At 68.0% G+C, this 57,671-nt stretch carries 47 protein-coding genes and 2 pseudogenes (1 of these 49 running past the window's edge); 28 read left to right on the forward strand and 21 right to left on the reverse strand.

Going from position 1 to position 57,671, the window contains the following annotated elements; all coding sequences use genetic code 11:
* Window positions 1-457: pseudogene (locus N4G66_RS31710) on the reverse strand (IS5 family transposase); the annotation flags it as partial.
* Between the two features lie 87 nt (window positions 458-544).
* A complete protein-coding gene (locus N4G66_RS31715; protein WP_261707706.1) occupies window positions 545-706 on the reverse strand; it encodes a hypothetical protein in 162 nt (53 codons plus the stop codon).
* Between the two features lie 140 nt (window positions 707-846).
* Between N4G66_RS31715 and N4G66_RS31720 the strand changes: the two genes are divergently transcribed.
* Complete coding sequence (locus N4G66_RS31720) at window positions 847-1,506, forward strand: HAD family hydrolase (RefSeq protein WP_261707707.1); 660 nt, start codon at window positions 847-849, stop codon at window positions 1,504-1,506.
* Here N4G66_RS31720 and N4G66_RS31725 read toward each other — a convergent pair.
* Window positions 1,487-2,761 carry a transcriptional regulator gene (locus N4G66_RS31725; RefSeq protein WP_261707708.1) on the reverse strand — a complete coding sequence of 425 codons (1,275 nt, stop codon included), beginning with the start codon at window positions 2,759-2,761 and terminating at the stop codon, window positions 1,487-1,489. The genes N4G66_RS31720 and N4G66_RS31725 overlap by 20 nt on opposite strands.
* 271 nt (window positions 2,762-3,032) lie before the next feature.
* Between N4G66_RS31725 and N4G66_RS31730 the strand changes: the two genes are divergently transcribed.
* From N4G66_RS31730 to N4G66_RS31760, 7 genes are all read left to right on the forward strand, one after another.
* Window positions 3,033-3,926 carry an aminoglycoside phosphotransferase family protein gene (locus N4G66_RS31730; protein ID WP_261707709.1) on the forward strand — a complete coding sequence of 298 codons (894 nt, stop codon included), beginning with the start codon at window positions 3,033-3,035 and terminating at the stop codon, window positions 3,924-3,926.
* Window positions 3,927-4,003: 77 nt separating this feature from the next.
* Complete coding sequence (locus tag N4G66_RS31735) at window positions 4,004-5,254, forward strand: methionine adenosyltransferase (protein ID WP_261707710.1); 1,251 nt, start codon at window positions 4,004-4,006, stop codon at window positions 5,252-5,254.
* 47 nt (window positions 5,255-5,301) lie between these two features.
* A complete protein-coding gene (locus tag N4G66_RS31740) occupies window positions 5,302-6,180 on the forward strand; it encodes an aminoglycoside phosphotransferase family protein (RefSeq protein ID WP_261707711.1) in 879 nt (292 codons plus the stop codon).
* The gene (locus tag N4G66_RS31745; protein WP_261707712.1) at window positions 6,177-6,887 is read left to right on the forward strand and encodes a histidine phosphatase family protein; all 711 of its coding nucleotides are present in this window, start codon (window positions 6,177-6,179) and stop codon (window positions 6,885-6,887) included. Before N4G66_RS31740 ends, N4G66_RS31745 begins: the two co-directional genes overlap by 4 nt.
* Window positions 6,880-8,172: a serine--tRNA ligase gene (gene serS, locus N4G66_RS31750; RefSeq protein WP_261707713.1), complete on the forward strand. Its 1,293-nt coding sequence runs from the start codon at window positions 6,880-6,882 to the stop codon at window positions 8,170-8,172. Before N4G66_RS31745 ends, serS begins: the two co-directional genes overlap by 8 nt.
* A gap of 1 nt (window position 8,173) precedes the next feature.
* A complete protein-coding gene (locus tag N4G66_RS31755; protein ID WP_261707714.1) occupies window positions 8,174-9,196 on the forward strand; it encodes a glycosyltransferase in 1,023 nt (340 codons plus the stop codon).
* A 458-nt stretch (window positions 9,197-9,654) separates the two neighbouring features.
* Window positions 9,655-10,197, forward strand: a complete 543-nt coding sequence (locus N4G66_RS31760) for a hypothetical protein (protein WP_261707715.1) — start codon at window positions 9,655-9,657, stop codon at window positions 10,195-10,197.
* 475 nt (window positions 10,198-10,672) lie between these two features.
* On the opposite strand, the gene N4G66_RS31765 is transcribed toward N4G66_RS31760, so the two are convergent.
* On the reverse strand, window positions 10,673-11,557 hold the full coding sequence (locus N4G66_RS31765) for an HNH endonuclease (protein ID WP_261707716.1): 885 nt from the start codon (window positions 11,555-11,557) through the stop codon (window positions 10,673-10,675).
* Window positions 11,557-13,038: an AAA family ATPase gene (locus tag N4G66_RS31770; protein ID WP_261707717.1), complete on the reverse strand. Its 1,482-nt coding sequence runs from the start codon at window positions 13,036-13,038 to the stop codon at window positions 11,557-11,559. Before N4G66_RS31770 ends, N4G66_RS31765 begins: the two co-directional genes overlap by 1 nt.
* An 863-nt stretch (window positions 13,039-13,901) precedes the next feature.
* Here N4G66_RS31770 and N4G66_RS31775 point away from each other — a divergent pair.
* Window positions 13,902-14,723 (forward strand): DUF317 domain-containing protein, encoded by an 822-nt coding sequence (locus N4G66_RS31775; RefSeq protein WP_261707718.1) that lies wholly within the window; start codon window positions 13,902-13,904, stop codon window positions 14,721-14,723.
* 233 nt (window positions 14,724-14,956) lie between these two features.
* On the opposite strand, the gene N4G66_RS31780 is transcribed toward N4G66_RS31775, so the two are convergent.
* The 10 genes and pseudogenes from N4G66_RS31780 to N4G66_RS31825 form a co-directional block, all read right to left on the reverse strand.
* Complete coding sequence (locus N4G66_RS31780; RefSeq protein WP_261707719.1) at window positions 14,957-17,857, reverse strand: RNaseH domain-containing protein; 2,901 nt, start codon at window positions 17,855-17,857, stop codon at window positions 14,957-14,959.
* Between the two features lie 171 nt (window positions 17,858-18,028).
* Window positions 18,029-21,328: a hypothetical protein gene (locus N4G66_RS31785; protein ID WP_261707720.1), complete on the reverse strand. Its 3,300-nt coding sequence runs from the start codon at window positions 21,326-21,328 to the stop codon at window positions 18,029-18,031.
* Window positions 21,325-22,578 carry a restriction endonuclease-related protein gene (locus tag N4G66_RS31790; protein ID WP_261707721.1) on the reverse strand — a complete coding sequence of 418 codons (1,254 nt, stop codon included), beginning with the start codon at window positions 22,576-22,578 and terminating at the stop codon, window positions 21,325-21,327. The genes N4G66_RS31785 and N4G66_RS31790 overlap by 4 nt, the downstream gene beginning before the upstream one ends.
* Window positions 22,579-22,623: 45 nt before the next feature.
* The gene (locus tag N4G66_RS31795) at window positions 22,624-23,601 is read right to left on the reverse strand and encodes an XRE family transcriptional regulator (protein WP_261707780.1); all 978 of its coding nucleotides are present in this window, start codon (window positions 23,599-23,601) and stop codon (window positions 22,624-22,626) included.
* A 75-nt stretch (window positions 23,602-23,676) separates the two neighbouring features.
* Window positions 23,677-23,847: pseudogene (locus tag N4G66_RS46250) on the reverse strand (helix-turn-helix domain-containing protein); the annotation flags it as partial.
* A gap of 462 nt (window positions 23,848-24,309) precedes the next feature.
* Window positions 24,310-24,615 (reverse strand): hypothetical protein, encoded by a 306-nt coding sequence (locus N4G66_RS31805; protein ID WP_261707722.1) that lies wholly within the window; start codon window positions 24,613-24,615, stop codon window positions 24,310-24,312.
* Window positions 24,616-24,723: 108 nt separating this feature from the next.
* Window positions 24,724-26,466 carry a relaxase/mobilization nuclease domain-containing protein gene (locus N4G66_RS31810; protein ID WP_261707723.1) on the reverse strand — a complete coding sequence of 581 codons (1,743 nt, stop codon included), beginning with the start codon at window positions 26,464-26,466 and terminating at the stop codon, window positions 24,724-24,726.
* Entirely contained in the window at window positions 26,463-26,756 is a 294-nt protein-coding gene (locus N4G66_RS31815; protein WP_261707724.1) for a mobilization protein, read from the reverse strand. The genes N4G66_RS31810 and N4G66_RS31815 overlap by 4 nt, the downstream gene beginning before the upstream one ends.
* 952 nt (window positions 26,757-27,708) lie before the next feature.
* The gene (locus N4G66_RS31820) at window positions 27,709-28,413 is read right to left on the reverse strand and encodes an ATP-binding protein (protein WP_391858920.1); all 705 of its coding nucleotides are present in this window, start codon (window positions 28,411-28,413) and stop codon (window positions 27,709-27,711) included.
* Window positions 28,410-29,297: a hypothetical protein gene (locus tag N4G66_RS31825; protein ID WP_261707774.1), complete on the reverse strand. Its 888-nt coding sequence runs from the start codon at window positions 29,295-29,297 to the stop codon at window positions 28,410-28,412. Before N4G66_RS31825 ends, N4G66_RS31820 begins: the two co-directional genes overlap by 4 nt.
* A 252-nt stretch (window positions 29,298-29,549) precedes the next feature.
* Between N4G66_RS31825 and N4G66_RS31830 the strand changes: the two genes are divergently transcribed.
* From N4G66_RS31830 to N4G66_RS31840, 3 genes are all read left to right on the forward strand, one after another.
* Window positions 29,550-29,834, forward strand: coding sequence for a helix-turn-helix domain-containing protein (locus N4G66_RS31830; protein WP_261707725.1), 285 nt, complete (start codon window positions 29,550-29,552; stop codon window positions 29,832-29,834).
* Between the two features lie 366 nt (window positions 29,835-30,200).
* Window positions 30,201-30,410: a helix-turn-helix domain-containing protein gene (locus N4G66_RS31835; RefSeq protein WP_261707726.1), complete on the forward strand. Its 210-nt coding sequence runs from the start codon at window positions 30,201-30,203 to the stop codon at window positions 30,408-30,410.
* Window positions 30,411-30,571: 161 nt separating this feature from the next.
* Window positions 30,572-31,558 (forward strand): tyrosine-type recombinase/integrase, encoded by a 987-nt coding sequence (locus N4G66_RS31840; protein ID WP_261707727.1) that lies wholly within the window; start codon window positions 30,572-30,574, stop codon window positions 31,556-31,558.
* A gap of 89 nt (window positions 31,559-31,647) precedes the next feature.
* Here the strand turns inward: N4G66_RS31840 and N4G66_RS31845 are convergent, their stop codons facing one another.
* Window positions 31,648-32,475, reverse strand: a complete 828-nt coding sequence (locus N4G66_RS31845) for an SDR family oxidoreductase (protein ID WP_261707728.1) — start codon at window positions 32,473-32,475, stop codon at window positions 31,648-31,650.
* A gap of 730 nt (window positions 32,476-33,205) precedes the next feature.
* Between N4G66_RS31845 and N4G66_RS31855 the strand changes: the two genes are divergently transcribed.
* Both N4G66_RS31855 and N4G66_RS31860 read left to right on the forward strand, forming a co-directional pair.
* A complete protein-coding gene (locus N4G66_RS31855; protein ID WP_261707729.1) occupies window positions 33,206-33,922 on the forward strand; it encodes a DUF4839 domain-containing protein in 717 nt (238 codons plus the stop codon).
* 121 nt (window positions 33,923-34,043) lie between these two features.
* Entirely contained in the window at window positions 34,044-34,652 is a 609-nt protein-coding gene (locus N4G66_RS31860; protein ID WP_261707730.1) for a hypothetical protein, read from the forward strand.
* Between the two features lie 353 nt (window positions 34,653-35,005).
* On the opposite strand, the gene N4G66_RS31865 is transcribed toward N4G66_RS31860, so the two are convergent.
* Both N4G66_RS31865 and N4G66_RS31870 read right to left on the reverse strand, forming a co-directional pair.
* A complete protein-coding gene (locus N4G66_RS31865) occupies window positions 35,006-35,989 on the reverse strand; it encodes a hypothetical protein (RefSeq protein ID WP_261707731.1) in 984 nt (327 codons plus the stop codon).
* A gap of 159 nt (window positions 35,990-36,148) precedes the next feature.
* Entirely contained in the window at window positions 36,149-36,520 is a 372-nt protein-coding gene (locus N4G66_RS31870) for a hypothetical protein (RefSeq protein ID WP_391858921.1), read from the reverse strand.
* Between N4G66_RS31870 and N4G66_RS46025 the strand changes: the two genes are divergently transcribed.
* Window positions 36,419-36,904, forward strand: a complete 486-nt coding sequence (locus N4G66_RS46025) for a hypothetical protein (protein WP_391858922.1) — start codon at window positions 36,419-36,421, stop codon at window positions 36,902-36,904. The genes N4G66_RS31870 and N4G66_RS46025 overlap by 102 nt on opposite strands.
* Window positions 36,905-37,090: 186 nt before the next feature.
* On the opposite strand, the gene N4G66_RS31880 is transcribed toward N4G66_RS46025, so the two are convergent.
* Together N4G66_RS31880 and N4G66_RS31885 are read right to left on the reverse strand one after the other, a co-directional pair.
* Complete coding sequence (locus N4G66_RS31880; protein ID WP_261707733.1) at window positions 37,091-37,483, reverse strand: hypothetical protein; 393 nt, start codon at window positions 37,481-37,483, stop codon at window positions 37,091-37,093.
* 417 nt (window positions 37,484-37,900) lie between these two features.
* Window positions 37,901-38,320 carry a contact-dependent growth inhibition system immunity protein gene (locus N4G66_RS31885; protein WP_261707734.1) on the reverse strand — a complete coding sequence of 140 codons (420 nt, stop codon included), beginning with the start codon at window positions 38,318-38,320 and terminating at the stop codon, window positions 37,901-37,903.
* A 230-nt stretch (window positions 38,321-38,550) separates the two neighbouring features.
* On the opposite strand from N4G66_RS31885, the gene N4G66_RS31890 reads away from it, so the two are divergent.
* The 4 genes from N4G66_RS31890 (at window position 38,551) to N4G66_RS31905 (ending at window position 43,478) form a co-directional block, all read left to right on the forward strand.
* Window positions 38,551-38,865: a hypothetical protein gene (locus N4G66_RS31890; RefSeq protein ID WP_261707735.1), complete on the forward strand. Its 315-nt coding sequence runs from the start codon at window positions 38,551-38,553 to the stop codon at window positions 38,863-38,865.
* Window positions 38,865-39,764 carry a hypothetical protein gene (locus N4G66_RS31895; protein WP_261707736.1) on the forward strand — a complete coding sequence of 300 codons (900 nt, stop codon included), beginning with the start codon at window positions 38,865-38,867 and terminating at the stop codon, window positions 39,762-39,764. The genes N4G66_RS31890 and N4G66_RS31895 overlap by 1 nt, the downstream gene beginning before the upstream one ends.
* A gap of 121 nt (window positions 39,765-39,885) precedes the next feature.
* On the forward strand, window positions 39,886-40,554 hold the full coding sequence (locus tag N4G66_RS31900; protein WP_261707737.1) for a hypothetical protein: 669 nt from the start codon (window positions 39,886-39,888) through the stop codon (window positions 40,552-40,554).
* A 236-nt stretch (window positions 40,555-40,790) separates the two neighbouring features.
* Window positions 40,791-43,478 carry a glycosyl hydrolase gene (locus tag N4G66_RS31905; protein WP_261707738.1) on the forward strand — a complete coding sequence of 896 codons (2,688 nt, stop codon included), beginning with the start codon at window positions 40,791-40,793 and terminating at the stop codon, window positions 43,476-43,478.
* Window positions 43,479-43,516: 38 nt separating this feature from the next.
* Here N4G66_RS31905 and N4G66_RS31910 read toward each other — a convergent pair whose 3' ends face one another.
* Window positions 43,517-44,068, reverse strand: a complete 552-nt coding sequence (locus N4G66_RS31910; protein ID WP_261707739.1) for a hypothetical protein — start codon at window positions 44,066-44,068, stop codon at window positions 43,517-43,519.
* Between the two features lie 182 nt (window positions 44,069-44,250).
* Here N4G66_RS31910 and N4G66_RS31915 point away from each other — a divergent pair, with 182 nt between their 5' ends.
* The 9 genes from N4G66_RS31915 to N4G66_RS31955 form a co-directional block, all read left to right on the forward strand.
* Entirely contained in the window at window positions 44,251-45,957 is a 1,707-nt protein-coding gene (locus N4G66_RS31915; protein ID WP_261707740.1) for a TIGR02677 family protein, read from the forward strand.
* Window positions 45,954-47,201: a TIGR02678 family protein gene (locus tag N4G66_RS31920; protein WP_261707741.1), complete on the forward strand. Its 1,248-nt coding sequence runs from the start codon at window positions 45,954-45,956 to the stop codon at window positions 47,199-47,201. The genes N4G66_RS31915 and N4G66_RS31920 overlap by 4 nt, the downstream gene beginning before the upstream one ends.
* Complete coding sequence (locus N4G66_RS31925) at window positions 47,198-51,490, forward strand: TIGR02680 family protein (protein ID WP_261707742.1); 4,293 nt, start codon at window positions 47,198-47,200, stop codon at window positions 51,488-51,490. The genes N4G66_RS31920 and N4G66_RS31925 overlap by 4 nt, the downstream gene beginning before the upstream one ends.
* A gap of 140 nt (window positions 51,491-51,630) precedes the next feature.
* Window positions 51,631-52,971 (forward strand): TIGR02679 family protein, encoded by a 1,341-nt coding sequence (locus N4G66_RS31930; protein WP_315903723.1) that lies wholly within the window; start codon window positions 51,631-51,633, stop codon window positions 52,969-52,971.
* Between the two features lie 165 nt (window positions 52,972-53,136).
* Window positions 53,137-53,634, forward strand: coding sequence for a winged helix-turn-helix transcriptional regulator (locus N4G66_RS31935; protein WP_261707743.1), 498 nt, complete (start codon window positions 53,137-53,139; stop codon window positions 53,632-53,634).
* Between the two features lie 256 nt (window positions 53,635-53,890).
* The gene (locus N4G66_RS31940; RefSeq protein WP_261707744.1) at window positions 53,891-54,415 is read left to right on the forward strand and encodes an SRPBCC family protein; all 525 of its coding nucleotides are present in this window, start codon (window positions 53,891-53,893) and stop codon (window positions 54,413-54,415) included.
* The gene (locus N4G66_RS31945) at window positions 54,415-55,512 is read left to right on the forward strand and encodes an LLM class flavin-dependent oxidoreductase (protein ID WP_261707777.1); all 1,098 of its coding nucleotides are present in this window, start codon (window positions 54,415-54,417) and stop codon (window positions 55,510-55,512) included. The genes N4G66_RS31940 and N4G66_RS31945 overlap by 1 nt, the downstream gene beginning before the upstream one ends.
* Before the next feature lie 353 nt (window positions 55,513-55,865).
* Window positions 55,866-56,399 carry a DUF7144 family membrane protein gene (locus N4G66_RS31950; RefSeq protein WP_391858919.1) on the forward strand — a complete coding sequence of 178 codons (534 nt, stop codon included), beginning with the start codon at window positions 55,866-55,868 and terminating at the stop codon, window positions 56,397-56,399.
* A 201-nt stretch (window positions 56,400-56,600) separates the two neighbouring features.
* On the forward strand, window positions 56,601-57,671 hold the 5' portion of the coding sequence (locus N4G66_RS31955; RefSeq protein ID WP_261707745.1) for a hypothetical protein. 276 nt of this gene lie beyond the right edge of the window; 1,071 of the gene's 1,347 nt are visible here — the first part of the coding sequence; it begins with the start codon at window positions 56,601-56,603; its stop codon lies beyond the right edge, outside the window.

Consider the following 57,671-nt stretch of genomic DNA (forward strand, 5'->3'; position numbering starts at 1 on the left):
AGCTGGGTGACGTCGTTGCGGTTCCCGCCGGTCAGCGACACCGCGAGCGGGATGCCCTGGGCGTCGGTGACGACGTGGTGCTTGCTGCCCGGCCGCGCGCGGTCGACCGGGCTGGGTCCGCTTTTGGGCCCCGCCGGGCCGCCCGCACATGCGAGGAGTCGATCACCGCCCGCGACCAGTCCAGCTGCTTCGCGGCCCGCAGCTTCCTCAGCAGCACCAGATGCAGTTGATCCCACACGCCGGCTTCATTCCACGCGGCCAGGCGCCGCCAACAGGTCATGCCCGAGCCGAAGCCCAGCTCCTGCGGCAGGTACTCCCATTGGATGCCGGTGTGCAGCACGAACAGGATCCCGCACAAGGCCTGCCGGTCCGGCACCCGCGGTCTGCCCTCGACCAGCTTGGGCCCAGGCTTGGGCAGCAACGGCTCGATGAGCGACCACAGTTCATCCGACACGATCCACGGCCGCGACTGACGTGTTCCCACGCCCGGACCAACGACCGTCCAAGCCGAAGGTCACATGATCAACAGCTTCTGTTAGGACCTCTAAGCGGCGCACGGCGTGGTGTCCGGGGTCAGCCGAGGGTTGAGACGACGCTGGTGGTCCCGCTGCCGCCCCCAGAGGATGGCGAAGACGTTGTGGGCCTTGGCAGTGGCGAGTTGGCTCTGGGGCCAGTCGTAGTCGTCGGCTGCCAGAAGGTGCCCCACGGTCGTCTCTCCTCGCGAGTGGCCGACCTTGACCCCGAACTCTGGACACTCGAGAGGCTTCCGTCTGTAGGCACCTGCGTAACCCCGGTAAGAGGACCGTCTCCGCCTCTACGCGGCTGGCACCGTCTAATCTTCCGAGCATGATTCGTGCTGTGGTGTTCGACGTCGGTGAGTGCCTCGTCAATGAGACCCGGGAATACGGAACCTGGGCGGACTGGCTGGGGGTGCCGCGGCACACCTTCGCGGCCATGTTTGGGGCGGTCATCGCGCAGGGTCGGGACTACCGGGAGACGTTCCAGGAGTTCCAGCCCGGTTTCGATCTAGCCGAGGAGCGGGAGAAGCGCGCGGCGGACGGGAAGCCGGAGTGGTTCGGTGAGGACGACCTGTACCCGGATGTGCGGCCGACGCTGACCGCACTGCGCGCGGCTGGCCTGTGGGTAGGCATAGCCGGGAATCAGACCGTTCGGGCCGGCGGTCTGCTGCGAGGGCTGGACCTGCCGTCCGACCTCATCGCCACCAGCGATGACTGGGGAGCCTCGAAGCCAGATGTGGCCTTCTTCGAGCACGTCATTGAGGCGACGCCTGCCGAGCCGGGCGAAATCCTGTACGTCGGCGACCGTCTCGACAACGACATCCGCCCGGCCGTGCAGGCCGGCCTGCTGACAGCGCTGATCCGGCGTGGGCCCTGGGGCACGATTCAGCAGCGTGATCCGGACTCCGACGCGATTACGACGATGCGGATCGACTCGTTGGCGGAGCTGCCGGAGAAGATCGCTAAATTCAACGCTGGAGAGCGCTGACTGTCGTTCCCCAGTCGTAAAGACGGTCGTCGAGGTCCCGGACGCACTGCTCGCTCTGCCAGGGAGTGAGCGTGCGCCGGACCTCGCGGACGCGGTCCATACCGGTGGCGTACCAGGTGACGGCGAGTTGGTCGAGCGCCTGGGTTGCGTACCGGCATGCCTCCTCCGGTCGGTTGTCCGCAGCTTCGACCGCGGCGAGGTCGCCGAGGATGACGGTGCGCTGCTTGTCGGATGTAGGCGGCAGGTCGTTGAGGACCTGGCCGAGGGTTTCCCGCGCTTGGGGGAAGTGGCCGGCCTTGAGCTGCGTATTGCCCTTGAAGGCAGCCAGGCGGACGGGGCTGAACCAGTCCATCCAGACCGGGGTGGGGTGCTCGGAGCCTGCGGCGAGGGTGTCCTCCGCATGGCTGATCAGTTGTAGTGCGGTCCGCGGGTTCCCGCAGCGGGTCTCGCACTCGGCTTCGACGGCATCCAGCCAGGCCCAGAGTTCCGCGGAGGCGTCTTCGCGGCGTGCGTAGGTGCGCGCAGCGACCATGCGCTCGACCGCTGCGTCCCTATCTCCTGCCCACCCAGGTATGAAGGCCATGTGAGCGAGGACTGCCGATCCGAGGAGTGAGTCGTCTGCTTCGCCTGCGGCCTGCAGTGCGCGCAGGAGGGTTTCGGATGCCTGGTCGGGCTGGCGTAGGTCGAAGAATTCGATGCGGCCGGCGAGCAGGTAGGACTCGGCCAGGGCAGCGGCGAGGATCCTGCGGGTGGGGTTCGCTGTCTCGGGCAACAGAGCACAGCCAAGCCGAGCGTGTTCCATGACTGCTGGGTGCAGGGTGGCCGGTGCCACCGACCAGTACAGGTGTCGGTGGGATCGGGTAACGGCCTCGAAGTCGTTGCCAACGGTGGCTGGTTGTGTCGCGATGGTGGACTGAGCGGGGACTGAGGCCAGCCGCGCTCTGGGCAGGCGTCGGTGTGAGGAATGGCTGGCTGTCGTTTCGGGCTGGCGCTCTTCAACCCCCCAGGGCGGGGTGAAGCCGAGGTCCTCCATGCTCTGGCCCAACAGGTGGGTCAGGACTCGGTGAACGTCGGGCTGGGGCCAGGGCGGTGTGGCGGATTCCCAGCGCCGGATCTGTCGGACGCCGACGGCCAGTCCTCGGATGCCGAGCTTGGGTGCGGCCTTGGTGATGGCGTCAGCCAGGGCTTGTTGGGAGTTGTATCCGGCAGCCATGCGGGCGGCTTTGAGTCGGGTGTTGCCTGCGGGACGGGACATGGATCTCCTCGGGGATGAACTCTCGTCAGAGAGTGCCACGCGATGTCCCCGCCACGGCGCAAAATCATCCACGGACGAACAGAAAAGCCCTATAGCTGTCCTCTTGACGACCTGTCAGAGTCCTCGAATAGGACTTGGCGGACCAGGATGATGGCACTTCCGCAAGCCCAGCAGCAAGCGGCTGCGAACAGCGACTACCTGGCACAGCCACGTCGGCGGCGCTGACGACCAGTTCACTCGCAGCGGCATCGGCAGGATGGAGGTGAGAAGGATGGGCAGCGCAAACATGGCGGAGCCGTGGATCGAGCGTGATCTCGGCCCGTTTGGACCGGCAGCCCTCAAGCCGTACTCCGAAACGCGGCGCGCCACGGACGGCAGTGCATTCCTGAAGGTCTACGTGGGCGTCGATCCCGAGGGCCGGCGTCGGCGCGAGGTCGCAACGATCAAGCGCGCCGCCTTACGGGGAATCTTGGTTCCGCACGTTCTGGCCACGGGGAGGGGCGAAGCCGGATCGTGGACAGCTTTCCGGTCGGTGGCTGGGACGCCGTGCTCGATAGGCACGCACGAGGCAATTGAGGAATACATCGGTCACGTCGTGGCTGTGAGTGGACGACTGCACCGGTCCACTGCTGGTCTCACTTCAGGATCCGGGTGGGAAGCGACGCGTGCAGATCTCGATTCGCCCCGCCAGTTCCTTCTGGACCAGCTCTCTCCTCGCTGTCAGCGACTGTCTTGGTGGGCGGTGCTGAGCACGGCCCTTCAAGCCATTGATGCGCACCCGGTTGTTCACCTGCACGGTGACCTCAAGGCCGAGCACCTCCTCGTCGATGGCGCTCGACTGCACGTCGTCGACTGGGAGGCGAGCGCCCGTGGGCCGGCCGTCCTGGACTACACCGACGTGGTCTTCCACCTCATACGCGACCTGCTGTACGAGGGCGTGCCACCCGGACGTGTCCCGATCGATCTCGTGACCCGGCTGCCGTTCAGCGGGCCGGTTCTCGCCTGGCGACTGCTCCTCTGGCTCGACCGGCGTCGACCCGACGACACCGGCCGCGTCACCGCCAACGACGTATACCGAGTCGCTGCCGAAGAGCAGGCCGCCTCCGCGTACAAGTCTCTATCTCACGCCATCTTCCGCCTCCGCGCTGTCGGCGTTCCTCGCTGAATCCACGCTTCATCGCTCGTCCAGGCGTGCTGACGCCTGTGCTCATCCGCTTCTGCCCCCTTGAACGGGAGTTCGTGATGCCTCGTACGAGCACGACCATCGACAACAGCCACCTCGTCATCGACACCGGCATGGCCCAGCCGGACGCGACGACCATCGTGGAACGCAAAGGACTCGGCCACCCGGACACCCTTGCCGACCATCTTGCCGAGCGACTGTCCCGCGCCTACAGCCGCTACACCGTTGAGCGCTTCGGCGCCGTGCTGCACCACAACTTCGACAAGCTCGCCCTCCTCGGTGGGGCCAGCGAGGTCCGCTACGGGGGAGGTGGGATGACGTCGCCGGTGCGGGTCCTGGTCAACGGGAGGGCGGCACCAGCCTGCGCTGGCGAGCGCATCCCGGTCACGGAGATCGTGGAAGCCGAGGTTCGGGCGTTCTTCGCCGAGCGGCTCGCCGAGGTTTCGGAGCACCTCGACATCACCTTCAACATCACCAGCAATTCGAGTCCAGGCGCCGTCCTCACCGGCGACGCGGTGCCGGACCGAACCCGCTGGTTCAACCCACGCTCCATAGACGATCTTCGCGAGCGGCGTGTGCGGCTCTCGAACGACACCTCCCTCGGCACTGGCTGGGCGCCGGAGAACCCCTTCGAGTCCTTCGTCCGTGAGCTGGTGGACCACTTCTCCGGCGAGAGCGAGTTCACCCTCCCCCGCGCGTGGTGCGGCTCGGACGTCAAGCTCATGGGGTACTGGGACGGGGAGCAGGCGGATGTAGTGCTGTGCGTCCCCCAGAAGTCGCGCCACGTCGGCAGCCGCGCGGAGTACGTCGGAAACACCGAGAGTGTCCTCGCTGAGTGCTACCGGCTTGCCGACCTTCGACTGCCCGGCTCCAAGGCCCGCTTCCGATTGAACGCACGCGACGTCCCGGAGAAGGACGAGTTGTACCTGACCTACTCCGGCAGCTCGATCGAATCTGGGGACGAGGGCGTGGTGGGGCGAGGCAACCGCGTAAACGGGCTGATCACGCCATTACGGCCGATGAACCTGGAGGGTGCCAATGGCAAGAATCCCGTCTACCACGTCGGCAAGCTCTACAACGTGGCTGCGCAGCGACTCGCCAGCCAGCTTCACGAGGCAACCGGAGGGCACGCCGAAGTTCATCTGGTGAGCACCACAGGGCAGCGGCTCGATCAACCCTGGCGCATCCTCGTCCGCCTGTCCTCGCCTGACGCCGAGTTCGACAAGGTGCAGGCGCTGGTCACGGAGGCTCTCGGCGAGTTCCCGGCCATCACGGATGAGCTCGTTTCTGACGGGATCGTGCTGAGCTGATGAGGACGCGGACGCTCGGAGAGATTTCCACAGGGTGCCGACAGCGATTGCTCGCGCATTACGGGCCAGCGGTCCAAGCCTGGCTGCACGCGGCGCCTGGTCTGCTGGAACAGGCCGCGGAGCGCTGGAAGCTGTCCCTCGGCGGCTACTACGACGCCGGACACGCCTCAGTGATCGCGTTGGCGACCTCCTCCGACGGCCGTCCGCTGCTCCTCAAGGCATGGACTGACCCTGCTCGGTACCGGCACGAGATCAGCGCGCTGCAACTGTGGGCTGGCGGCCCCACTGCGGACGTTGTCGAGACGGCGAACGATCTTGGGGTTGCCGCCCTGGAACTGGTGGGGGGCCGCCCCGGTGGTGCGGAGCGGCCAGCACGCGAAATGCAGATGGTTGCTGCCGCCCTTCAAGGGTTGCATACCCTCGGCCGGCGCAGAAACCGGCCCACCGGCCTCCCTCTGCTCGCAGACCACCTCCGAACGGAAATGCTGCCCCGGATCGAGCAACGGATACAGACACTCCGCCGCGGTGCATGGCGTCCCCTCGTCGAAGCCGCATGCCCGTCACTTGCCGACCTGAAGGAAGACGCAGATCGCACGACGGTCCTGCACGCTGACCTGTACCGCGAGAACGTGCCCTTCGACTGGATGGGCCTCCCGCGCCTGCTCGATCCGCTGCCTATGGTGGGCGACGCGGTGTTCGACTGGGCCTTCTGGACCGTCTACTACGACCTCGGACATGGAACCGACAGGCGGCTCGCCTCTGCCGCCCGCATCTCCAGAATCCCCGTCCCGGTACTCGCGCCATGGTGCAGAGCACTGGCCGTCGACGGACTCCTCTTCTACATCGAGGTCGGAGACCCGAGGGCACAACGCATGTCGGGAGTGCTCTCCAGCCTTTCACCGTCGATCCCAAGGAGGGACTCGTGACCACCTACATCCTCCGCCACGGGCAGACGAACTACAGCAGGCGGTATCTGGTCAATGGCGACCCGTCCAAGCCCATCCAGTTGACTGAGGAGGGGCGGCAGTCGCTGAGCCGAGGTTGGTCGACCCTCCCTCTCCACACCGTGCGGACGTGGCTGACCAGCGAATTCCCCCGCGCTCAGCAGACAGCATTTCTGTTGATGGGTGTTCCCGCAGCGGTGCTCGTCATCGACCCTCACCTGAACGAACTCGACTACGGAATCTTCGAAGGCAGCCCGTTCCTGGAATACGCGGTCTGGCTTGACAGCCACGGCACGGCCAAGCGCCCGGAGGGCGGAACCGAATCCCAGCGAGAGGGCATCCGGAGAATGCTCACGGGAGTGCTCGCTGCCCTGGAGCACCCAGGGCCCCGTGTGCTCGTAGGGCATGGCCTGCTGATCTCCGTACTCCTCTGGCACAAGAGCCGCTGCTCGAACGAGGCCATGCCGCTCTTCTTTCCGGAGGCGCCCTATATCGAGCCAATCGCCATAGCTGACGACGAGCTGCCCGTCCGGATCACGGCGCTGCTGAGTGATCTTGACCGAGACACGCACCAAGAAGCCGACGACCACGGTGGCGCGTCCATATTGCGGATCGACGGAGGCTCGGCGGTTGCTACCGTCGAATCCGCATCCCACTCGCCGGATCAGAAGGATCTTCCTCATGCATGATGCCCGCGCCCTGATTGAAATGGGTGCCGAAGCGGTTCGTCGGCTCGCTCGTCGCGGTTACACACTGGACCTGCCCGAGCTGGAGGACCTCCAGTCCCGGCGCAACCAGAACATCCGCTCGGCCGACGAGTTGCGGGCGGAGTCGAAGCGGGTGGCGAGCGAGGTCCAGCAGACGGCCAAACAGGGCGGTGACATCGCCAAGCTGAAGGAGCGCGCTCGCGAGCTGAAGGACGAGATCCGCGAGATCGAGGCCGGGCAGGAGCAGGTCCAGGAGCAGCTCCGCGACCTCCTCCTCAGCATTCCGAACCTGCCGGACGACGCCGCACCCGACGGTGACTCCGATGAGTTCGCGGTCGAGGTCAGGCGCGTCGGCACACCGCCCGCGTTCCCGTTCGAGCCGAAGGACCACGTCGACCTCGGTGAGGCCACCGGCATCCTCGACTTCGCACGGGCGACGAAGCTCTCCGGCCCGCGCTTCGCGGTCTCCCGCGGCGCCGGAGCAGCGCTGGAGCGAGCCCTGGCCACGCTCTTCCTCGACCTCCACACCCGTCGGCACGGGTACATCGAGCACGCGGTTCCCTACCTGGTCACCCGCAAGACCATGACCGGCACTGGGCAGCTGCCGAAGTTCGAAGAGGACCTGTTCAAGACCGGCGTCGCCGACCGAGAGCTGTTCCTGATCCCGACCGCCGAAGTGCCGCTGACCAATCTCTACGCCGACGAGATCATCCCTCCCGCCGAGCTGCCACTGGCGCTCACCGCGCACACGCCTTGCTTCCGTTCGGAGGCCGGATCGTACGGGCGCGACACCAGGGGCCTGATCCGCCAGCACCAGTTCTCCAAGGTGGAGATGGTCCGGATCGTCGACCCGAAGGACGCTGACGCCGAACTGGAGAAGATGGTCAGCCATGCCGAGGCGTGCCTGAAGGAACTCGGCCTCGCCTATCGGGTCGTCACCCTCCCTGCCGGCGACACGGGCTTCTCCGCCCAGCTCACGTACGACATCGAGGTCTGGATCCCGAGCCAGAACACGTACCGCGAGATCTCCTCGATCTCCAACTTCGGCACGTTTCAGGCCCGCCGCGCGAACATCCGCACCCGCGGTGAGGACGGCAAGCCCAAGCTCGTCGCCACGCTCAACGGCTCCGGTCTCCCCGTCGGCCGAACCGTCGCCGCGCTTCTCGAACAGTCCCAGCAGGAGGACGGCTCCCTCGTCCTGCCTGAATCGCTCTTCCCGTACCTCGGCTTCCGCCGTATCTCGGCGGACGGAACACCGGAGGCATAACGTGCTCGTCGGCGTCTGCGACTTCCCTGGTAGCTACGCCTTTCCACCCGCCGGGTACGGCGGGATCGAACGCTGGCTGTGGGCGGTCGCCGTGGGCGCCCGAGCCGCAGGCGCCGACGTACACCTCCTTGGGCCGGGCTGGCTCACGGACCTGGAGCACGACTGGGTCCGCAAGCCGGTCCGTCTGGAGGAGATCACCACCGGATCGCTCGCCTCGCGCGATCTTCGAAGCGCCGGATACGACCTGCTGGTCGTGGGGCACGAGTATCCGTCGCTGCTGGCTTGGACGCGTACCTGGAACGAGCTGGACTGCGACGTCGCCACGTTCCAGCACTCACCCGTCTTCCGACACGCCGACTCGGCCTTTGACGGCAAGCGGTCACGGCTCTACTGCTACTCGCCCGAGATGATCGAGCGGTACGCAGAGCATCAGCCGATCCCTGAACTCGCTGTCCACCTCGGCCTGGATGAGGACGAGCCGCCGGCCGTAGCAGGCAGTGACCTTGTGTGGCTCGGCCGCATAGACCAGGAAAAGGCGCCGCACATCGCAGTCCGGGCCGCCCAGATGCTCGGCCGCCGAATACAGATCGTCGGCCCGGTCTTCGACGAGGCGTACGTGCGACGCCACGAACGCCTCTTCAGCGCAAGCCACGTAAAATGGGTCGGCGAACTCGGTGGCCCCGCCAAGACCGCCGCTATCCGCGACGCCTCCGTCTTCGTCTACACCTACGCCCGTACGTATGTGGAGGCCGGCGCCGCGGTCTTCGGTGAGTCTCTCCGCGCTGGCACCCCCATGGCCGCGCTCACGTGGCGCGAGGGAACCTGCGCCGAGGCGGCCCTGTGCGATCAGACGGGGGTGATTGCGGTGGCCGACCCAGACCAAGGCGACGAGCCAGCCGCGGAACTTCTGGCTCTGGCGATCGAACAGGCCGAGGGCCTCAACCACACGGAGGTCCAGGAGATCGGGACGCATCGTTTCGATCCGGCTCGCCACTTCACGGCGATGTCGACTCGGTCATGTTGACGCATGGGACCAGGGAACACGCGCTCGCGGCGTCAGCCCCTCCGGAGGGCCACTTACCTGCAGTGCTACGGCAAGTCCTCGGTAAACAATGGGAGTTCTCTGCTTCCGACGGGCGGATCACGATCGAGCATGTGCACAGGGGATCTCCGTATTGTCCGCCTCGCCGCGCCCCGTCGTGGGAGGAACTGCTGGCGGGGCTCAAGGCGGGCTTCGCGGCGCAGGGCGTCCCACAGGCCGCCTGTCTGCCACTTCGATGGGGCCGCGAGACCGAGCTGACGATCTCAGCTGTCCAAGCCCTCGACCCCCTCCTTAAGGACGGGCGCCCTCTGACATACCGCAGTGGCTTCCTGCCCCAGCCTGTTGTCCGATTCACCGGGCAGCGTGACGCATCGGGTGCCCTCCGGGATGGGTTTCTGACCTCGTTCGTCAACGTCTCCCGTGTCCAGCCGATTCAGCGCTTGGACGAGTACGGAACCATCTTGGACGGCTGGCTCAGCGTGCTGTCGCAATTGGGCTTCCACGCGCGCCACATCAGCATCCACGGCGAGCTTGCAGCATGGCGGCGCCGCCAAGTCGAAGGGATCACCCTTCGCTTCAACCACCTCGACCTGTCACTCGGCGACATCGTCCTCCTTTGGAACGTCGACAACCCCGGGCGCATGGCAGTAGACCTGGGCACCGGGCTGGAACGCCTGGCCTGGGCACGGACGAGGCAGGGGTGGAACGACCTTGTCTTCGGTGGATTCGTGTCCCTGGCGCCATCGCCGACTCTGGATGCCGTCCGCACGGCCACTCTTCTCCTCGCGCATGGCATCCGTCCCGCCGCGCGAGGGGCTGGTGGAATCACCCGCCGGGCGATCGGAACGGTCGATCCCGGTGCGGCGAGGCTGGGCGTCAGCTCCCTGGTTCGCGCGTCGTACCGCTATTGGCGACTGTTCGGTGAGCCGAATGTTCCATGGCCAGCCGTGACCATGGCGATCGAGCAGGAACTGGGCATCTGACGGAAGATCCCTGACGGATCGAGCCACTCACATGGGGCAGTTCCCCCGATCGGTTCCGAAGAGCAGGCATCAAATAGCCATTGGCACCTTAACCACCGAACCGCGACCGACACCCGAACCTCTGGCTGGAAAATCGGAGTTGTCCGTTGACATCGAACCCAGTCGTTTTGCCATCGAACCGAGTCGTGCCGCTTCTGGCGCGCTCAGAATCACGACACGAGAGAGGACCGACGACAAGCCCGTCGACCTCAGCACGTGGCCGGGGCCCGTAAAAAGGGGCCCCGGTCGGCGAACCCGATGACCACGCCATCGGCCGGTCCCGCGGCGGACTGACCACGAAGACATCTCATACCGCTGGAGGTCAACTCGGAGGGTGGCGGCGTCACGTCCAGCCCCAGTGAGCCGTGGCACCCTCTTCTCCGAAGTGGTGGCATCCCCTCATATCGGCCTTCTCGGAGATTGGCTGTCGGGCCAATTATTCGAGGTTCGTCTCCGCGCTTGAGCTGCGCCAGCCGCCGTCGACGTACCAATCGTCGGCAGCCAGGGCCTTGAACAGGGCATAGCCCATCGTGTTGGGGTTACCCCGGTAGCGCCAGCCCTCGGCCTTGCGCTCAAGCCAGAAGGCGATGTCGTTGGTGTGCGCCATCGTGAGGTCGTGGTTGGTGGATGCTATATGGCTACTGACCAGAAGGCTGTATCGGTAATCCAGGTCGAACACCTTTAGGTGGGTCTGGAGGCGTTCGGTGAGTGTGTCGCTCCAATCGGAGTGGGGGGATACGAAGAACTTCATGGACGGCTGCTCGTTGCCGCGTGGCCTCCTTAGGCGAGCGCGGAGCCAGGGGTGGTGGGAGAAGTCGTCGAAGTAGGGGTGCAGGGTCTGGTCACCCGCCTTGACGGGGACTGTGGCGAGCTTGCCGGTGTTGCAGTCGCGGCAGGCCGGAATGAGGTTAACCGGGACCACGCTGAGCAGCGGGTACTTGTTCTTGGGTAGGTGGTGATCGAGCGTGGTCACCAGGCCCTCCCCACAGAGGGGACACCGGTTGTCCCGTCGACGGCCTTCATCGTCGGTCGTACCTCTGAGCGCCTCGTAGATGCGGCGGCCCGGAGCGCGGTCCTTGACCATCCGGTCGGTGTAGACCCCCTCCAGGGCCTTGCGGTCGCGAGGGGCAGCAGGCGCGGCGGCGAGGCCCTGGAGGGTGTGAAGGGCCTGGCCATGAGCGGCTACCTCGTACGCGCTTGCCGCATTGGCCACCGCGTCGGTGAACGACTCCAGCCGTTCTCGGCTGCTGGGGCGGGCGTTGCCGATGCAGGTGGTGTAGACGTCGCGAGCGTCGAAGGGCGGAGGGTCTATGTGCTGCATCAGCTGTGCCCCTCCACGTCGTTGCGCTGGCCGAGCAAGGCGCTGAGCACCAACTGCGCCTCGCTGCCCAGCTGTCCGCTGAAATGTTCCAGGACAGCGTCGTAGGAGTAGCCGACGTCGACCAGACGCCGCAGCTCGTGCAGAAAGCCGGCCTCGGTGAGTTCCAGACCGAAGACCTCGTGAGTCAGCACGCCGACGTTCTCGCCGTACGTCTCGATGCGAGGCTGCGCGGCTCCGAGCTGCCCGCCGTAGCGCCAGAGCTTCCAGACGCAGTGGGCAGGAATCTCCTGGAGCACAACCGGCGAGTGCGTGGCGACGATGGCCAGCCCGTTGCGCTCGGTGAGCAGATCGGACAGCGCACGCATGAACGCGGCCAACAAGGGCGGATGGAGGTGGGTTTCCGGTTCATCGATGATGACGAGGGTCCGCTCACTCACGTGCTCGATGAGCCGGGTCATGGTGAGCAGAACGAGCCGGTGGCCGGCGCTGAGGCGGCGGAAAAGCTGCCGGGCCTTTTTCTCGCGGCTGTTCAGGCTGGCGGTGTGCTCGAAGTTCTCCAGCCAGCCCTCCTCCAGGAGCCCACTCCCGGGATAGTCGAGTGTGCGCAATGCCCTGATCCATTGTGGGCTGCGCTCGCGCGTCAGACATGCCTTCATGGCGTGCGCGAAGTCCTTCCTGAGCCCGCCAGGGGTCTTGAACCTGGGGGATCGTGAACCCTGAACATGCAGGCCCACGTAGGAAGCGATGAACATCTCGTCGCCCTCGACGAGGGGGAAGTCGTCAAAGGCGCTGAACGAGACAGTCACCAGGTTGTTGAAGGAGCGGCCCTCGCGGCCGTACTCGATGACCTGCCCGAGCTCCCGCGGCTGTGGCTCGACCGCAGCGACGGCGCGGGCCAAGTGGGAAAGGACGTATGACTTCCCCACGCCGTTCCGCCCGGTCAGGGCGTGCACGTTGCTGGCCGGCCGGGAGCCGGGCTCGACCTTGAACCGGAACCGCACGGGATCCGTTGTGGGTGGCAACGGCGGCTCGTAGGCGATGTCGAAGTTCACCCGGCGCGCTCCACCGCGTGCGATGCGCTGCAGCTGCCCGCGCACGGTCGACATCTTGACGAAGCGCAGTAGCGAAGTACGGGTCACATCTTGGTTCCGCGCGAGGCGGAAGGAGTCCTCGTCGTAGGCGATGTCCCGGAGCGCGGTGAGCACTTCTTCCCGGACGGCGCCGGGCATCTCGCGCAGCGTGTAGTAATAGCTTTCATCCTGGCCTACTGAGAAGTACCGCGAGCTGTCCAGTCGGCTGAAGCGCTCCGGAAGCAGCACGTTGGCTCCATCCTCGCCGTCCATCGCCACGTGGCCGATCTTCACGGTGCCGACCTCGGTCCAGCCCTCCCTCGTAAGAATGCGCAACGTGAACATGGTGCGGTACCCGAAGTCGTCCCAGGCGTCGTGGACGAGGAGCGCATCGAAGAGGTCCTCCGCCACGGCGCCACCTTCGGCCCAGCGATGGTCGCCATAAATTACCCCGAATCGCACGGCTTTCCCCGTCCTCCCCGCCTACTGCTCCACCGTGATGTGCGATCTTAGGCGGCGGCGCGCGCACGGCTGTGCGGGGGGAGCGGACGTCGCGAACTCAGCTGCCCGGCAGGAAGGGCGCGGCTGGGGTTGGGCCGCCGTCGTTTTGTTGGTGAGGTGCGAATGGCCCGGCTGGCGTCCAAGTACGTGTGTAGTTCGTCCTGCGCGGAAGCTAGGAGCGCGGCCGGTCGCAGGATCGAAGTCCATGAGAACCAGCCGGTCCCGCTCCAACCACGACTCAAAGCCGACGTGCTGCCCGTCGTCGCCGCCCAGTGCCACCCCAGGAAATGACGCCCGCCCCACGACCACGGAAACGGCCGGACCGGCACGGCATCTTCGAACCTAGCCGTCGCGCAGTCCAACAATGGGCGGCGCCGCTTGCTCCCGCGCTGGCCGTCCACACGACATGACACCTCGATGTACGGGGCAGCACTCTCCACCACCGGCATTCGTCCCCCTCCAGCGTGATTACCTCTCCGACTGGATTCACTGTCAGAAAGGTCGAAGCGACTGGGTTCGCTGTCAAACGCCTCGATTGGATGACGCAGGACAGGAGTTCGCCGACGGCAGACAGGAATACTCGTAGAAAGACTGGCCACGCGGGGCAAGGCATGTCAAGGTAAACGACCTTCCCTGAGATCTTCAGGTCACGTGGTTCGGAGTAATGGCAGTGGATCCGGTAAGCCCTGGGTTTCCGCCGCCGATTACTTTGCCGTGTCGCCCCCTGGCACCCCGCCCGCGTCCTCTGCGGGCAGAAGATCTACTCCCATGCCTTGGAGGCGCTCCTGAGTCCGGATTTCCCGTTCGATCCATCCGTTGCGATTGGTGCTTCGTCCGCGTATTGGGTCGGCCCCCGGCACTTGGCCGGCGATGACGGACGTCCCTACGATGCCGTCGCGGACCGTCTCTCCGGCATCGGCTGGACGAGCCTGACCGTCGTTCGCGGGCGCCGTGAGCTCGACGAGCCGCTGGAGGACCATCAGGTGCTGCGCAGCACGGTCCTGCACATCAGTCCCGACGGCCTTCGGTGGGCTCAGTGGGTCCTGTCGGACGAGCCATTCCATCTTGGTGGGCTGCCGATCGCGTGGCAGGTGTCGGCCCGTTCGGATGTGAGCAATCCGCTCGCGGACTGGTCCGCCTACTTCACCCGCGACGTCCCGGGTGAATTCATCGCCGACCTTCTTGTGGCGCTCGACGCATGCGGCCAGCCCAGCGCTGTGTCCGCCGGCCCTGAGGTGGTGCTCGATTCGGTCGCTGCGCATGGTTGGCTGCGTGACGCCGATCAACCGCATGCGGCGGCAATGCATCCCACCTTCACTTCCCGCCTCAGCCTCGGCGAGGTGCCGCCCCTCATCCAGGACTCCGACCCCCGCGCTCTGACGGTCGAGGCGGAAGAGCCGGGTGCGACGGGCTGGCAGGCGTGGGCTGAGCTCGGGATGGGTGCCTCGTACTTGTGGGCTGCGTCGTTCAGTGCCAGCGTGCCGCACGGCCTTGTTGCCGCCTTCGCCTCCTCGCTCAGCTCCACGGCACCGGTACTGCGCAGGGTGCTGCCGGAGAGTACGCGGGACAAGCTCCTGCTTGCCCCCGCCAGCTGAGCTGTACTCCCGCGCTATGAAGCCGGGCTCCCGGACGGGGCCCGGCTTCACGTCGTTCCGGCCAGTTGGGCGACCCTATGTTCGAGTCCGGTGCGTGCTGCCCGCCATCGCGGTCATATCTGTGCGACTCGAGCGGCTGATCTTCGAGCCATGGTGGGTCGAGGTGCAACCGATGCGGTCGTGCAGCGCACGAAGGGCGGTCGGCCCCTTTGCTGCCACTGATGCTCTACAAGTCAGTACCCGCTGGCCTCCTTCAGGATCTCGATGCTCTCGGGATCCTTCGGCTCGGAGCGTCGGTACTGGGGGTGGCCAAGGTCCATCTGGAGCGCGGCGTGGAGGGGAGCGGGGTATCGCGTCCGGTCCGCCCAGGAGAGCGCCTGGTGGCTGAGCCGTGCCGCGGCGACCGCGAGAATCTCTCGGTCGTAGCCGTCCCGCGTGTGCATGGGGGTAATCTCCCGCGTGGTCATGCTGTACCACGGTGAGTTGAGTTCGTTCTCCTTGCGTTCGTCGGCGTTCTTCGACGCCTTTCCGGGTTTGGCCCGCCAGCGGGTCTTCCACTGACCGTGTCGCTTCTTGCCGTAGTTGCGGGGTTCGGTGAACAGGAACCACGGGTGACCTTCGGGTCGGTCCTCCGGGTAGTACAGGTCGCTGGAGGTCTTGAGCGGGACGGTTTTGCCGTTCTTCTGCTTCTCGGTGACGGCGACCAGACGGGGCATCTCTGCTTGCGCGCAGTTCATGCGGATGATGCTGGCCGGGTTCCAGGACGGAGGTAGTCCGCTTGCGGGAAGCCAGAGGCGCGGGTCATCGGGATCCTTCCCGAGGCCCTGCTTGTTGTTGTGAAGGCCAGGCCATACGCGGCGACTCGCGTGGCCGTCGATCATCAGGGCGTAGGGCAGGCCGTCGAGTTCGTCGTGGAGCTCTTGGAGGGCGGTGCGGACGTTATCGCCGGCCTGTGCCCAGCGCTGGAAGTCGCTGTCCCCGTTCTCTGTGTGAAGGGGGTAGTTGGCGGCGTGGAAGTTGCTCTGCGCGAGGGCGTAGTGCTCCCACCGCGGGTGGATGTTACTCCAACCGATCATGCGCCAGGGGCCGCCCGGTTCAGGAGACGGGATGATCGCACTGGCCGTGATGATCCTTTTGGGTGCGCCCTTGTACTTGCGGTCTGTGGCCTGTTTGCGGATGTGGATGCCGCAGAACGCCATGCGGGGCAGCGGGTACGGATCGTCGTCGGGGTAGAGGGCACGCTCGAAGCGGTCGTCCACGACGCCGCATGAACGGTAGAGGTCCAGCACACCCATGTAGACGCGGTGGTCTTCGAAGGCTTTCGCGGGCTTCTTAATGATGTTGAAGGTCTTGGTGAAGGAGTCGTACTCGCGGCCGACGAGGAACTGAGACGGCACTGCGGCCTTGGCGAGTTCTCGCACGACCTGGTGCTTGGCATCGTTCTCCGCAAGGGCGGTCTTCACCTCGGCGGATTTCATGCCCTCGTGCTCCTCGCCGCGCACCGGGATTTCCGTTTCGCACCACGCGGCGAGGAGAACCCCGGGCTCTGCGAACCTGCTTATGATCGTTTGGGCGTCGGCGGTGCGCTGAGCACCGGAGCCGTGCTCCAGCAGGGCTTCGGCGTTGCAGAAGACAGCTTCGATGCCATCGGCGAGCGGAAACGTCTTCTCTCCGCTGGGGTCAGGGTCGATGTCGTGGGGATCGAGGCCGTAAGGGTGGGCAAGGCCGTGGATCATCCGGGTGAGGGTCGCTTCCCGGTACCACAGGCACAGGATGCGGAGCTTCTTGTACCCGGCCGCCTCGATGGAACGGTGGATGCCCTCGGGAGAGGGCTTGCCGATGAGATCGACGTACTCGCCGTCCTGCTTCTTCTGCTTCTTCTCTTTCTCCTGGGCGGCGGTGGCAGGCTCGTGGGCACGCTTACCGAAGACATTGCCCTTCGACTTGAGGTCGAGCAGGGAGGCTGTGTCGCCGAAGACGCGCTGGACGTGGTTCCGCAGCAGCGAGAGGTGGTAGATGCCGGCGCCGGTTCCGACGGCGAAGGAGTCTGTCTTGGGCATGGTTGGCCTGATCGCACCAGGTGGCGGCGTCAGGATGTCGATCCGCTTGCCGTTCTCGTCCTTGGCATTCAGCCGGTTGCGCTCGTCGGTGACGCGCTTCTCGATAGCGGTGAGCGATGACCGGTCGGCGTTCATCTTCGCCAGGATTTCCAGCGCGTGCTTGTTCGTCTGCCGCAGGCCGCGCCCGTCAAGGGACACGGACATGAGGGGCCTGTCCGCTCCCTGGTCCACGAGGACGGTGCTGGCATGGATCACTGTGTTGTTGACGCGTCGGATGTGTGCGTCGAGATTCAGTACGGGGTTCGGCTCGGCAGTGTAGGTGGCCATCTTCACCGACAGACGAGACATCGCGTACTGGACTTGGCTGCGGGTGGGGTTCTCGGGAAGGGCCTTGATCGCTTCGTCGAGGTCGACCGGGTGGGCGAGGCTGGCGAAAACCGGGCCGATGGGCTGGTCCCAGGCAATCAGGTCACCGGTGCTGATCGGCCGGTACTGCACTGCCGCGATGTTTTCGGAGGGCCGCCAGTCGGCGGTCCGGTGCTTCGTTTCGCCGTTCGCAGCCTTGTACGCCTCAAGGACTGGCTCGATTTCCTGGTCGAGGAAGGTCTTCGAGGCCAGCTTCCTGGCGATGTGCCACTTCACTGCCTCATATGCCCAGCTGTCCGGGCTGGCGGGCTTGCCGTCTTCTGGCTGAAGGATGTTCTCCGCGAGGCTGTGCCGCCGGGGCGCGGCGTCGGCTACCAGCCTGGCCAAGGTGGGCTGGTCCATGAAGGGGATCTCGTCCAGAGGGACCTTACGGACGATGCCCTCTAGGTAGGTGAAGACCTTCCTGAGGATGTCGGGCTCCACGGGGTTGAGCGTCACCATGAAGGCCAGGTACTTGTCCAGGTAGACGTAGCCGTCGGTGATCTGTTGGAGCACGGTGACAGCGATGGAATAGGGGACCAGGAACGGGTCAGACTCCTGAACGTCCTTGATCCACTTTCCGTTTCTTGCTGCCGTGCTCCCCAGCTCTCGCCAGGCCCTGCGGATCGGCGAGTGGTAGTCGCCGAAGTCCCATACCAGGGCGGTCATGTCGTCCAGAAGTGCCGGGGTGCACCGGATCGATGTGGTGTGCGCGGTGAGATCCCGCTGCGTGTTGCTTCGCCCCATGAGCAGGGGTACCTCGTCTCTCGTTCTCTCCCATGGGGGAGAGGAATGCGGGCCTGTCTCCGCCATGGCAAAACGGAGGCTGTAGTGGTCAGTTCAGAGCATCTCTTGGTCCAGGCCCGCGTAGGTGAGGAATGCCTGAAGCGCTTGACCGTAGAGCTCATTCATGATTTCGCGCTGCTTGGGAGTCCAGTCGCGATAGATCTGCTCGATGATGGTGGCCAGGTCGGAGCTGAACTTCTTGTCGTGAATGGAGTGGTCCACGATGTGGAGGGTCATGTCGGTCTCGCCTCGACGGGCGCGGCCGGCGAGCTGGATGAGCAGGACGAGCATGCCTGCCACGAGTTCCTTGCGCAGGTCGTGGTCCATGTTGGAGAACCGGGCCGGGGAGCGAAGGATCTTGGTGAGCTGCTTCCAGGAGGCTTCGCTCGCTGTGCGCAGTACGGCCAGGGGCTCGTCGCTGCCGCCGACAGGAAGGGTGTTGAATCCGGCGGCGTTAACGCTTGCGTGCAGCCAGTCGGTGTCTTCGATGCTGAGAACGGGCCGGACGCACAGATAGATGTCGCGGACCGCCGAGCGCGTACCGACGACGATGTTCAGGCCCCTCCCGATCACAGCGAGAGGCGCAATGAGGATCTCTCCCCGGTCAGGAAACTCCTTGAGCTCCTCGCGGACCATCCGGTCCACATGAGCGGGCAGGTGTTCCTCGTAGCGCTGTTTCTCCGGCTTCTTCACCAGTAGGCAGACCCGGTGGCTCAGCCCGTCGGCCTGTGCCACCCCAGCGGCAAGGTGCGCAGCTTGCTCGTAGGAGTTGACGGCGAGGATGACGCGGGCCCGTTCCGGTTCCTGCTTCTCCAGGCGGGCAAGGCGCCTGGCGAGCTGTTGCTCGTACAGGCCCCTGCCAAGGTCGCGGAGCGCCTTGGGTTTCAGCTCCTGAGGGAGCCCTCCGACCCTCATGGCGTCCCCGTTGTTGCCCCGTACTGGGGTGGCGACGGTGACGATGGACTCGGGGCGGGTGTCGGGTAGCCACCAGCGGACCGGGGCGTGGATGTGTTCCTGTACGGCTTGGGGCAAGTAGGCGGTGGCGGACAGACCCATGACCGGGCGCTGCACGCCGGCGGTCAGCAGGGCTGTGAGTCCGCCGAGTTCGCTGACGAAGGTGTGGGGATCACCGCCGAAGGAACGGGACAGGAGCTCCGCTTCCTTCTCCTTGTTGTCCATGCCCTTCACCTGGTAGCCATGGATGAGGCGGCCCAGCATGGCCAGGGGGTAGAGGGTGGAGACCGTCCTGTTGCGCATGGTTTCGAGGATCTTTCGAACTGATCCCAGGTCGAGGTAGCGCAGAGTCTGCGCCTGCATGCGCACCTCGTCGAGCGCACCGTCGAGCTCTCGGAGCACGGTGCGTGTGACCAGCAGGTTCACCGCGGCGGCTCGCTGATGCGCATCGGGCACGAGATCGCACAGGAGCGTGCGCATCGCGTCGCGGGTATCGGTCAGGTGGTCTTGGCCGCGCTGCGCCGTGAGTGTGGTCAGGGCCGTTTCGACGGCGTCCCAGTCGGCTCCTTCGGGAAGCTCGATCTCTTCAGCAGGTTCTGCGTCGTACCAGGGTGCGGGCATGATCTCGTCGAGGAAGGCGAATAGCTCCGGCGTAACATCCTCAGCTGAGGTCTGGTCGGGGAAAAGGATGCGCAGGATTTCGCGGTCCCTGGACCGGGCCAAACGCCAGCCGGTGTTGTCGCGGCTGGCCCCGTCGGGGCTGTCCGCCTCGCTGCCCGGGTTCATCTTCAGCCCGCTGCCGGAGCAGAGCCACAGCAGCAGCATCTCGGCCATGACCCGGGCGTGACTGACCGGCGCGACGAGGCCCATCTCATGGACGACGGGGAGATTCTTGGCATCGGAGTCGATCTCCCGCAGCGCGCTCGTCCGCTTCCGGGAGGCCAGAGTGATTTCCGAGGTGCAACTGCTGATGGCAGCCGTCTGGAATGCGTCGATCTCATCGATCACGAGCGCATCACAGGCGCGCAGCGTCATCTCCAGGACGCTCATACCTCTGGTGCCGCGTGCCTTGCCGCGGAACTCCTGCCCGTCCAGGACGACGCCGAGGCGTGTCTGGCCTTCCAGCAGGTTGGCGTGGTTGGTGACGATGACGGCCGCGTCGGCGGCTTTATAGAACTGCTGGAACTTTCCGCATACTGGGGCGAACGAGCAGGCGAGCCGCGTGGACCCGGTTGCCGCGGAGGTCAGCGAGGTGCAGTTTTCCTCACCGTGCGGATACAGGGTGGGCGGGTCCATCAACGCCCGCTGCGCGCAGCCGGTCGATAGGAGCCCGATGTCGGTCCTGGCACGCCGGTCCCACTCGTCGATCTGGGTGGAGGACCCAAGGGCGGCATAGTCCATGGCTCGGCGGTGCATGCTCGACGGAGACATCAGCGGAGTGCAGTGAGCGGGCTCGGCGAGATGTCTTTTCCGGTGTAGGTAGGTCAGGTCGTTGTTGATGTCCCAGGCCATGTCCAGGGTGGCGCGGACATCGGTGACGGCGAGGGCGATCCGCCGGTCGTTCATCGCCGCCCAGGAAGCCAGGACCCGCACCAGGACTGTCTTGCCGCTTCCCGTGGGGGCGTTGAGGACCTGTAGGTCTCCGGCAGTCAGGTCGAGTTCGGTCAGCGCGCCGTCGGTGGTCTTCATGCTCTTGAAGAAGCGCTTGAGTACCTGGTGCAGGTAGGCGACGCTCTTGTTCTGCCCGCTGAGGATCTTGGCGACGTCCAGGAGTTGCTTCACCGTCGGCGCGACTCGGTCGCGCTGCGGGCGGGTGTGCACTTGAGGCAGAACCTCGTGGCCGGGTGCTTCAAAGAAGCCGGGAGTCCCCTGGATATAGATTTCCCTGCTGGTCGTGCCATGTTCCTTGCCCAGGTAGGCCGTCCTCGTCTTGAGCGTTCCCGGGCCGGCGAACGCCTGCGCCTTAGGACGCTTGCCGAAGGTGAAGAACGGGCCGGTGACACGCTGCGCGTAGGCGAGGAAGTCCCCTCCCACACGAGGGATCACCGCGGTCGCCAAGTGCGGATCCCCGGATGGCAACCGAAGCGATCCGCCCGACTTGTCCGCAAAGTCGGGATCGAGAGTCAGAGTGCCGAGCAGCGCGAGGACCGCGGCCCTGATCCTCTTCTCATCCGTCCATTCCTGAGCCATCAAGAACATCACTTGGCGGATCAGATTCCGCTCGGCCATGGGCAGGCTTGGCCATTCCGCCCATGCCTGCGGCTTGCGATAGGCAAAGAATGTGGCCTCTTCGAAGCCGGCCAGGACGTGGCCATCGTCGTCCTTGCGGGGGAAGTAGTGCGCGGCCAGCGCGAGTGCTCCGGCCAGGCCGGCTTCCTGCCCGGTCATCTCCCCGATCATGCCCGGCCCTCCTTGACCTGCCCGATGACCATCTCCAGGTAGTCCGTCGCGGTCATCGCTGCCTTCATCCTGTGGATGCGGCACACCGCATCGAGTTGGTCCACCTGCTCCTGGCGATGGTCGGGCACCACCAGATACTCCGCGCCACCCTGATCGCCGCCGTCCATGTGCAGCTTGTTGACCAGGTGATTCGGCCAGGTGTAGTCCTTGAAGTCGGCAGGAAACTGTGGCTTCTCCCTGCCTTCGCGGGTGATCCACAGGTCGCACTGGTCCCCGTTGGGCCACAGGTGCGACTCCCAGGCCGTTCCCTCCAGGGCCGCAGCAGCGGCTCGGTGCAGGGCCAGCTCGGGGAGACCGGGGATAACCGTGTAGCGCCACACGGGCCTTACCAGCGCCACATACTCTGTGGCTGGCTTTGCTTCCGGCACTTGTGGCACGGCCCCGGTCCACAGGCGCGCGAACCTTCCGGACGGAACCCGGCATTCAAATGTCGGACTCAGCACCGGCGCTGTCTTCTTCCGAGCAGTCACGACGAACTCGTACGACGCGCCCGTCTCCTCGTGCCAGGGGTACAGGCACCGCACCCTGCCCCGGGTGCGTCCGCCCATGCGGGAAGCCGCTACCTTCATAGGCCACTTGCAGGCAGGGCACGGCCACCACCAGCCGTTGTACTGCGCGTACTGAGGGATCGGCTTGTAGAAGTCGTTCGCCCGGGATGGAAGGTTGAGTTCCGCGAGGTTGCCACTCGGCTCCGTCGGGTTCTCCACCAGCGTGGAGCGGTGCTTCTCGTAGAAGGGGCCCTTGATCGAGCTGAAGACGGCTTCCTGGCTGTACTCGTCATCCAGCTTCGGTTTCGTCACCTGGCCAGCGAACTTGCCGACTTTCTGCGCGGCCCGCATGACGCGCTGGGCTTCGTGCCGGAAATCGAACCCCTCTTCGGTTGCCACACCCTCACTGTCCATGAGGCGCACACCCGCGAGGGCCTCGCTGTCGATCCAGTCAGGTAGCAGCCCCTCCAGGGAGCCGGCCCTGTCGCCGGTGAGCCTGCCCATCAGTTCATCGAACGGAATCAGGTGGCCCGGACCGCAGGCTGCCATCAGGATGCCGTGGGCCTCCATGAGACGGTCGAGGCGTCTCGGCCCATCCAGTTCCTCGTTGGCCATCGCGTGCTCACACACGGCGAATGCCTTGACGATTTCCAGCAGCGAGTGAGTCTGCTGAATGCCGGTTGTGTCCTCAGCTTGCTTCACGCGCCGGACCCTACGGCAGGGCACTGACAATGAAGCCGAGAACGCTTAGCCAGAGCTCCCGTCGACGCTCTCGGCATCGATGCCGGGATACAAGCTGCGGTATGCATCGAGATGATCGTCGATGTGGTGCTGCCCGGAGTCTGTAAGGAACCACCGGTACGGCCCGTGAGTCACTCCGTCGGGGTGGCGCAACACAATGAAGCCCCGGCTCGGGGTGCGTCCGTCAGGGCTTTGCCCCACTGCCAGGTAATGCGGCCCACGGCCCGCGAGGCTGCCGTCCACCCCCTGCGTCCCAGCGCGCGCAACGCGGACCATGATCTTCCATAGCCACGACGAAAGCAGTGGCGCGGGCGGTCCCGCCGGGCGGGGAACACCGAGCGCCGCGCGGGCCACCGCTCGGCCGGGCCGGGTCATCTCCACCCGGGTACGAGGCAGATCCCCTAGCCCGTCGACGTAGACCCGGTCTCTGTATACAAAGATCAGGCCGCGCCGCTCCAAAGCGGACACGGAAGACCCGGCGCCGGGGTCGTGCACCCCAGCCTCGCGCAGCCGCTCCTGGATGCGGGTGTAGCCGACTGCATCGGATGAGGCGGAGAGGGCCAACGTCATGCGCCGCCATTCGGCTGCCGGCCGTCGCTCCGTACTCAGGTGGCGGGCGTGGCGCTGTTCTTCCTCGGCTTCCTGATCCTGTCGGAAGATGCAGGTCAGATAGGTGCGCTGCCGGTCGTTGAGGGAGCTCCAGGCATTCAGCTTCCCAGCCGGCTGACGGACGAGTGGGGCAGGAAGCAGCGGAAGAGGATCTTCCGGGCGGCTGCGACGCCAGGCATCCATTACCACCCGGTCGGGAATCCGATAGACCTGGGCAAGCATGCGGGCCACCTGCCCGAGGGTCTCTTGGGACCCCCACGCCCAGCCGCGTACACGCCTGCCACGTTCCAGATCACGGATCTTCTCGGCGCTGATACGCAGGTCATGTGCGCCCCGCTTGTTCCGCAGAACCGAGGCGACCTCTTCGGTACTCATGCCTGCGTCACGGCGCAAGTCGGCCAGGCTCTCAGTGCCCGGGTCGCGCCCCGTCAGGATCTGTGCACCGCACTGCAGGACTTCCAGTAGCCGACCGAAAGCCCGGTCCCCGACAGCCCGTGTTCCTGCCTCCCAGTGACGTACAGCACGCGGAGTAACTCCCACAGCCTCGGCTAACTCTTCCACGCTCATGTCTCTGAACAGGCGCTGACGTTCCAGGGCCTGAGTACGTAGGGACTGCGCCATGCCAGAAGCAAAACGCAGTGAACAGTTCACCGCAACTGCTCTGAGTGCCGGTTGTGGGCGGAGGCAGCTGATAGGCCGAGAACGGGTGGACGACCAACGTCCTCGCTCAGCTCCACCGCACCGGTACTACGTCGAGCGGGATCAGCTCCTACGGCCCCTGCCAGCTGACCGTGCCCCACGCCACGAAGCCGGGCCTCCCGCATGGGAGGCCCGGCTTCGTGCTGCTTCGGCAGGTCCTCCGCATTGCGGACTTGTGGTTGCCGGGCGGGACCGTGTCAGAGTTGGATGCTGTATTCAGCTCATTAGCCTGGCTCCGGCCGTCGAGGCCGGGAAGCGCTCCGGCCGGACCGGTTCCTGGCCGGGGCTAGTGAGTACCGTGGCCCTTCGTCAGAAGGTATTGGCGGTGAAGGGACGAGGGGGTTTGGCTACGAGGCCGAGCAGGCGATTGAACTCGGCCCAGTCCTATTCGCTCATGAGCTCGTGGGCGTTGCCAAGGTTCTTCATCGTGAGCTGCTGCATGAACGAGGCGAGGAAGCCCTGCAGAGCTTCCGGGGCGTCAGCCCATTCCTGTCGGTACTTCACGAAGCGCTTGAACTGCGCGTCAAAGTCGAAGAATTCGTCGCGAGTCGCCCCGAGGACGCGAACCTGTTCCTTCTTGCTGAATGGGCGTCCGTCGCGATGACTCCATGTGTTGGTGTCGGCCCGGTACTTGAAGTCCGCGTCGGCGAGGAGGGCAATGATGTCGGGTCGGGATGAGGGTTGGGTCATACGGGAGTGATGCTCCTTGCGGGGTTGAGTCGGGAGCATCGATCGTCTGGAGAATCGCCGGTTGGGCTAACCGGCGATCGTCGGCTATGTTGCGTCCGTTTCCCCGGGTCAGTGCCGACTGCTGGAGCGGTTCGACGCCTGAGCCGCAGGCGGTGTGGCGAGGGCCGGCGTCGGGATGTGCCAGCCGTCTCGGGCGCCTGCGGCCTGGAGGTTCTCGGGTGCTGCTGCGGGCAGGTGGGCGCTGCGGCGCAGGCGCCAGACGAGGACATCGCTGATGGAGTCGGCGCTGCCGAGCTCGCGTCGCCGAGCTGCGTCGGCGAGCAGGGCGGCGGGGTCGTGGCCTGCTTGTCGGGCGTCGGCGAGGGTGGAGACCAGGGCGGGCCAGCCGGGCTCGGCCTGGATTCGCTCGGCGAGTTCTGGAAGCGCCTTGCGTAGGAGATCGGCTTGCCGCGCTCGAATACGCGGTGTCATCCGCTGGCCTCGCCGGCGGAGGGCGGCGATGGAGTGGGCCGCAGCAGCCTGGTAAGCGGCGCGCAGATGCTCGGCGGCTTGCTGGGCTGCGGCTGCCTGCTGACTGTGGTGCCTCTTGGCGTGCCAGTTCGCCGCGGCGATGGCGAGGAAGACGGCCATATCGATGACCATCGCCGTGGTGGCTCCGTCTTCGCCGCGGCCGAGTGCGGCGCCACTGTGGACGAGATCGTGGGCGGCCTGACGCAGGGCGCTGTCGTGCCCGCGTACGGCGCGCACGTGGGAGCGGCTGGCCCGCTCAAACACGAAGGCTGCCTCCCGAAGTTCTGCACGGGTGTGGGCCGCAGAGGTCTTAGCAAGCGCGTCCAGGACCTCACCCGCTGCGGCGATCTGTGCTGCCGCCATGCCGTCGTCGCCGTGATCGATGATCAGCAGGGCCTGCCAGCTGGCGGCCGCAGCCCGGCGCCGAGCGAAGGCGGGATGGGTCACCTGCGGCAGGGCGGGCTGCACCGGCTCAGAACCGTCCTCGGAGACCGCCTCTGCTTGGAGGGGCCAGCGTTCGCGGATGCGGGGCAGGGACAGGTCGGGTGCGAGGGTGGAGCCGGCATAGAAGACCGGCTCGTCTTCCTTGTTGCGGTCGCCCGGCAGCGCGACCTTGTAGCCGAGGAGGTCACCTGAGGGCGCGATCCGCTTGCGGATCAGCAGACCGTCGGCGGCCAGACGGTCGAAGAACTCATCTGTGGAGGCGGCGCCGGCCGACGCGCCGCGCACGGCCTCGCGCAGCTCCTCCCGCGCCGTGCGCTCCCGCCCTTGGCGTTCGGCTTTGTGGCGTTCTGCGCTGGTGGGGCGTTTGGCTGCGGTGCCGTCGCCGGGGGTTACGCGGTGCAGGTCGTAGTCGGCTTCGATGAGGCGGGTTTCGGCCTGGGCGCGTTGGCCGGAGCGGTGGTGGTCGGGGCGGCGGCCGTCCTCGCGTACGAGGGTGGCGATGATATGGATGTGGTCGTCGGCGTGGCGGACTGCGGCCCATCGGCACCCGGCGTCGTCTGTGCCGCCGGAGTCGATGCCGGTGGCGGCCACGATGCGGCGGCCGATGTCACCCCATTCCTCGTCGTTCAGGATGCGGTCGGTTCGTGCCGCGCGGACGGAGCAGTGCCACACGTGCTGGTCGGGCCGCTGGTCTGGGTCAAGGAGGTGCAATGGCTGGTCGAGAAGCCGCTGGAGGTCTTCCTTTGTCGCGGAGAGGTCCCGGCCGGGGTCGGGTGCCATGCCGTCGAAGGAGGCGACAAGGTGCGGGTCGACGTGCTCTTCGCGGGTGCCTTTGCCGTAGAGGTAGTTGAGAAGCCCGCGGGTGTTGCTGCCTTGCTTGTGGATGCGGGGAATCAAGCGGGCTCATCTTTCTGGCGGTTGTTGATCCGATCGACGGCCACCCTGGTGGCGGTGGCCGCGCGGTGGACGTCGGTGAGCACTGCCTCGATACGGGCGCTGTCGATGTCGCCGCCCGAGTTGAGGGTCTTGGCCATCTGGTTGAGGTTGCTGCCGGCCCAGCCGAGCTTGCGGCCTGTGGCGAACAGCTCGGTGAGGACATCGTGATCGGCGGCGATGGTGGCGGCGGTGCGGGTCTGGTCGCGGGCGGCGGCCAGAGCGGAGTGGGCGAGGAATCCGGCAATGCTCATGCCGACGGCGTCGGCGCCAGCCCGGATGAGGGTGTGTTCGCGTTCGTTGAGGCGGACGCTCTGGGCGGGGCGCTGCTTCTTGTCACGCGGGCGTGACTTCCCCCTGGTCCGACGCTTGCGGACGGCCTTATCTGGCTGCGATCCGCCCTCGGTCGCAGCCTTCCCGTCCGGCGCCCCCTGGCGCTGGTCGGGCCCCGCCGCCCCTGGCGCGGGGGCGGGTTCGGACGCTGCCCCTGCGGGGGAGTGTCCGAACCTCCAACTTGCTCCGTCTGCAAGCCGGGTGGGGTCCTTCGGGCGGGTGTCGTTACGTCCTTCGAGTGGTGTTCGGGGCATGGGTGTCCTTTCCGGACGATCGGGCGTGTGATGCGCGGTCGTGAGGTGCGTACGCGGGAGTGCGGCATTGGCGGACGGTTGACGACGCGGGGACCGTGGGGCGAGCGGTCTCGTCTGTCAGCTGCTTGCGAGCCGAGGGGCCGTGCGGTCCCGGTCCCCGTTCTGCGACCGTGCGTCCCGTTTCTCGGTCTCCTGTCCCCGGTCCCCGGTCTCCTGTCCCCGGTCCCCGGTCCCCTGTCCCCGGTCCCCGGTCCCCGGTCCCTGTTTCCTCGGTCCCGGGTCTGAGATGTGTGAATGGGACCGTGGTGCTGTACGTGCGTTCTGTGGCCTCTGACGTGCTATTTCTTGGGGACCGGTCCCCAAGATCGGCCTGTTGCGGGGTGGGACCGTGCTTTGAACTGCGCGGGGACCGTTGCCTGTTGGTTCGGGGACCGGTCCCCGAACTAGGCGACCGCGGTCCCCGATTTCACGGTCTGAAAGACGGGACCGGTCCCCGGTCCCCTCCTTGAACCGGTGTGCGGTCCCGGCCCTCCGGTCGTGAGATTGGACGGTCCTTGTATCGGCGACAAGCGTCGCGTGCTGCCTGCTCGCCGCCGTAGCTGGAAGGCAGGGTCCGGCGTCAGGTTGAGCGTTGGCGTCGTCGGTCGGGGCCGGTGAGGATGACGCGTTCGGTCATCTCGGCGAGCCGGGACGCGACGCGGTCGCCGAGTGCGGCGCGCAGCTCGGCGATGGGGAGGTTGGTGGTGATGAGGGTGGGGAGGAGGTGGTCGTATCGGTGGTTGATCAGCCGGTACGTCAGCTCCTCGGTCCATTCGCTGTTCTTGGCTGCGCCGAGGTCGTCCAGGAGCAGCAGCGGGCTGCGAGCCAGGGACTGCAGGTCGCGTTCGGTGTCGTGGCCGGAGCGTGGTCGGAGCCGGGCGTAGAGGTCGGCGGCGGTGACGGCCTCCCACCGCAGCCGGACCCTGGCGGTGAGGAGGGCGCGGATGGCGCCGTACGCCTGGTGGGTTTTGCCGGTGCCGGTAGGGCCGGCGATCAGCAGTGAGGGCCCTTCCGAGATGCCGACTGTGCTGGCTGGGCCGGGGCGGGCGGCGCGGATGACCTCGTCGGTCCAGGCCATGACCTGGGGGTGGTCGGCGAGGGCGGCGCGGTAGCGGGCGGGGATGCGGACGGCTGCCGTCTCCAGCGCGGCGGCCGGTTCGGCGGGCGGGGGAGCCGCGACGGTATCTGGCGCGATGCCGCGGGCGGCCAGGATCGCGCCGAGGCGGTCGACCAGAGGCCCTGCGGCTTGTGGCGGGCGGCTTCGCGGGGCGGTCGTGGTGCTCAGAGCTCACCTCCGTAGGCGGCTGCGGTGTCGGTGGGGTTCGTCCACGCCTGGTGGGAGACGGCGCGCGGCGCCGCGTTCATCGCCTCGTGGACGAGGCTGGGCAGCACACTAGGGTGCAGTCCCTTGGACCGATGCCGTGTGAGTCCGGCCCGGATGTATTTGGGATCTACGCCTTCGGCGAGGAGTGCCTTGACCTCCCGTCCGAGGTGGCCCAGGACGGCAGTGGGCGGGCGTTGGGCGCAAGCGGCGACGTATTCGCCGATGAGGACGTCCGCCGAGACCGGCTGGGGTGCGGGGGCGCTCGCGCCCTCCGAAGGGGTAGTTCCTAGATCCCTGTTCCTAGGTCCTAGATCCGGACCGTGAGGGCTCCGTGAGGGTTCCGTGATTCCTCCCTGTGTCTGTGATGAGCACTCACGGAATACGTTCTGACCTGCAGATTTCTCGGCCGTTTCGTGGCTCCCGTTGGCTCCGTGAGGGTGCAGTGAGGGCTCCGCGACACTTTCGTGCGTTGGTGGTGAGGGCTCACGTGGCAGGCTCAAGTCGTGCTGGGGGCAGTCGGGATGGCGCACACCGCTGGGACGGTTGATCTTCTGGTGGCGGTCGAAGGTGACGATGTGCAGGTACCGCTTTCCGCCGTGACCCTTGTATCGGCAGATCAGCTCGGCCTCCTGGAGCTGGGCGAGGTCGTCCTCCACGCCCATGGGGCCATGGTCCGGGCGCAGGGACCACAGCAGGCCGGCGATGACCGCGGCCTGGTCGCGGAATCGGCCGCGGTCGTCGGCCTGGGTCAGGAGCCCGAAGAACGTTCGCTCGGCGGAGAGGGACACCATGGCGAGGGACTCGGACGAGAACGCTTCGGGCTTGATGGTGCGGATACGGGCGATGTCGATCGACCACCTTCGTCGCGAATCGGGGTTTGGCGCGGCGGGCGCCTGGGCGTGGACAACACAGTCACACCACGGGCGCAAAAGTCCAGAGTTACCTCTAAAACTCTGTAGTGCTCGTGGGGCCGGAAAGACAGTAGACCCAGATCGGCCGCCGGAGAAATCGATATCCTGATTCATCTTGCGAGGGCATCGCTCACGGCAGACAGGAAACACCTTCCCCTGTCTGAGAAAGCAAGCTACAACACAACAATGCCATCGCGACCAGTTGGAATCGGCCCTGCAGGACAGGCTGCGGCACGCGCCATGGAGCGTCTCCGTGTCGAGCGCGGCTACTCCCAGCGCCGGCTCGCCGCCCGCGTGACGGCCCTCGGCAGACCCATGACCTTCACTCAGCTCTCCCGGCTGGAACGCCAGGTCAGGCGGTGCGACATCGACGACCTCGTGGCCATCGCCGCCGCCCTCGGAGTACCCGCGCAGGCCCTCCTCGCCGATACCGAGGAACTCCACCCGGCAGCCGAGGAGGGCGCAATATAGCCGACGATGGCCGGTTGGCCAAACCGGCGATCTTTCGGACTATTGATTCTCCTGGGGCGGCCTCCGTCCCAGTACGCCCGAACATGTCCAATTCGTCAAATGAGGTACAGCCCGGAATTTCCTTGCTAAGCCCTACGGTTATTTCTCTGGCCGTTGCGCTCGATCCGTCTGCACATTCGAACTCTGCAGCTTTCTCGCCGAACATCGGCCGGCCGTTGCCGAATTCTCGATCCCGCTGACGATGTCAGAAATGGACCCGTTGCCGGCCATCGACCGACGCGCACCGGCCCGGCTCGCCGATCCGCGAACGCCGTGTGGTTCGGCGCCCCCGTCCTCCTCCCGCCCGAAGCACCGAAGGATCCGCCAGTGCCTTCCCGCCTGCTCTCTGTGCCTACCGTCGCCGCGCTCCTCGACGTCAACCGGCGCACCGTCTACCGCCTCATCTCCACCGGCGACCTTCCCGTCGTGGACCTCCGCACCGGCCCCGAACGGTCCCGCGTGCGCATCCCCGCCGACGGCCTGGAGGAGTTCATCAGCAGCCGCGCAGTCGTTCCCCTGGCGGCACGCCGCCGCTGACAGTGCAACCGGCCCCGCCCACCCGATGACCAAGGAGGAATCCCACGTACCTGCGCAAGCTGTCGTCCGGCAAGTGGCAGGCAACCGTACGCAACCGAGCGGGTGACCGATTCAGCGAGTCGTTCCCCCTCAAGGCCCAGGCCCGCGCCTGGGGCATGGACATGGAGACCCAGTTCGCCCGGGGAACCCTGCGCGACCCGCGAGCCGGCGAGATCACCTTCCGTGAGTGGCACGACCGTTGGTGGAACGCCCGCATCGTCGAGCCGCACACCCTGCGCGGCGACCGATCCAGCATCAAGAACCACGTCCTGCCCTACCTGGCGGACTGGGAGATGCGCGCCATCACCCGCATGGACGTCCAGAGCTGGATCCGCAGCCTGGTAGAGAAGGGCGCGGGCGCCGCAGCGATCAAGAGGGCGTACAACCTGACATCCTCGATCATGCGCGCCGCGGTGGACGACGACATCATCGCCGTGAGCCCCTGCCGCAGCATCGACCTCCCCGCCCTCGCAGTGAAGCCGCCTCAGTGGTTCACCCTCGACCAGGCGCAGACCATCCTCGACACCCTGCCGCCGGCCTGGCGGACCATGTGCCTCCTCGGCTTCTACACCGGCCTGCGCTGGGGCGAACTCTCCGGCCTGCACCACCACCGCATCGACCGGCGCCGCTCACGCGTGTTCGTGGTGGAGGTCAACACCAAGAGCGGCATCAAGGAATACCCCAAGAGCTCCAAGAGCCGCCGCGAAGTACCCCTGCCTCCGCACGTGTTGGAGGCGCTGGAACGCCACGTCCACCGGCTGGAGCGGAATGCGCTCGTCTTCACCACCCTCACCAAGGGCCGGGCTGGCCGCCGCCTCGACGACGGCAACTGGCGCCGCCAGACCTGGTGGCCGACCCTCGGTAACGCGTACCACTTCGACACCGACGGCGAACTCTGCCTCGTCCCGCACTACCCGCCCCACTCCATGCGCCACACCTGCGCCTCGTGGCTCGTCCAGAACGGCGTCTCCCTCTACGAGGTCCAGCACCTCCTCGGCCACGAAAGCTTCCAGACCACCCAGCAGTACGCCCATCTCCAACCCGACGCGCACAAGGCCGTCCTCGGAGCATGGGAGCGGATGGAAGCCCCGCTCACCGCCGCAGCATGAACGTTCCTTCACTCCTCTCCGCGCCGGACGGGGGTGAAGACGTTTGACAGCAGGTGACGCCCGGACTGGCTGGGGTCGGACAGCGGGTGTTACCTCGTATGGAGGAACTCCCTGGCGCCGCGGAGCCTGATGCCCAGCCGGTATTGCGCGGCGCGGCTGTCGAGGCGTACGTCCAGCGCCCCCGGTAGCCGGGTGTCCGCCCGACGGCCCGCGGGCAGCAAGGAGGGTGCGATGCCGTCGCGGCGGGCGATGAGCACACCCAGCGAGTAGCGGCTGAGGGCGTCGGTGCCCGCGAGGTGGAAGACGCCTGCCTCGTTCGAGGCCGCGAGCTTCCACAAACCGGCCGCAAGATCGGCGACGTGGACGGGGCAGCGAATGTCGTCCGTGAACAGGACTCCCTCCCGCTCGTTGGCAGCCAGCTCGTGCACCACCCGTTCGTGGTGGGATCCTCCGTCGCCGATGATCAGGGAGGTGCGGACGACAATGCCGTCCGGGCACAGCAGTCGCACAGCGGTCTCAGCGGCGGCCTTCGCGGCCCCGTACGGGGTGATCGGGTCTGGGGTGCAGGTCTCGTCGTAACGGGCCTTGCCGATGCCGGAGAACACGGCATCAGAGGAGACGTGTACCAGGCGGATTCCGAGCTTCGCGGTGGCCATGGCGATGTGGATGGAGCCGTCCGCAGTGATCGCCCAGTCCGCACCGCCGCTTGTCACGTTGATCACCGCGCGAGGTGCCACCGTAGCCAGGAGCGCTTCCACCTGTGTGGGATCACGAACGTCAAGCTGGTGCCAGGCGCCGGCCTGCGCGGCACTGGGGCGGGAGTGGAACGTAGCATCCGCCTCCCAGCCCCGTACTTGCGCTTGACGCAGCAGCTCCGTCCCTAAGAACCCGCTGCCACCAATGATCAGCATCCTCATGCCGCACACGCTAAGGCATGCTGTCGCGGCGGCGGAGAGTACAGAAAATGCAGCAGGAGGCCGGGCCCGTTCGGCGTGAGCGTCCTGCAGGGGACCGCAGCACGGTCGTGCGCTCACCCAAGTTCGAGGCAGGGTCTGTGCGGTGAGTCCTCGTGTAACTCTCCAACAGAGACCATCAGTTAGAACTGGTGAGTCTTCCGGGGAAGAGCAGCATGAAGCAGAATACGCGTGCGAGTGAGTCGGCGGTTGAGGGCGCTCTGCTGGCGCAGTTGACGAAGCTGGTGGCCGAGGGGCCCTAAGGGGGAGCTCAACGATCATCTCGGGCGGGAGAGCGGGGGCGGGCCGACGAAGGCCCCACGACCGTCTTGCCAGCGTCGCTTCCCTGGCTCCGGGTGGGGAGGCTGGTGGAAGTCTTCACTCGCTGTATGTCGATGACACAGGCCGACGGGCTGGAACTATACGGCCCTCCATCTGCCCCTCCAGCTGCATCAGCAGGCCATTGAGCTGGGCGAACACTTGCGCCGATCGTGAGGCTACCAACGGTGATCAACTCGTTGCCCGAGGTGTGCCCTCGGTAGTGCATGCCGACTCCGGTCTCCCGTTACACGCGTTCAGCGTGCTGCGGATGCCGGTGATGAGCCGACAGTTCGTGACACCGGGCTCCTCGTGGAGTCATCTATGCTCGCGCCCAGTTGGTATGACCAGTTCGCTTCAGGGGGCGGGGAGCCGCATGGCCGATGAGATCAAGTACGAGTACAAGGCCGTGCGGACGATTCGGGGCACCGACGGTTTGGTGATCTCGAAGATGCAGAAGGACGGATGGGAGCTCGTGGAACAGCTCCCAGGCAGACTTCGCACCACCCTCAACTTCCGTCGGCCGAAGAGGCCACTACCGTGGCGTCTGATTGGGGCGGGGGCTGCCGTCCTCGTGGCCTTGGCCGCCATCATCGGCACTGGCGTTGCGCTCGGCGACGGAGACGAGGAGAAGGGTGCGTCAGCCAGTTCGACGGCCAGCAGCGAGAAGCCTTCCGTTACGCCGCCCGCAGACGAGCCGACTGCCGCTGAGGTGATCACGGCGCAGAACAATCGCGAGTTCGCAGCGTTGTTGAAGGCGGACCCGTGTGACGAAGCGAACGTGAACTTCGCAACCAAGCACGAGGGGCGGACAGTCGCCTTCGACGGGTCAATCAGGCACATGGCAGCCTACGGGGATGATCAGACGCGCTACAACTTCCTTCTTGGCCCGGGCGACAAGGGACCGCAGACGACGGACGGCCCGAACTTTAAGTATGAAGACGTCAACACCGGCAACCTGCACCTGACCGGCAAGCAGGTCCCTGCCACCGTTGCAGTTGGCGACAAGTTCCGCTTCGTCGCCGAGGTGATCGAGTTCAACACGGTTCAGTGCGTCTTCCGCCTAGCCCCGGTCTCAACGGAGACCCGGTAGACGAAATGGGCAGCCTGCCCATCATGGAGGGGGCTGCCCGATGGAACGGCACCCCGCTCCATCATTCGAGGGTTCTGAACTTCCCAACCAGATTGTCAGACCGCAGCGCCATCATTGATCCATGCCCGCATCCAGCCCTGCCCAGCGGCTCGCCGACCACGTTCAACACCTACTTGGCAGCGGTCCGTTTCCCCAGCCCGGTGGATGGACCCACATGGGTGCTGTCATCTGCGACGTCAGCTTCCAGCCCCGGTGCAAGTACGAGGAAACTCTCCGACCGCGGCTCCTCCATCTGCAATTGAGCTGGCCTGATGCGAGAACAGTCCGCGGCTTCCAGCGCCGGCTCGTCACGGAAGACCTCGCCGTTGCCATGAAGTTCAATCACGCACAGAAGGTCGCGACGGCCCACGCCATCACCGACCTCCTCGCTGCCCACGGGGTCGATACCCGCGAGGACCTCCACACGTGGCTCGATCGTCAGGCCAATCGCGCCGCTCTGCGCACGGTGAAGGGGGTGGGGCCGAAGAGCATCGACTACATCGGCAATCTCGTCGGCCGTTCGCACGTCGCCGTTGACGTACATCTGCGCGCCTTCGCCGTGGATGCTGGTGTTCCGGATCTCCCATACGACCAGTTGCGCGCAGTGTATGAGGAAGCCGCCGCACTTCTCGGGCACGACAAGGGTGCACTGGAGCATGCCGTTTGGCGGCATAGGTCGAAGGCCCCGTAGCCACCCAGCGGGCCCAGCCGTTGTAGGTGTGGTTACAGCAGGCTGATCTGCTCGTGGGTGATGCGTGGCCGAGTTCGTGGACCTTGTCTCCGGTCTTCCCCTCCCACCAGTTAGCGAAGATCCTGCGGTGGCACCATCGAGGCCAGGCGGAACCGTCCTGTGGCCGGGGAAATTACCGTGATCCCGTGCGTCGGGTCACCTGTTCGATTCGTTATGCAGCTGGAGTCGCGACCGACCTGCCCGTTCCCGGCGGGCAAGGGCACCACGGAGCAGTCGAGCCGGGCCCCGTGGACGGGCGTTCAGTCGAGCGGACTGGACGCCCGTCCCGGCCATGGCTTGGGTCCGGGCGAACGTCAGCAGCGGAACCCGTGGGTCGTGCCCCGGGGCTCGACGTCGGTGTAAGGCTTGAACCACTCGTCCCACAGGTCGTCTTCAGCTACGTCTGCTTCCAGGAAGTCGTGCGCCCTGTCGCTGACGTCGAGCAGCCCGCTCTCATTAGCGAGGAACTCCCAGTCATAGTCGAACCGAGAGGCCGGAAGGGTTTGGTAGACCTCGTCCGCGCAGACGGATTCGATACTGAACCCGCCGATGCTGCTCACGGCATGGCCGAATAGCACGCTCTCGGCCAGGCAGCGCGGTTCCGGGATGCCACCGGCGAGCAGATCGGCCGCGAGGTCGTCGTACGCGCGAGCGCAGTGAAGCAGGAACCAGTTCGACTGGGCCTCCGCACTGACCGGAACGCTGTCTTCCCAAAAGTCGGGGTCATAAGCGGCGAGGTACGTCTTGTCCGCAAGGTCCTTCAGCTGCCGATGGAGAACGAATGCGGTCCTGGGCGTTACACCGACACCGCCGCAGTCCCCGCAGCCGCGCCCCCGGGGGGACAAGTCGCAGACAGCGCACTTTGCGCAGTCCTCGTCCACAGTGCAGCCGCAGTTCCGGCAGCTCCCGCAGTCGGTAGCGCTGAAAAGCGAGAACACGGCCGCGTTGCGCTGTCCCAGGCTCTCCGTAACGGCCCGCGCGGTTCTGCGCGCAGCCTGGGCCCGTGGGGCGTCACCATTTGCGTCCTCGATCTCCTCCGCGATGTCAGTGATTGCCCTCCTGAGGGGGCCAGGCAGGGAAGCCGAACACCGGTGAACCTTCGCGAGGGCGCCTGTTCCTCCCTGGAGAGCCGCATTGAGTGTGAGGGTGAGCAGCTGGGATTCGTCGCGATCCTCGAACGTCCCGATCTTCGAGAGCTCCGGTCCGCGGGGTGTCCCCCGCAAGCTGAACAGGATGGCGCCGTTGCCCTTGGGCTGGGTCAGGAAGAAGAGATGCGACGGTGCGGAACGTGCCGGCATGGCTGAGCCTCCGAGTGGTGCGCGCGGGCATCGAGCGCGGGCACGGCAGGGAACACCGCCGCAGGCTCGTGCCTACTACGTGAAAGATGAGGTGAGAGACAAGCCGGTGGTCCGGGTGCGTCCGCAGACTCCTTGGCTGAAGCGCAGCTGGTGATCTGGCTACGAGCGAGACCCCGTTGCTGGCACGCGGAAGCCTGCCACAGAAGGTGCCGGGAATGCCAGTGAGTTCACGAATCCTGATCTGGGGTGAACATTGTTCGATCCCTCAACTCCTGCCCCCCTCCACCCTGATGTCCTGGTTCCTGGCGTTGCTCCGGCCGCTCGGCCCCGTCTTGCAGACCGTCTCGTAGCAGCGCCAGAGCGGCGGCGCAGCTCGATGCTCGTGCCGCCGCAGCGGGCGTACTTCGGCGGGCGGGTGAACAGCTCGGCGTGCTCGTGCTCCAGGAGCTTGCGGGCGAAGTGGCCGCCGCGCATCGTCACCATGACCTCGCGGGTCCACGCCTGGGACAGGGTGTTGAGGCTGCCGATCATCACCGTCCGCTCGTCGATCACCGCGATCTTCTGGTGCATGACGTTGACGGGGACGACCGTGTGGACGACGGCCCGCAGGTCCGCGATGAGGCTCTGGCTGTCCGGGCGGGCCTGGAGCTGGTCCTGTCGTCGCGGATGAACACGGTCACGCGCACGCCGCGTCCGGCCGCCTCGTGCAGCAGTGGCAGGATGCCGCGCACCCGGTTCGCGACCCACGGCGCCCACAGCCAGACCGAGGCGCGGGCCTTGCGGATCTCGTCCTCGAAGGTGCTGAAGAATGTCGTCTCGTCGTCGATGCCCGTGACCTCGACATGCCGGGCCAGCACGTCGGCGAGGACGCGCCGAACTCGCCGAGTTTCCGCGCGTCCTCGTGGGGCGGGGTGATCAGGTGCCCAGCCCGCAGGCGCCGGACGCCGGGGGTGCCGACCAGCGCGGCCATCGGCCATGAGTACCGGGTTCTCGGTGGCGACATCGAGGTCCTGGCGTATCCGCCGGTGAGGACCAGCGGATATGGGGAGCCGAGGGCGATCACATTCGCCAGGAGCCGCGTGTGCAGCTCTGGCATGTCCGTCACGCGGCTGCCCGGGTGCGGGAGGCGAGCTGGGGGAAGGTGTCCTCCCACACAGTGCGCACGGTGCGACCGACCAGGGCGTGCAGCACCGACCACAACTGGAGGAGCAGGTCCTGGTTGAGGTAGCGGGGCAGGTCGTCGCGCAGTCCCTCGTGCAGGACAGTGCGGTACAGGCCCATGCGCTGGCGAGGCTTGCTCATGTCATATGAGGTCGTCCCCGACCAGGCCATGTGCAGAGGCAGCTCTACGACCCCTTGGATCGGGCCGTGCAACTCCTCCAGCGACTCCGGCAGACGCCGCCGGAACTTCTCCCGGTACAGCGCGAGGTCCTCGGCCTCCGCCCCCGAGAGGTTCTTCGGCATGGGTGCGGGGTGTTGTGGGCTGGAGGGCATGCCTCCATTCTGGGGCCGGAGTAGTGGCGCGGGTCATGATGAGCCAGCTGGCCTCTGGAGTGAGCGGGACGGAGCCTGCTGGGGCAACTGGTCGTGGCAGCTCGGTCTGGCCCGAGTGGGCGGGATGGGCTGTCGTCGACCGTGACGCTCGTTTGACGCTCTGGGCGCACTCACGCTGCGCGGCGAGCCGAGAAAGCTGCTCTGACCTGGTCTTTTCCGTGACTCGCTCAGGCCGACATCTTCCCGATGACGCATCACGTGGAGTGCGTTGTGATCCTGGAACCGGTGAAGACGAGCGCCTGACCTGCAGGTTCGGGGGCCTGTGCGGTGTGGCCGTTCCGGGCGGTACGAGGAGCCGCTCGAGGGTGCCGGCCCACTCGCCAGCGCGTTGACGCAGTCGGCCGGTGACGCGGATCTTCAGGCGTCTCCCTTGGGTAGCGCGGCGAGGAACGCGTCGATGTCCTGACGGACGTGGCGCGAGACGTCGGTCAGGGCGGCGACGGTTTCCCTGAGTTCGTGAGCCGGCTCCGGGGCTGCGGCCCAGACCTCCGGCTTTCTGGTGACGACCGCATACAGCAGGTCATCGTCGAACCAGCCGCCCTCGGCTCGCTTCGGCGCGGCGCTCCGCAGAATTTCCACCGCAAGGGGCAGCAGCCAGCGCAGCCCCACATCCTGGCCGATCAGCCGGGCCAGCTCGTGTGGCTCCAGGGTCGCGACCGGCCGACGGCGCAGCTCGTACACGTTCCTGACCATGGGGGTCGAATCCGCGGGGGGAACCGGCCAACGCAGGCCCTCCAACTCCTCGACGGAGCTGCCGCGGTCGAGGTCTTCGGGCATTGTCGGATCCTCTCGTGCTCCGCCGTGCGGCGCGGAGGCGTTCCTTCTTCGGTCATTCGAAGCACGGGGCAGCGCGCAGCAAGACGTGGGGCGCAGTGGCCGGACCGCCCCAAGTGAGCGTAACTGATCGCCAGTTGTCGCTTCCTGATGGAAGCTCAACTGGTGTCACCACACGTTGCACGGATAGCGTTGCTCTACTTCAGAGATCCCCACCTCAACTGGAGTCCCAAGTGAACCGCCCCGCCCGGCCCGTCGAAGTAGCGCTCACCGCATCCACGGTCGTGCTGCTGACCGCCTGCGGCTCGGGAGGGGGCGACGGCTCGTCCTGCGACCGCCAGGTCCACATCGACGACGGCGGTTCGGGCGTGCCCTTCTACCGCGTCGATGAGCGCGGGGCGTCCACCAAGAACCGCAGGACGGGCAAGGTCACCACCACATCCGGCAAACCCGAGTCCGTGCTGCGGTACCGCGCGAGACCGGACAGGACCTCGCAGGGCGTCTGGAAGAACGTGTCCCTGACGACCGTCGCCGGGGGTTGCGGCTGATGCGGTCGGCAGAGAGGCCGAACAGCCTCGCCGTCGTATCCGTTGCCGCTCTGCTCCCGCTCAGCATCGGCTGCTACCTGCTCGCCGCGATCGTGGGGTTGTTCCTCCTGGCGGACGACTTCGGTCCCGCCCTGCTGGTGCCCCTGTGGATCGTGCACGGCGTGCTCCTCGCCCTGCTGATCCGGAAGCTGGGCGCCAAGGAGTCCAGCACGTACACGGCGCTGTTCATCGTGATCACCTCGCTGATGTCCGTGTACGTCGCCACCATGGCACGCGACGATCTCACGCTGCAGCAGCGCGGGGAGAAGGTTACGGCCACCGTCGTGACGAAGTGGCGCGACCCGGCCGAAGGACGAAAGGCCCGCGACTACAACTACGCGCTGGACCGTCAGAACGGCACCAGGGTGCCGGGACCGGCCATGAAGACACCGTCCGACCGCTACGACATCGGTCAGAAGGTGACCGTGCTGGAGGACCCCCGGGGTGAACTCCGCCCCCGGACACCGGGCCAGGCGGACGCGACGGGCGAGGTGATCGGATCGGGTGCCTTCGCGCTCGCCGCACTCGGCGCCGTCGGCTGGATGACCTGGCGGGCGTCGGACGCCGCGAGGCGGCGGGACGACAGAAAGCCGTCGGCCGGCATGCGCACGGTGTACAAGGCCGTCACCGGCAATCACACCACGCGGGATGAGCAGGAGGAGAGTCTCCGCGAGGCCTTGCGCACATACCCTGCCGACCGCCGCGGCTACATAAAGGTCCAGCCCGAGGACTACCCCGATCTGACGCAGCACCGAGCCGCCCGCATCGGCTGGGAGGCGGGCCTGCGTGCGGAAGCTACGGGCAACCGGGGTTCGTGGCGTTTCAAGGAGACCGTGATCGAGGAAGTGCCGCACGACTGAACCGGGCAGATGAGGCCATGAGCCCCGCACGGTCGGGCCCGACGGCACCGACCGTGCGCGGTGACCCGAGATACGACCGTCTCACGGGATGTCGACACAGCCAGGGAAAGCGAGTCGCACGGTGAAAGTCCCGGAAATACTGTCCCGTTTCGACGGGCGAGGCCACACCGAGTTCCTCCTCGGTGGCTTCGAAGCCGGAGACTCCGACACGATCACGGCGATCGGCTTCGAGTTCGGCTACGACCTCCAGGCAACCGGGACACCCAGCAAGAGCGCCATACGCCTGGTCTTCGTCCGGAACGATTCCCCGACAGCCCGCCAACGTGCCCAGCGGACTCAGGACCGACTGTGCGCGGGAGGCCCGCTCCTGCCGACATGGAACGCTCCCTCTCCTGGTGCCCAGCCCGGCACGACCCGTCCCGTCACGGCCGTCGAAATGGCGTCGGCGCGCCGAGGTCTCATCGCTTACGAAGCCCACGGAGCAAGAGGTTTCGCCCTCCTCGTCGGGCTGCTAGGCCTCGGGAGCCTCATCGTCGCCGGGGTGCTGCGCGACCGGCCGGGCGCGGCGTTCGCCGTGCTGCTGGTCTTCGCCATCCCGTTCACCGTGACCGCGGCGTTCATCCCCCGATGGATGAAGCGCTGGTACGAGAAGAACCGGCGGCTGGTGGATCTTTACGACCAGCAGCGGACCGGCTGGGTCGAACCCCCACCTCCGCCGCCCGGCCCCTCGGGCCGGGGCCCCGGTACAGGGAACGGATTCAACGCCCGCGGTCGGAACAGCACCGAGTGACCGCGCCTCCCGGCACAGCCGAAGCTCCGGGTGAGAGCCCGTCACCGTGGCCGCGGCTCGGCCGGGCCCCTTCTCGAAAGCGACCAGGGCGCCCCGATAGCCGTACGGACGATCTTCCGCACGCAAGCAATGAATGACAGGTTCTGCTCAAAGATTGGCCAAGCGCCGGACGTCCTCCCGCCCGCGTGGTCGGGTCTCCCGCGACGGCTCTGTCGAAGCTCGTTCGGGAGGATCTGGTGTCAGAAACAACCCGCAAGAGACGATGGTTCACGATCTGTGCCATCACCGCGTCCGCCGCCCTCGCCGCGATACCCGCGGGCGCGGCGCCCGGCCGGGGCGGCAGCCCCTTCGGGGTTCGTGCCCTTGAGCAACTCGCCGCCGAACGCGCGCAGTCGGGGGGCGCTGTCACCCCCAAGGTGACGGCGGACGACGACGGCGGCGACGACGGCAACGAAGCCGACGAGATAGCCGAGGGTGCAGACCAGTACGCCGAGGCCCGCACCTCGCCCGGCGTCGTCGCACCCGGCGCGTATGGTGCCGCTTGGAGCAGTCTCGCCAACCTGCCGTCCACTGGAGGCAGTTGGCGCAACGTCACCGATCTGCCGTACAGCTCGGACGACGCGCGCTACCGCGACTACGACTCCAACTCCAGCGGTGGTTCGGGCAATGTCACCGGGCGGATGGCCGCGATGGCGGCCGATGGTGACGGGTACGTCTACGCCGGCAGCGCGGGCGGCGGCATATGGCGGTCCCGGTCAGGCGGCGGGCACTGGCAGCCCATCAGCGACAAGCTGTCCTCCCAGTCGACCGGCGCGCTGGCGCTGGACGGGTCCGGGCGCCTATGGCTGGGCACCGGCGAGGCGAACACCAACGCGGACGCGTACCTCGGCAGCGGGGTGTACGTGCTGAGCGACCCGCACCACGGTACGTTTTCGTCCCGCAGCCGGGTCGGCGGTGACGAGCTGGAGAGCACCACCGTCCACCAACTGCGGTTCGGCGGCGGCAAGGTGTGGGCGGCGACCAGCGAGGGGGTGTGGAGCCACTCCACGAAGACCCTCGGCGGCGCCTGGAAGCTGGAGTTCGCGCCCAACCCCGACTACCTGCCGGGCGGTTCACTGGCCGACGACGCCTCGGCCCCGTACAAGAACATCACCAACGACATCGCGATCGACCCGAAGAACCCCGTCAAGGTGGTCCTCGCGGTCGGCTGGCGCAGCGGTGACGACTACAACGGCTTCTACACCAAGGGCACGGACGGCACCTGGACGCGGATCACCAGTGGCCTGGGCGACCTGCCGTCCGACGCGGACAACGTCGGCGACGTCACCTTCGCCCGGTCCGCCGACGGCTCCCGCTACTACGCCATCGATCAGTCGCCGGAGCAACTGAACACCAACCCGGACAGCGGTCTGGAGGGCTTCTACGTCTCCAAGTCCGGCTCTCCCACCGGACCTTGGACCAAGATCGCTGACTACCAGCAGCTGGCGGCCGACGGTTCGGCGCTGACCTCCAGCGGTTACATGCCGGGCGTACAGGCTTGGTACAACCAGTTCCTGACGGTCGACCCGGCGAACGCGGAGCATGTGTACGCGGGGCTCGAAGAGGTCTACGAGACCAAGGACGGCGGGAGCAACTGGTCGACGGTCGGCCCGTACTGGAACTTCGGCTTCTCCTGCTGGAGCATCGACCCGGCGAAGCAGACCGGTGACTGCAACCAGACCACCCACTCCGACCAGCACGGCGTCGCCATCGGCAGCTACCACGGCAAGAGTTATGTGTACGTCGGCAACGACGGCGGTGCCTACAAGCGCCCGGTCGACGGTTCCCAGGACTCCTCGGGCCACGCCACCGACTGGACCTCCCTCAACGACGGCACCATCGACACCCTCCAGTACTACTCGGTGGGCATCGGCAAGGACCGTACGTACGGCGGAGTCTCCGTCACCGGCGGCCTGCAGGACAACGGCCAGTCGATTCTGCGCAGCAACGACAAGGTGATGGGCTCCAACTTCGGCGGTGACGGCGGCGACACCCTCACCGACCCGGCCAACGGTTGCAACATCGCCGAGGAATACGTCTACCTTTCCGTCCAGGTCACCCAGAACTGTGCGGTGAACGACGGTAGTTGGGTAACCGATCCCAGCAAGGTCACGTCGTACAACGTCGCCCCGGCCGACAACGCCACGAGCGAGGCCCGCTTCATCGCCCCGCTCGCGGCGGACATGAAGAACAGCTCGACATGGATCGCCGGTGGCCGTCATGTCTGGGTGCAGACACACGGCTACGCCATCCGCAGTGGCGACGAGTGGACGAGCGTCCGCGACCTCGGTGCCGGGCGCACCGCGACCGCCGTCGCCGCCTCCGGCGGCAAGGTGTACGCCGCGTGGTGCGGCCCCTGCAACAACCAGGGCTTCGCGCGCGGCATCTCCGTCGGCAACGCTGGGGGCACCTCCCGGACGAAGTCTGGGGGAGGTAGCGGCTGGCACGACATCAACCTGCCGGCCACGGGCACGGACGGCACGGTGCCCAACCGCTACCTCAGCGGCTTCGCCATCGACCCGAAGAACGCCGACCACGTGTATCTGGAGGTCAACGGCTTCTCCCGGCACTGGACCGAGGGACCCGGCGCGGGGGTCGGCCACGTCTTCGAGTCGACCGACGGCGGCACCACCTGGAAGGACATCTCCGCCAACCTCCCCGACGTACCGGCCAACTCCGCGGTCGTCACGGCGAACGGCGGTCTCGCCGTCGCCACCGACCTGGGCGTGGTCTACCGGGCGCCGGGCCGTGCGACGTGGCAGCGCGTCGGACAGCTCCCGGCGGTCGCCGTGCTCCAGCTGAAGCTGAGCCCGGACGGCGCCACCCTGTACGCGGCCACGCACGGCCGCGGCATCTACACGATCAAGGTGCGCGACTGCGGCTGACGCACTGAAGCCGCAGGGGTGATTCCGGGTCTCCGGGGTCACCCCTGCGTCGTGTACGGCACCACCCTCACGTGCAGGGTGAAGGCGACGCGCGGCGCGCCGGCCACATCCGGCGCCTTCGCAGACACGGTGACGTCCGCCGTGCCGCCCCTTGTCCCGGCGCAGCGCACCGAGACCCGGGCGGTGCCGTCCGCCGCCGTCTCCCACCCGGAGACCAGAGCGAAAGCAGGCGCGGAACTCAGCGCGCCCGTCCACCGTTTGTCGTCGTTCCGCGGCCGGAGGACCAGGGACACCGTGGTGCCGGGCCGTACGCACAGGTGTCGTTCGGGCGCGTCGCCGGGGATGACGCCGACCTCCGCATGCCCGGCGGCGCACTTCCCCGGCGAAGCGGAGGGCGTGATGGCGGGCGTGGACGGGCTGTGCCCCGTCGGACTCGCCGGCGCGGCCGAGGACGGGGCCGCGGAGGAGCGTGTCGGCGCACCTGTCGACGGTCCCGGCGATCCCGCCGAGCGGCTCCCGGACGGCCCGATCGCCGATCCGTCACCGGTCGACGCGCCGCAGGCAGCCAGGACGAACACTCCGGCGACCATCCACCCTCCGGCCCACCACCGCATGTCCGTACCTCCCGGTCCCCTCGTACGACTACCAGCATGCCCCGCCCACGACATCGCCGTTGCCCAATCCCCGCCGCGTACTCGGCTGGGCGAAAAGACGGGCGAAATTCGGACATCGTGCAAGGTGGGGGATGCCGGTCCGGGAGGATGGGCCAACGATGACAGTCCAGACTCCCGGCCGAGATCCCGCCGACTACACCCCCTTCACCCACCTCACCGTCCCCAACTCCGCCCTCTATCGGCAGGTGATGCGGGCCTTCCTCGCGGCCAAGGAACGGTTCGCGGTGCATCTGCGGCCGGAGGATGTGCACGCCGCCATGGAGGCGGGGAGCAGGCCGGCCGACGTGGAGTCGGTGGTGAAGGCGCTGGACAGTCTTGTCGGCTGGGGCAATCTGCGGGCGGATCCGGACACCGCGCGGGTGACGGCGGTGGAGGACTTCTACCGGAAGCGGTACATCTACCAGCTCACCCGGGCCGGCGAGGCGGCCGAGGCGGCGCTGGGGACGTACGACGAGGTGCTGGGGCGGCGCGGTGAACTCCAGGCGGTCGCGCTGCACGACATCGTCACGCAGGTGCGGGCGCTGCTGGTGATCGCGGCGGAGGACGAGCCCGACCCGGCCAAGGCGTACGTCGCCCTGTCCGTGCTGACGGCGCGCTTCACCGACCTCGCGGACAACGCCCGCGCCTTCATGGGGTCCCTCCAGCGCACCATCGACCTGCACGACATCGAGGTCGAGGCGTTCCTCGCGTACAAGGACCGGCTGATCCAGTACCTGGAGCGGTTCATCCAGGACCTCATCACGCTCGGCGGGAGGATCGCCCTGCTGATCGGCGAGCTGGAGGAGCAGGGCCGGGTGGGGTCGTTGCTGCGGCTCGCCGCGGTCCGGGAGGCCGCCGACGCCGCTCCCGAGGACGCCGAGCACGCCGAGGCGGCGGCGCGGGAGAAGTGGGCCGCGCGGTGGTCCGGGCTCGCGGAGTGGTTCGTCTCGTCGGAAGGGCGGGCGTCGCAGGCCAGGCTGCTGCGTGGACGGGCCCTCGGATCCATCCCTCAACTGCTTTCGGTCGTACGTCAGTTGAATGAACGACGGGCAGGCCGTTCCGACCGCTCGGCCGACTTCCGCGCGCTGGCGCGCTGGTTCGCCCAGGCACCGGACGACGAGACGCGACACCGGCTGTGGCGGGTGGCGTTCGGGCTGTACTCCTCCCGGCACCTGACGGTGGACGCAGACACCCTCGACGAACGTACGGCCTCGCCGGAGCCGGCCTCGACCCCGTGGCGCCAGGCTCGACCACTGCGGATCAGCCCACACCTGCGCCGAACCGGCAGCTACGAGCGGCGCGGCAAGCCGCGCAGGGTGGCGGACCGGGGTGAGGCGAAGCGCCGGCTCGCCGAGATCGCCGCCCGCCAGGCGGAGCAGACGGGCGCGGCCCGCGCCCGACTCGCGACGGGCGGCCCGATCCGGCTGTCCCGGCTGGGAGAACTCGACCCGCTCTCCTTCCAGTTGTTCCTGCGCCTGCTCGGGGACGCCCTCGCCACTTGGCGGCCGGGCATGACGAGCACCGCCGCGACCAGTGGGGACGGCTCGATGGAGATCCGATTGACCGCGCCCGTCGACGGCTCGACCGCCGAAGTGCGCACACCGGACGGGGTGTTCAGCGGACCGGACCATCTGATCGAGATCGTCGACCTCACGGCGGGGGCGGTCGACCTCACGGCGCGGGAGAGGGGCCCGGCCGACGTCTCCGCCGAACCACCGATCTTCGCCCCGGCCGAATCGAGTCCGGCGGCCAACGTGTCCGTCCCCCGGGCGGGTATCCCCCACCAGTCCTCCCGGACCGCCGCACCCTTGGGGGAGGACCGATGACCGGCCCCCTGGCCGAGGTCCTCGACGGACAGCGCGAGGCCGACCTGCAACGGGCCGCGCGAGCCCTGCTGAAGGAGCCCCTGCTCACCGCCGACGGACCGCACGCCGACGCCTTCCGGCTGGTGCGCCGGCACTCCGCCGAACTGCGGGAGTGGTTCGAGCGCAACGTCGGCTGGACCCTGCGCACGGACGCCGACGCCGCACGGCTGCGCAAGACGCCGGGCACCCTCACCGACGCGACGCACCCGGCCCGCGAGGTCGGCCGGGCGGCGCTGCCGTTCACCCGGCGCCGCTACGTCCTGCTGTGCCTGACCCTGGCCGCACTGGAGCGGGGCGAGTCGCAGGTGGCACTCGGACGCCTCGCCGAACAGGTCGTCCTGGCCGCCGCCGACCCCGAACTCGTCGCCGCCGGGATCACGTTCACCCTGGAGCGGCGTGACGAGCGCGTCGACCTCGCCGCCGTCGTACGACTGCTGCTGCGGCAGGGAGTGCTGCGCAGGGTGGCCGGGGACGAGGACGCGTACGTCAGCGGATCCGGAGACGTGCTCTACGACGTACGGCGGCGTGTGCTGGCGGGGATGCCGGCCGCCCGGCACGGTCCGTCCCTGATCGAATCCGCGGCGTTCGAGGAACGCCTCGTGGAGATGACGGCGCAGACCGCGCTCGACAGCGACGAGCTGAGGTTCCGCGCGATCCGCTGGAAGCTGACCCGCCGCCTCCTCGACGACCCGGTGCTCTACTACGACGACCTGACCGACGAGGAACTGGCCTATCTCACCCGGCAGCGCGGCTTCATCACCGCGCGCATCGGCGAACTGACCGGACTCGTCGCCGAGGTCCGTGCCGAAGGCATAGCCATGGTCGACCCGCACGACGAACTCACCGACGTACGCATGCCGGAACAAGGCACGCACGGGCACATCACCCTGCTGCTCGCCGGGCATCTGGCACGGGCGGACGGGCCGGTCACTCCCGCCGAACTCGCGTCACGAGTGCGGGAACTGGCCGCGGAACACGGCGGTTTCTGGTCCAAGTCGGCGCGAGAGCCGGGAATGGAAACCGAGTTGGTGGAGCAGGCCCTGGAGAAGATCGTGGCACTGGGACTCGCCGAACGCACGGAACAGGGTGTCGTGCCGCGCCCGGCCCTCGCGAGGTACGCGGTCGGAGAGCCCGTAGTCAGGGAACCAGGGCGCGCCCGTCATGCCGCCGCGGCACCGGACTCGACCATGAAGGACGAAAGGTGAACCGCGCTGTGACGGTGCTCCCCAGCCCCGCGCCCGGCCGCTGGCGGCCCCTGCGCATCGGACTCGTCGACCTGTTCCACTACGACGTCGAGGAGTTCTGGTTCCGCGACGGCCGCCTGCTGCTGCGAGGCAACAACGGCACCGGCAAATCGAAGGTGCTCGCCCTCACCCTGCCGTTCCTGCTGGACGGAGACCTCTCCGCCCGCCGTGTCGAGCCCGACGGCGACCCGGGCAAGCGCATGGAATGGAATCTGCTCCTGGGCGGCGAACACCCGCACCCGGAACGGCTCGGCTATACCTGGATCGAGTTCGGACGGCTCGACGAGACCACGGGCGATCCGCATTTCCGTACGCTCCTCTGCGGACTGAAGGCGGTCGCCGGGCGCGGCATCGCCCGCCACTGGTTCGGGGTGACGGACCAGCGCATCGGCGCCGGCCTCGACCTGCTCGACGCCACCGGAACGGCCCTGTCCAGGGACCGTCTCGCCGAGGCGGTCGCCGGACGCGGCATGGTCTACGACACCGCGAAGACCTACCGCCGAGCGGTCGACGAAGCGCTCTTCGGGCTCGGAGAGCGGCGCTACGGAGCACTGGTCGACCTGCTCATCCAGCTGCGCCAGCCGCAACTGTCCAAGCGGCCCAACGAAGCGGCCCTGTCCAGGGCACTGACCGAGGCGCTGCCGCCGATGGACCAGGCGGTCATCGCCGACGCGGCCGAAGCCTTCAGGTCGCTGGACGAGGAGAAGGAGGAACTGCGGGCGGCCCGCGAGGCGGAACAGGCGTCGTCGGCGTTCCTCGACCACTACCGGCGCTACGCCCGCATCGCCTCCCGGCGCCGGGCCCGCCTGCCCCGCAGCGAACACGCCCGCTACGAACACCTCCAGCGTGAACTCCTCAAAGCGCAGGCCGACCGCGAACAGGCCGTGACGGACCGGAAGGAGGCCGGGGAACGGGCGGCCGCACTCGACGAGCGGGCCGCGCGGCTGGCGGCCCAGGACGCCGCCCTGCGGACCGGCCCCGAGATGCGCGACGCCCGCGAGCTCGAACAGGCGGCGGCCGACGCCTCCCGTACGGCGGGAGAACGGACGCGCGCCGAGGAGGACCGCCGTACGGCGGCCGAGGCCCACACCCGTGCCCTCGGCCGGCTCACCACCGCCGGCCATCGGCGCACCGCGGCGCTCAAGGCGCTGGAGGACTTGCAGGACCGGGTCGACGAGACCGCCGCGACAGCCCGCCTCGACTCCCCCCGGACCCAGGGTGCCCCCGAGGCGGCCCTGCGCCGGGAGGCGGAGGAGGCGACAGCGCGACGACGGCGCGCCGTCGCGCATGTGGAGGAACTCGCCACCCGGGCCGAACGCGCCGAGGAGGCCCGCGGAGCGGCCGGGCTGCGCGCCGACGAGGCCGACGAAGAGGTCGTGCACAGCGGCGAGCGGCTGGCCGAGGCCGAGGAGAACGCCGCCGGGGCGGGGCGCGCACTGATCGCGGACGTGCGGGAACACCTGTCCCGTTGCGCGGAGTTGCGCCTGCCGGACCTCCCCGGGATCCTCGACGCGGTCCAGAGCTGGGTGAGCGGTCTGGACGGCCCCCACCCGGCGCTCGCGGCGGCGGCCGGGACCCATCGCGCCTTCGCCTCCGAACTGGCAGACCGAGCGGCCGACCTGGCCCACCGGGAGGCGGGACGGGCGGACCGGCAGCGCCTCGCGGTCGAGGAGCTGGCAGAACGCGAAAGGGGCGGGCAGCGCGGCCCGTCGGCTCCGTACACCCGCACGCCCCATGTCCGGGAGCGGGGTCCCGGCGCCCCGCTGTGGCGGCTCGTCGACTTCCGGCCCCATGTCACCGAAGCCGAACGCGCGGGACTGGAAGCCGCGTTGGAGGCGTCGGGACTCCTCGACGCCTGGGTGCGGCCGGACGGTTCCGCGGTGGCGGCGGACGGCCACGACGTGTTGCTCGACCCGGCCGACCCGTTCGGCGGAGCCGGCCTCGACCACGCGCTGTGCCCGGCCGTCGACCACACGGACACGGGGGCCGCCGCCGTGGGGGAGCGGACGGTCGGACGCGTGCTCGCCGCGATCGGGCTGGCCGGACAGGACGGCGGCGGGCCCGGGACGACCCCCTGGGGCGTCGAGGGCAACGACACCTGGGTCTCCGTGCACGGCAGCTTCCGCGTCGGCGCGCTGACCGGCAGCTGGGCCAAGGACTGCGCCCAGTACGTGGGCGAGGAGGCCCGGGAGCAGGCACGCCGGGCCCGGATCGGTCAACTGCGCATCGAAATCGGCGCTTTGGAGGTCGAGCGGGAGCAACTGGCCCAGGAGCAGCGCGTTGTCGCCGAGCGTCGCCGCGTCCTCGATGCCGAACTCGCCGCGGTGCCCGGCGACGACACCCTGCGACTGGCCCACGCGCGCGTCACCGCCGCGGCCGACGCCGCCCACCGGGCCCGTGCCCGGCACCGTGAGCGGATGGCGGACCTGGCCCGCGCGGACGCGGCCGCACACCGGGCCACAGCCGAACTCACCGAGACCGCGGCCGACATGAATCTCCCCGCCGACCGGGCCGGACTGGGTGCCGTGCTCCAGGCGCTCGCCGACCGCACCGCCCTTCTCGCGGCGCTCTGGCCGGCGTTGAGAGAACGCGCGGAGGCCGAGCACGCCGTCGCAGGCGAACAGGCGGAGACCGAACGGGCCGAGCTCCGGGTCCACGAACTCGCGGAGCGCACGGCGGAGGCGACCCGGCTCGCCGCCGCCGCGGACGAGCACCTCACCACCCTCCGCTCCACGGTCGGAGCGGCCGTCGCCGACCTCCAGCGGCGACTGGAGGCGACGACGGCGGCCGCACATGACTGCGGGAGCGAGCGAAGGCGGGCCCAGGAGGACATCGGCGAGGCGGACCGGCGCGCCAGCCACGCCGAGGGACGCATCGAGCAGCTCGGCGAGGGCGTCACGGAAGCGACCGCCGCCCGCGAGCGGGCCGTCGCGGCCCTGCAGCGGTTCGCCTCGACGGGACTGCTCATGGTCGCCCTTCCCGACACCGTCGTACCCGACGGCGACGGTGGGGTGTGGGCGGCGACCCCGGCCGTCAACCTCGCCCGCGCCATCGAGTCCCAACTGTCCGCCACCGACGACTCGGACGCGGCCTGGGAGCGCGTACAGAAGCGGCTGAGCGAGGAGTTCAGCAGACTCCAGGACGCGCTGTCCCGGCACGGACACACCGCGACGGCCCGGACGGGCGAGGACGGCATGCGGGTCGACATCGTCTACCAGGGCCGCGAACGCGCCGTCCCTGAACTCGCCGAAGCCCTTTCCGCCGAGGTCGCCGAACTGACCCGCATCCTGTCCGCGCACGAACGCGAGATCCTGCAGACCCATCTGATCACCGAGGTCGCCGGCACGCTTCAGGAACTGATCGGTGCCGCCGAACGGCAGGTGCGCGCCATGAACAAGGAGCTGGAGGAGCGCCCGACCTCGACGGGGATGAAGCTGCGGCTGGTCTGGCGGTCGTCCCGCCGGGCCCCGCAGGGACTGGCCGCGGCCCGTGAACGGCTGCGTCAGTCCGCCGACGCCTGGTCACCGCGGGACAGGGACGCGGTCGGCGCGTTCCTTCAGGAGCAGATCGCGCGCCGCCAGGCCGACGACAGCACCGGCAGCTGGCTGGAGGATCTCACCGCGGCCCTCGACTACCGCGCCTGGCACGAGTTCGGCGTCGAACGCCACCAGCACGGCAAGTGGGTACCGGCCACCGGGCCCGCCTCCGGCGGCGAGCGGGTACTCGCGGCGTCCGTGCCCCTCTTCGCCGCGGCGTCCTCCCACTACGCGAGCGCGGGCGGCGCCCACGCGCCGCGCCTGGTCACCCTGGACGAGGCGTTCGCCGGAGTGGACGACGACTCGCGCGCCAAGTGCCTCGGTCTGCTGCGCGCGTTCGACCTCGATGTCGTCATGACCAGCGAACGGGAATGGGCCTGTTACCCGCAGGTGCCCGGGATCGCCATCGCCCAGCTCTCCCGTGTCGACGACATCGCCGCCGTCCTGGTGACCCGGTGGGAGTGGGACGGCCGCGACCGGCGGCGCGGCGCGGAGCCCGACGGACGGGTGAACACTCCGGGGGAGCTCTCGCCTGCCGTCGGCCCGGCGAAGGCGCCGGGCGGAGCTGGAGTCGGGGCCGCAGGTGGAGCCGGGGGCGGTGCCCCGGGCAGCGTCGCGGTCGAGGCCATGGGTGGTGCGATGGCGCCGTCCGCCGGGCAGGGGTGGGACGCCGCCGTGGGCGGCACCGGAGACCGGGAGTCTCCGTGGACATGAACCCTCCCGTGCCGCCGTCCTCGACCACCGGGAGTCCGCCAGGGACGGACCGGCCGACGCGACTGGCGCGGCCGGACCGAGCGGATCGACCGGATCGGGCGGATCGACCGGATCGAGGGGATCGGCCGGATCGAGCGGTCGTGCCTCGGGATCCGGTGGGGTCGGCGAACGAGGCGGATGTCGTGGAGGCCGTGGAGGCCGTGGAGGCCGTGGAGGCCGTGCCACCCACGGCACCTCAGGCCGTCGAGCCGGCCGATGCCGAACGCCTCGGACGGCTGCTCGGCGATCCCGGCCTGGCCTGGCTCGTGGAACGGGCCCGGCAACGGATGGCACGCGGTCGCGCGCTCACCGGCCCGGTCACCCTGTCCCACCCCGATGAATCCCAACGCCGGGCCGTCGAAAGCCTGTTGGGCCGGGCACCGCAGGCCGGACGCTCCCTGACCGTTCGCCTCGACACGGTGGACGTGATCCTGCGCCGCTCCGGTGCCTGCCGGGACGGACTGGCGGCCGCTGTCGTGACCCTCACCGGCCCCGTCACGCCGCGCGCCGAGGCGCGCGACACGGAGGCCCGGGCATGGGAAGAGGCCTACGCCCCGCTGGGCACCCTCGGCGCGGAACTCGCCGACTGGGTGGAACGGATTCGCAGGGACGGGCTCGTACGGCGGCTCGCGCACACGCCGGAAGCCGCCGGCTCCCTGGTGGAGGCCGCGGTGCGGGCGCTGCGCTCGCTTCCCGTCGTACCTCCGACGTCACGCGCGACATTCGCGGCGCGGAACCTCTCGGGCGCGCATGCCCTGGACGAGGGGACACCGCTCGCCGCTCTCGTGCTGTCGGGCCTGCGTTCCCTCACGGGATTCCCCGACGGCGCCGGTGCCCAGTGGCGACGGGAAGCGTGGGCGTCGGCCGGTCTGCTCAAGGACGACGTGTCATCGACGGTCCTCTGTCTCAACCTGCGGGGCACCCCGTCCCTCGACTGGATGGCCGATGCCGGTGAACCCGCTGTCCTCACCTTGCGCTTCCTCACCCGTCACCCGCGGGCTCCCGCCGTCCCGGAGACGGGAACCGTCCACGTCTGCGAGAACCCGGCCGTGCTGTCCGCCGCAGCCGACACGTTCGGCCCGGCCTGCCCGCCCATGGTGTGCATCCAAGGTCAGCCCTCGGCCGCCGCGCTCACCCTGCTGCGCGGCCTGACCACCCAGGGAGCGGGCCTTCGCTATCACGGAGACTTCGACTGGGGCGGTGTGCGGATCGCCACGACACTCCGGCGCAGTGTCCCCTGGCTGCCGTGGCGCTACACGGCCGCCCACTACCGGGCGGCGGCGGCCGGGTTGGGCCCGTCAGCCCAGGCGCTGACGGGCCCGCCCGCCGTCACCCCTTGGGATCCCGCACTGGCCGTCGCCCTCGCCGAACTCGGGGTCCGGGTCGAGGAGGAGGTGGTACTCGACGCGTTGCTTTCCGACTTGGAGCGGCAGGGGTGCTGAGGGGCGGGGCGGGGCACCGAGCGGCAGGGGCACTGACGGACAGAAGCGCTGAGTCACGGGAACCGGCGCGGGCGTGGGCGCGGGCGCTCACGGATCCTGCGGCCAAGGCGCCCGACCCAGTGCGAGCTGCTGGGTCCATTTCCGAGACCCTCGTATGCTGGACGTGTGAGGCGGACTTCTTTTGCGAACTGGCCCTGTTCCATCGCGCGCACGATGGATCTGCTCGGCGACTGGTGGACGCCACTGGTGCTGCGGGAGGCGTTCTACGGGATCAAGCGGTTCGACGCGTTCCAGCAGGAGCTCGGCATCGCGCGCAACACGCTGACCGACCGGCTCCGCCGACTGGTCGACGAGGGGCTCATGGAGAAGCGGGCCTATCAGACGGATCCGGTGCGGTACGACTACGTGCTCACCGAGATGGGCCGGGACTTCTTCGGGGTGCTGGCCGCCATGAACAGCTGGGGCAACCGGTGGCTGAGCGGTGAGCAGGGGCCGCCGGTCGTCTTCCACCACGACCGCTGCGGGCGCGAGAGCGACGCCGCGGTGGTGTGCGCCGACTGCGGTGAGCCGATGAAGGCCGAGGACACCCATCCGCGGCTCGGCCCCGGCTACCCGCCCCAGCTCGCCGGACGCCCGGAGATTCGGAAGCGTTTCACCGCCTGAACGCGGGATCGTTTGCGGCTTCCGCATCCATCCGCTTCCCGCTTCGCGCGCTTCCCGCCCCGCTCCGCTTCCCGCCTCCGCTCCGTCCCGCCCTGCTTCGGCTTCCGTTTCCGTTTCGACTTCCGTTTCGACTTCCGCTCCCGGCCGGTGTGTCGGGAGCGGTTTTCCTTGACAGGTCAGTCTATCTACGCAACTCTCAAGGTCAGGGGCCTGGAGCAAGGTGTTCCCTGGGAGACGAGAGGAAGGCCGGAGACCCATGGAGTGGACGGGCGCGCGCTACGCGGACCAGCCGACGGTCGATGTGCGGATACGGATCGACGCTCCACCGCGACGCGTGTGGGAGCTCGTGTCCGACATCCATCTGATGCCGGAGCTGAGCGCGGAGCTCCAGTCGGTCGAGTGGCTCGACGGCGCGACGGGACCGGCTGTCGGCGCCCGCTTCGTCGGGCGCAGCGGACACGAGTCGCTGGGGGAGTGGGAGACCACCTCGTACGTGGTGGAGTGCGAGCCGTACCGGGCGTTCGCCTGGGCGGTCGAGGACCCCGAACACCCCAGCGCTGTCTGGCGGTTCGGCCTGGAGGAGACGGACGGCGGCACCGAGCTGACCCAGTGGATGCGGATGGGGCCCGGCCGTTCCGGGCTCTCCTTCGCGATCGACCGGATGCCGGAGAAGGAGCAGAAGATCGTGTTCGTACGACTGCGGGAGTTCGAGCGGAGCATGACGGACACCGTCGCGGCGATCCGGAAGCTGGCCGAGAGCGCGGAAGGGACGGGTGCGTGATGCGTACCTCCACGACGATCGAGGCGTCGTCGGGCGACTGGCGGGAGACCGTCGACTTCGTGGTCGAGGCCGAGAAGCTCGGGATGGACATCTGCTGGGTGGCGGAGGCCTGGGGCTCCGAAGCCCCTTCTCCGCTGGGCTACTTGGCGGCGCGGACCGAGCGGATGCTGCTCGGCTCCGGGATCATCCAGCTCGGGACCCGCACCCCGGCGGCCATCGCCCGCGCCGCGATCACGCTCTCCAACATCTCCGGTGGGCGCTTCCTTCTCGGCCTCGGTCCGTCCGGCCCCCAGGTCATCGAGGGGCTGCACGGCGTGCCGTTCGCGCGACCGCTGTCCCGGATGCGGGAGACCGTGGAGATCGTCCGGCAGGCGGTCTCCGGGGAGAAACTCTCGTACGAGGGAAGGGAGTTCACGATCCCACTGCCCGGCGGCGAGGCGCGGCCCATGAGGATGTCCATGCGCGCCGAACACGACCTGCCCGTCTATCTCGCCACGCTCTCACCGAAGATGCTGCGGCTGACGGGGGAGGTGGCGGACGGCTGGCTGGGCACCAGCTTCGTGCCCGAGGGCGCCAAGGAGGCGTACTTCGACCACCTGGACTCGGGCCTCGCGGTGGCGGGCCGAAGCCGTGCCGACCTCGATGTCTGCCAGGGCGCCGAAGTGGCCTTCGCCGAGGACGAGGGCGCGCTGCGCGCCATGGTCGCGGGCCGGAAGAAGGAACTCGCCTTCAGCCTGGGCGGGATGGGCTCCGCCACCACCAACTTCTACAACGCCGCCTACAGCAGGCAGGGTTGGGCGGAGATCGCAGCCGAGATCCATGAGCGCTGGCAGGCCGGGGACCGGGACGGCGCCGCGGAACTCGTGACCGACGAGATGGTCCTCGGCACGACCCTGATCGGCACCGAGGACATGGTTCGCGAACGGCTCCGGGTCTGGCGCGCCGCCGGAGTCGACACGGTGCGCCTCTACCCCGCGGGCGAGACCCTCGACGAGCGGCTCGCGACACTGGGACGTGCACTGGATCTCGTATCCGCCGAGAATCCGGTCACGGCCGAGAAGCCGACTACCGGCGAGAAGCCGGCCGCGGTCCATTAGCCGGTCGTGGTCCAGAAGCCTGTCACCTTCGGAGAGTCCGGCTGACGGGCAGCGGGCTCTGACGGGCGGCGTGCCCTGACGGGCCCGTGCTCGGGACCGACGCGGCTTGCTCCATCAGGGGCGACCGCGTCCGTCGCTCGGTCCGTGTTCCACGGCTGTCGGCCTGATCGGAGGCGGGCAACCCCGCGTGCCCGGCCCGACGGCCCCGGGAAGCCGACCGGGCGGCGGTCGGCCGTCACCCGGGCGGCGGAACCCCCGTGGCGGGGGAGGGCGCGGTGGGCGGACGCTCGAACTCCCCGGTGCTTCCGGCACGGGGACGGCCAGCGGCCGACAGCGCATCGAGGTGGTCGAGCATGAGCCAGGATTCTTCGAAGCCTCCGAGCCCCCCGCCCGGCAGTGGCACGGGATCCCAGCCGAGCGGCGGCGACATGCCGCTGTGGGGAGACCAGTGGTCCGGTGCCGCGCCCGCCGCCGGAGGCATGGGGCCGCCGCCCTCGGGCAACAGCGCCTGGGCGGCCGGCGGTGCCACCTTCGCGGGTGTGCTCCTGCTGGTGAACGGCGCTCTCAACATTCTCCAGGGCATCTCCGCGATCGCCAAGGACGACGTGTACGCGCGCGTGCACGACTACGTCTACCGCATCAACCTCACCGGCTGGGGCTGGATCCTGCTGATCCTCGGCGCGGTCGCCGTCGTCACCGGCTGGGGGATCCTCAAGGACGCCGGGTGGGCCCGTGTCACGGGTATCGTGCTGGCCTCGCTGAGCATGCTCTTCCAGTTCATGTTCCTGCCGTACGCGCCGATCTGGTCGGTCATCATGATCGCCATCGATGTCTTCATCATCTGGGCACTGGCCTCGTACCGGCCCGACGCCCGGCAGCCGCGCTGACGCACCCCTTTCATCCCGTCGCCGAACGAGCGCCGCCGAGAAGGGGGCTGTCGTATGCCGTCGAACCCCATGAACCGCATGAAGCACACGAAGCGCATGAGTCGCATGAGTCGCACGAACCGCACCGAGCGGAACGAGATGCGCCATGGATGACGTGAGCGACCGGAAACGGGCAGACACGATCAGCGATCCGGAGGCGACGTGAGCGCCGGTGATGTGAACGGCGGCGGCGGTGCGAGCGGCGGCGGCGCACAGGAGATCGCCGATCTGCGGGCCCGGGTCGCCGAACTGGAGCGGCGTCGGCCGAGGGTCGAGCACCACCGCGTCCGATCGTCCTTCGCGGTCGTGCTGATCCTCCTCGCGGCCTTGCTCACCCCGTTGAGCGCCGTGTCGGCCTGGACGAGCGACCTGATCGGGAACACCGATCGCTACGTGGCCACCATGAAGCCACTGGCCTCCGACCCGGACGTCCAGAACGCCGTCGCGAACCGGGTGACCGCCGCGGTGATGCAACACATCGACGTCCAGACGCTGCTCGAGTCGGTGGCACCCGCCGACCGGCCCCGGCTGACCAAGGTGCTGGGACCGCTGAGCGGCCCGATCACCAGTGGCCTCACAGACTTCGTGCACACCGTGGCACTGAGGTTCGTCAGCAGCGACGCGTTCGCCACCCTGTGGACGGAGCTGAACAGGAGGGCCCATGCCGCCGTCGACAAGGCGTTGACCGGAAGCGGCGGGGGAGCGGTGAAGCTCACCAACGACGCCGTGGTCATCGACCTCGCCCCCGTCATCGACCAGGTGAAGCAGTCGCTCGTCGACCAGGGACTCGGCGTGGCCGCGAAGATCCCCGAGGTGCACACCGACTTCACGGTGATGACCTCCAAGTCCATCGGCAAGGCCAAGAAGATCTACCGGCTGCTCGAGGTTGTCGGGTTCTGGCTGCCGGTACTGACCCTTCTGCTGGCGGCCGGCGGTGTGCTGCTCGCCGTCCGCAGACGCCGTGCCCTCGTCACGGCCGCGCTCGCCGTGGCGGCCGGGGCCGCTGTCCTCGGCATCGCGCTCTGGATCTTCCGCGCGCTCTATCTCGACAGCTTGCCGTCGAGTGTCTCCCAGCCCGCCGCCGGGTCGGTCTTCGACATCCTGGTGCGCTACCTGCGGACGGCAGTACGGATGGTGATCACCCTCGGCATCGTCGTGGCCCTGGCGGCCTGGCTGACCGGCAGTGGCCGGGCGGCCTCGCGGGTCCTGGCCGCCTGGACCGGCGGCATCGGT

It is taken from the genome of Streptomyces rhizosphaerihabitans (assembly GCF_025399795.1).
Classification (GTDB): domain Bacteria; phylum Actinomycetota; class Actinomycetes; order Streptomycetales; family Streptomycetaceae; genus Streptomyces; species Streptomyces rhizosphaerihabitans.

Coding starts and splice junctions, on each gene's coding strand:
- N4G66_RS31720 (WP_261707707.1), top strand. CDS start 847: ATGATTCGTGCTGTGGTGTTCGACGTCGGTGAGTGCCTCGTCAATGAG.
- N4G66_RS31725 (WP_261707708.1), bottom strand. CDS start 2,761: ATGTCCCGTCCCGCAGGCAACACCCGACTCAAAGCCGCCCGCATGGCT.
- N4G66_RS31730 (WP_261707709.1), top strand. CDS start 3,033: ATGGGCAGCGCAAACATGGCGGAGCCGTGGATCGAGCGTGATCTCGGC.
- N4G66_RS31735 (WP_261707710.1), top strand. CDS start 4,004: ATGCCTCGTACGAGCACGACCATCGACAACAGCCACCTCGTCATCGAC.
- serS (WP_261707713.1), top strand. CDS start 6,880: ATGCATGATGCCCGCGCCCTGATTGAAATGGGTGCCGAAGCGGTTCGT.
- N4G66_RS31765 (WP_261707716.1), bottom strand. CDS start 11,557: ATGCAGCACATAGACCCTCCGCCCTTCGACGCTCGCGACGTCTACACC.
- N4G66_RS31780 (WP_261707719.1), bottom strand. CDS start 17,857: ATGACCGCCCTGGTATGGGACTTCGGCGACTACCACTCGCCGATCCGC.
- N4G66_RS31785 (WP_261707720.1), bottom strand. CDS start 21,328: ATGATCGGGGAGATGACCGGGCAGGAAGCCGGCCTGGCCGGAGCACTC.
- N4G66_RS31795 (WP_261707780.1), bottom strand. CDS start 23,601: ATGAGTACCGAAGAGGTCGCCTCGGTTCTGCGGAACAAGCGGGGCGCA.
- N4G66_RS31805 (WP_261707722.1), bottom strand. CDS start 24,615: ATGACCCAACCCTCATCCCGACCCGACATCATTGCCCTCCTCGCCGAC.
- N4G66_RS31815 (WP_261707724.1), bottom strand. CDS start 26,756: ATGAGCATTGCCGGATTCCTCGCCCACTCCGCTCTGGCCGCCGCCCGC.
- N4G66_RS31830 (WP_261707725.1), top strand. CDS start 29,550: ATGCCATCGCGACCAGTTGGAATCGGCCCTGCAGGACAGGCTGCGGCA.
- N4G66_RS31840 (WP_261707727.1), top strand. CDS start 30,572: ATGGAGACCCAGTTCGCCCGGGGAACCCTGCGCGACCCGCGAGCCGGC.
- N4G66_RS31845 (WP_261707728.1), bottom strand. CDS start 32,475: ATGAGGATGCTGATCATTGGTGGCAGCGGGTTCTTAGGGACGGAGCTG.
- N4G66_RS31855 (WP_261707729.1), top strand. CDS start 33,206: ATGGCCGATGAGATCAAGTACGAGTACAAGGCCGTGCGGACGATTCGG.
- N4G66_RS31860 (WP_261707730.1), top strand. CDS start 34,044: ATGCCCGCATCCAGCCCTGCCCAGCGGCTCGCCGACCACGTTCAACAC.
- N4G66_RS31865 (WP_261707731.1), bottom strand. CDS start 35,989: ATGCCGGCACGTTCCGCACCGTCGCATCTCTTCTTCCTGACCCAGCCC.
- N4G66_RS31870 (WP_391858921.1), bottom strand. CDS start 36,520: ATGATCGGCAGCCTCAACACCCTGTCCCAGGCGTGGACCCGCGAGGTC.
- N4G66_RS31880 (WP_261707733.1), bottom strand. CDS start 37,483: ATGCCCTCCAGCCCACAACACCCCGCACCCATGCCGAAGAACCTCTCG.
- N4G66_RS31885 (WP_261707734.1), bottom strand. CDS start 38,320: ATGCCCGAAGACCTCGACCGCGGCAGCTCCGTCGAGGAGTTGGAGGGC.
- N4G66_RS31895 (WP_261707736.1), top strand. CDS start 38,865: ATGCGGTCGGCAGAGAGGCCGAACAGCCTCGCCGTCGTATCCGTTGCC.
- N4G66_RS31910 (WP_261707739.1), bottom strand. CDS start 44,068: ATGGTCGCCGGAGTGTTCGTCCTGGCTGCCTGCGGCGCGTCGACCGGT.
- N4G66_RS31915 (WP_261707740.1), top strand. CDS start 44,251: ATGACAGTCCAGACTCCCGGCCGAGATCCCGCCGACTACACCCCCTTC.
- N4G66_RS31920 (WP_261707741.1), top strand. CDS start 45,954: ATGACCGGCCCCCTGGCCGAGGTCCTCGACGGACAGCGCGAGGCCGAC.
- N4G66_RS31940 (WP_261707744.1), top strand. CDS start 53,891: ATGGAGTGGACGGGCGCGCGCTACGCGGACCAGCCGACGGTCGATGTG.
- N4G66_RS31945 (WP_261707777.1), top strand. CDS start 54,415: ATGCGTACCTCCACGACGATCGAGGCGTCGTCGGGCGACTGGCGGGAG.
- N4G66_RS31950 (WP_391858919.1), top strand. CDS start 55,866: ATGAGCCAGGATTCTTCGAAGCCTCCGAGCCCCCCGCCCGGCAGTGGC.